Origin of the sequence: Stenotrophomonas maltophilia (assembly GCF_006974125.1) — a bacterium.
In the GTDB taxonomy this organism is placed as follows: Bacteria; Pseudomonadota; Gammaproteobacteria; order Xanthomonadales; family Xanthomonadaceae; genus Stenotrophomonas; species Stenotrophomonas maltophilia_O.
Genome location: NZ_CP037858.1, coordinates 4,492,578 through 4,535,000 on the forward strand (window position 1 = coordinate 4,492,578; position 42,423 = coordinate 4,535,000).

Below are 42,423 nucleotides of genomic sequence, written 5' to 3' on the forward strand. Positions count from 1 at the left end.
AGCCCACCACCCAGGCGAATACTTCGCCCAGCGCACTGTAGCTGTAAGTGTAGGCACTGCCGGCGGCCGGCATCATCGTCGACAGCTCGGCGTAGGACAGTGCCGCGCAGGCGCAGACCGCACCGGCAATGGCGAAGGAGATCAGTACGGCCGGGCCGGCCAGGTTGGCACCGACGCCGATCAGTGTGTAGATGCCGGTACCGACGATGGCGCCAATACCCAGCGCGATCAGGTGCGGCCAGCTGAGCGTCGGGATCAGACGCCTGCCGGCTTCGTGGACGGTGACGGAATCTAGGGACTTGCGCCGGAACAGGGACATGCAGGCCTCGGAAGGGGTGACTAAGAACGACAAGTTCCCGAGTGTGACCGAACGCAGCGCAGCATTACCACTGATGGGGGTCATGCATGGCGGGGCGCGCGCTGCCCCCCGGCCAGGCTGCCGGAATCGGCACAAACGCTGGCAGGATTCGAAATGATTCGATCCCTCAAGGCGAGCCCGGAGGCGATTGAAGTACGAGAGCAGGGGCCAGATCGATGCTGACCCGCTGCGGATCGACCACCGGCGCCGCACCTTGGGTTCTCAACTGGGCCACCAGCACTTCGAAGCCATGCGCGCGGCCGAACGCGTGCTCGTCCAGGGTCAACGGCAGCAGCTGCAGGAAGTCGAATCGTCCCGATGGCAATTGCTGGGGTCCCGGAAAATGCAGTGACGGCACGAAGACGGCCGCCTGCAGCATGCTCCCTGCGTGATCCACCGGCCCCCCCAGCTTCAGCCGGTCCCATGGCGTCAACGGATTGCCGGGCATGCGTGAGTGGCACAGCAGCAGGTGGTACGCGGTGAACCAGCGCAAGGTGGTCAGCGCCCACGTCGCTTCTTCCTGCGTCTCAAGCATCAGTTCGATGCCCCACCCCGAATCTCCATCTTCGTGCCGCCCTTCCCAGGGGTTGGACAGGCCGGTGCTGACATAGATCCAGTGCCGTCGATCACCGTGCGGAGGGCACGCATTGACACCGACATGCAGCCAGCGCGGGTCGATCTGCTCCTGCTTGAAGACGTTGCGCAGCAGATCCATGTCGAGGGGGTAGATCCCCGGTCCGGTATCGCCGAACAACCGCCGGTACAGCGTCTCCTCCCGATACTCCCAGCTGCGCTCCAGCAGGGTGTCGTCGTCGATGGTGCTCACTCAGCCACCCTGCCGGGCCAGCGACAGCCGTCTTCCTGCCAGGCTTCGGGGTCGTCGTGGAAGGTGGTGCTGCGGCCATCGCGGGCGCGTTCGTAACGCAGATCCAGCACCAGGGCACCCTGCGTGCTCAGCAGGTAGCGGCCGTTGAGGCGCCCGTCGATGCGTTCTTCCCAGACGCTGTCGAACTGGTACGGGCGATCTTCGGCCAGCACCGTGGTCTCCATCGAGATCCGGTGCAGGGGCAGGCGCTCGCGCTGCCCGGCGTAGCGCACATCGGCCCGGCCGTCCTCCAGCCAGCGCCATTCCAGGTGGATGCTGTCATTGCGACCGCCGCTCAGGCAGCGATGGTCCTGCACGGTGGTGCCAGAGGCGGTGCCGGCGAGCAGGAGTGCGACCGCGGCTGCCAGCCAGGCCTTCATCCATTCAACCCCAACCGGATGCCGAATCCCACCAGGAACAGGCCGGCCACCCGGCGCAGCGCATCGCTGATGCGCGGATGCTGGATCAACCGGCGGCGGGCCAGGTTGCCCACGCCGATCAGCATCGAGCAGTACGCAATGCTGACCACCAGGATGATCCCGGCCAGCGCCGCGAAGGTGGCAATGCCCTGGTGTGCCTTGGGATCGATGAACAGCGGCAGGAAGGCCATGTAGAACAGGATCGCCTTCGGATTGAGCAGGCTGACCAGGATTGCCTGCTGGAAATAGCGGCCCGGCTGCATGCGGATCGGGCCAGCATCACCGCCCTCGTGCTTCGGCGTACGCAGCAGGCTGATGCCCATCCACACCAGGTAGGCCGCACCCAGGTACTGCACGGCGTGGAACACCAGCGGGTTGGCTTTCAGCAGCGCAGCCACGCCGGCCAGCGCCAGCCACATCAGGATCTGGTCACCGACCAGCAGGCCGGCCAGTGCCGTGTAGCCACCGCGCACGCCGCCTCGGCCGGTGGCGGTCAGCAGGGTGAAGGTGCCGGGACCGGGCAGGGCGAGAAACACCAGCACGGCGACCAGAAAGGTCCACAGGTCCTGGATGCCCATCCACGGCATGGCGGTGTTCTCTCTTACGGGGGGCCGCCATTGTCGGCCAGCACCGGGGCGGGCGACAGGGGGCCGGCGAGTCCATCGGGCATGCCAGACAGCAGCGGTTGCAGGTGCTGGCGCAGCTGCGCGTGCAGCTGCCGCACCGCCGGCGAGAACTGCTTGCGATGCGGGCACACCAGCTGCAGTGGAATGTGGCTGCCGACGCCGTCGAGCAGCAGCTGCAGGCGCCCGGCCAGCACGTCTTCGCGCAGGTCCAGCCAGGATTTGTAGGTGATGCCCTCGCCCGCCACCGCCCAGCGGCGCACCACGTCGGCGTCGTCGCAGACCAGCGGGCCGCGCACCGGGATCACGGTGCGGCGCCCGTCGACCTCGAACGACCAGCGATCATAGGCGCGGCCACTGAGCTGGTAGACTAGGCAATCGTGCTCGCGCAGTTCGTCCAGGCGCACCGGCGTGCCCCGTCGCTGCAGGTAATCGGGCGAGGCCGCGAGTACACGGCGGTTGCCTTCGAGCAGGGGCAGGGCCACGTAGTTGGCGTCGTCGAAGTGGCCGATGCGGATCGCCACATCGACCGGATCGCGGAACACGTCGGCCACTTCATCGGACAGCCGCAGGTGCAGGCGCAGCCGTGGATGGGCGGCTCGGAACGCAGTCAGCCACGGCAGCAGCAGGTTGCGACCGAAGTCCGACGGCGCCGACAGCTGCAGCGTGCCATGCAGTTCGGCGTCCTCGCCCTGCACGCGGGCCCGCCCTTCGCGCAGGGTAGCCAGCACCTCCTGCGCATACGGCAGGTACAGCGCGCCCTCGCCGGTCATGCGCAGGCTGCGGGTGGTACGCACGAACAGGCGCAGGTCCAGCTCGCGTTCCAGCCGCGCCACGGCAGCAGCGACCTGGCCGGGTAACAGATCGGCCTCGCGGGCCGCCTGCGAGAAGCTGCCCAGTGCGGCCGTGCGGACGAACAACTGCAGGTCATCGAAGCGGATCATCTTCATTGCCGGAGTGAAAGTGCTGCCCGATTCTGCGCCTTTCTGAGCGACCGTGCGCGGCGCAACCTGTGCACTCCTTCCCCACTGGACCGCTGCCATGCGCGCCATTGCCTACACCCACGCCGGCCTGCCGATCGACGACACCCGGGCCCTGATCGATATCGAACTGGAACTGCCGCAGCCCGGCCCACGCGACCTGCGGGTGGCGGTGCGTGCGGTGGCGGTGAACCCGGTCGACACCAAGGTCCGTCGTGGCGTGGCCACCGATGGACCGCGCGTGCTGGGCTGGGACGCGGTCGGCATCGTCGACGCCGTGGGTAGCGAAGTGACCCTGTTCCAGCCCGGCGATGCGGTCTACTACGCCGGCGTGATCGACCGGCCGGGCAGCAATGCCGAATACCAGCTGGTGGACGAGCGCAGCGTCGGCCGCAAGCCGGCCAGCCTTGATGATGCGGCTGCCGCCGCGCTGCCGCTGACCGCGATCACCGCCTGGGAGCTGCTGTTCGACCGCCTGCGTATTCCCGAAGGCGGTGGCGAGGGCCAGACCCTGCTGGTGATCGGGGCCGCCGGTGGCGTCGGCTCGATCCTGGTGCAGCTGGCGCGGAAGCTGACGAAACTGACGGTGATCGGCACCGCATCGCGCCCGGACACCCAGGACTGGGTGTATGCGATGGGCGCGCACCACGTGATCGACCACAGCCAGCCGCTGGCCGAAGGCCTGGCACGGCTGGGCATCAGCGAGGTGCAGCATGTGGCCAGCCTGACCCATTCCGACCAGCACTACGCGCAGATCGTCGAGCTGCTGGCGCCGCAGGGCCAGTTCGGCCTGATCGACGATCCGGGCCAGGTGGATGTGATGGCGCTCAAGCGCAAGGCGCTGTCGCTGCACTGGGAATCGATGTTCACCCGCCCGCTGTACAAGACCGCGGACATGCAGCGCCAGCACGACCTGCTGGGCCGGGTGGCCGAGCTGATCGACGCCGGCGTGCTGCAGACCACCCTGGGCGAGCACTTCGGGCGCATCGACGCGGCCAACCTGCGGCGCGCGCATGCGCTGCTGGAGAGCCACCGCGCCAAGGGCAAGATCGTGCTGGAAGGCTGGTAAGGCTGGTTGTTCCCGCGCCCTTGGGGTCAGATCCCTTTCCCAAAGGGATCTGACCCCTGCTTCAGGCCACGCCGTTGTCGACGTGGTCGGCGAAACCCGGCTGCTGGCGCAAGCGCTCGAACCAGGCCTCTACGTGTGCCAGTGCGGGCCTGCGCCCCGGTGTGCTGCGCCAGCGTTGGGTCGACAGGCCAAGCACGATGTCGGCGAGGGTGAAGGTGCTGCCCGCCGCGTAGGCATCGGTGGCGGAAAGCTGTGCATCAAGCACACCCATCAGCCGGTTCCACTGCGCCAGGCTGGCCTCGGCGCGGGCATCGTCCGGGTAGTCCGGATGCTGGCGCACGCGCGCCATGAACACGTGCCGCCAGGCGCTGTTGAGGTCGCTGGCCTGCCAGTCCATCCACTGCTCGACCGGGGCGCGGCCTTGCGCCGTACCGGGCAGCAGGTCATCACGGCCAGCGCGTACGGCCAGGTAGCGGCAGATGCTGTTGGACTCCCACAGCACGAAGTCGCCATCACGCAGCACCGGCACCTGCCGGTTGGGGTTCAGTGCGGCCAGCAGGTCCGCCGGTGGCGCAGGCTCATGGTGCAGGGACAGATCCAGCCCTGCGCACAGCCACAGCACCTTGCGCACATTGATGGAGGTGGGCTTTCCGTAAAGAGAGAGCATGGTTCCGGCGCAGCAGCTGAGACTCTGCCAGCCTACACTTGCCCCATGCAAACCGAATATCTGCTCATTGGCGGCCTTCTATTGGCCGTGCTCATCCTGCAGCTTGTGGCCCTGCTGCGCCGCCCGCCGCACGACCGCCTGGAACAGGCGGTGCGTGAGGAGGCGCGCGCCGGGCGCAGCGAGCTGCGCGAACAGCTCGATGGCTTCGCCCGCGCGCTGACCGATCTGTCCACCCGCACCGACCAGCGCCTGGACCTGCTGCGCGAAGCACTGGGCGAAGATGCCCGCAAGGCGCGCGCCGAAGCGGCCGAGAGCCAGCAGCGGGGCGCGGCGTTGATGGGACAGCGGCTGCAGGAACTGCGCAGCCAGCTGGAGACCTTCGGCCAGCAGCAGGAAGCGCGCATCCATGCGTTTGGCCAGCAGCTGCAGGAGCTCACCGGGCGTACCGATACCCAGCTCGGCGCGCTGCGCCAGACCCTGGTGGACGATGCACGCAAGGGCCGCGAGGAGGGCGCGCAGTCGCAGCAGCGGCTGACCGAAAGCCTTGGCCTGCGCCTGCAGGAACTGACGCAGCGCAACGAGCAGCGCATCGCCGAGATGCGCACGACGCTGGAAGAACAGCTGCGCGCGCTGCAGAGCGACAATGCGCAGAAGCTGGAACAGATGCGCGTGACGGTGGATGAAAAGCTGCAGTCCACTCTGGAAACACGCCTGGGCCAGTCCTTCAAGTTGGTCTCGGAGCGTCTGGAACAGGTGCAGCGTGGCCTCGGCGAGATGCAGCAGCTGGCCACCGGCGTGGGTGACCTCAAGCGCGTGCTGACCAACGTCAAGACGCGCGGCAGCTGGGGTGAAGTACAGCTGGAGAACATCCTCGAGCAGACCCTGATCCAGGAGCAGTACGCGCGCGGGGTGAAGGTACGCCCGGATAGTGGCGAGATGGTCGATATCGCCGTGCGCCTGCCGGGCCGCAGCAGCGATGACACGCCGGTGTGGCTGCCGATCGACTCCAAGTTCCCACGCGAAGACTACGAGCGCCTGCTGGACGCGCAGGAACAGGGCGACGCCGAACTGGTACGCGTGCAGGGTACGCAGCTGGAACGTGCGGTGAAGGTGCAGGCCAAGTCGATCTGCGAGAAGTACATCGTGCCGCCGCACACCACCGACTTCGCGGTGATGTTCCTGCCCACCGAAGGCCTGTATGCCGAGGTGATCCGGCGCCCCGGCCTGGTCGATCTGCTGCAGCGTGACCACCGCGTGGTGGTCGCTGGGCCAACCACGATCACCGCACTGCTCAACAGCCTGCAGATGGGTTTCCGCACACTGGCCATCGAGAAGCGGTCCAGCGAGGTGTGGAGCCTGCTGGGTGCGGTGAAGACCGAGTTCGGCAAGTTTGGCGATGTGCTGGACAACGTGAAGGCCAAGCTGGACCAGGCCAGCAAGCAGATCGACCAGACCGGGGTGCGCACCCGCGCGATCGCCCGCAAGCTGAGGGATGTCGAGTCGCTGCCGGTTGAGCAGAGCCGCCAGTTGCTGCCGGACGCGCTGCCAGCAGAGGAAGGCAGTGACGGCGACGAGGCCTGAGCCACGCTGACACGCCGCCTGCATCGCCGATGCGTATGCTGGCGGCCTGTCCTCCTGGATCAGGTACCACCATGCGCCTGCGCCTCTGCACCAGTCTCATCCTGACCGTGCTGCTTGCCGCCTGCAGCAGCGCACCCCCGGCTGCCGACACGGCGCCGGCCGCAGCCACCAGCCCCGAAGCGGCCGAAGCCTACCGCGAAGCACGTGACGTCGACTGCCAGGCCGCGGGCGGCACCCTGCAGCGGCTGGGCCGGCTGCAGCGCGTGCAGTGCGTGATTCCGTATGCCGACGCCGGCAAGACCTGCAGCCGCAAAAGCGACTGCACGGGCCAGTGCCTTGCCAGCGGCGAAGTGGCGGCTGGCAGTGCCGCCACCGGTACCTGCCAGCGCGACGTGCGCCAGAATTTCGGCTGCCGCCAGCGCATTGATGACGGCAAGGCACAGGGCACGATCTGCGTGGATTGATCGTCGTGCCGACATCGCGCGGCGCTATGCTGGTGGGCCATTCCCCGCCGTAGCCGGAGCCCCCGCGTGAGCACCCCGATCCAGGACATTTCCCTCACCACCATCGACGGCCAGCCGTCCTCGCTTGCCGATTACCAGGGCAAGGTACTGCTGCTGGTCAACGTCGCCTCCAAGTGCGGCCTGACCCCGCAGTACGAAGGCCTGCAGGCGCTGTATGCGGAAAAGCACGCGCAAGGCCTGGAAGTGCTGGGCTTCCCCGCCAACAACTTCCTCGGCCAGGAGCCGGGCAGCGAAGCGGAGATCCAGCAGTTCTGCCAGCTCACCTACGATGTCAGCTTCCCGATGTTCTCCAAGATCAGCGTGGCCGGCGACGACACCCACCCGCTGTACCAGCAGCTGACCGCGGCCCAGCCGCAGTCGATCGGCGAAGGCCCGCTGCGCGAGCGCCTGGCCAGCAAGGACATTCCGATCCATGCCGCGCCGGCAGTGCTGTGGAACTTCGAGAAGTTCCTGGTCGGCCGCGACGGCAAGGTCATCGCCCGCTTCGCCCCGGACGTGGCGGCTGATGATGCGCGCCTGCGCGAGGCCATCGAGGCCGCACTGGCGGCCTGAGGAAAGCGTGCCAACCGAGGTTGGCACCTACCGGAAAAGAAAAACCCCGCCGAGGCGGGGTTTTTCATGCGTCGCTGAAAGGGCTCAGTGGGTCCACTGCGGCATCGGCATCGCATCGACCGGAATCGGCGAGTTGGCATCGTCGTGGCCACGCTCGCGCTTGCTGCGCAGGTCGTTCTCGATCTGGTAGTTGCGACGCTGCATCCATGCATCGCGCACCAGCGAGTACTCGTCCACCGCAGTGTCGCGCAGGTCGTCGATCGCCAGCAGCTGCGCGCGGGTATCGACCAGCTGCAGGCCCTGCAGGCCGATGCGGATCTTGTCCTCTTCGATGCGGCGGATCGGCGACAGCGGGATGTCGCCGGCCAGGCCGAACACGTCGCGCACGGTACGCGGGCCGAAGAACGGCAGTTCCACGTAGCGCGAACGACGCCAGCCCCAGGCACCCAGGGTCTGGCCGAAGTCTTCATTGCGGCGCGGCACCATCGCCTTGCTGGCCGGATCGAACAGGCCGCCGATGCCCAGCGTGCTGTTCATCAGGAAGCGGCCGAGGCTGTCCCATGCATCGGCACCGCGGCCCTGCAGCAGCTGGTTGGTGATGGTCACCGGCGCGCGCAGGTTGCTGAAGAAGTTGCTGACGCCGGTGCGGGCGAAGCGCGGCACCACGTGGGTGTAGGCGGTGGCCAGCGGGCGTGCGACGCCGCGGTCGACCGCATTGTTGAACTTGTGCACCTTGCGGTTGAACGGTTCCCACGGGTCGTAGGCCGCCGCGTTGGTGGTGTTGCCGGCACCGCCATAGAGGGCATCGAAGTCGTCATCGCCACCGGGTGCGGTGGCCGCTGCGGTCTTCGCTGCACTGCTGTCGCCGCTGTCGGTCGGCGTAGCCGGCGACGATGCGGCAGCCGCCGGCGGATTGACCACGGATGCGACCGGTGCAGTGTCAGCCGTGCTGGCATCGGTGGCCGCGGCAGCGGGCGAGGTGGTGGTACTGGCCGGAACCAGGGTGCTGGCCGCGGGTGCATCGCTGCGCGCGGGCTTGCCGGCACAGGCAGTGAGGGCGGTGGCCAGGACGATCAGGGGGAGGGTGCGCACGACGTTCATGTCAGCTCGCAGCAGAAGTAGCGTTGAAATCCAGGTTGGGCGACAGCCGATAGGCCGCGCTCAGTTCGTTGTAGCCAGCCGGCGCGCCGGTGATCACCAGCGGATGGCCGGCCTTGCGGGCACGTGCTGCCAGCTCGGCCAGCAGGGCCAGGCCGGCGCTGTCCACGCGCTCGACCTCACCCAGCTCCAGCCGTGCCAGCTTTGCCGGCAGGGCCTGCAGCTGCGGCCACAGCGCGATCACTGCGGCGCGGTCGAGCACCCCGCGCAGGCGCAGGGTGTCGCCTTCCAGCAGCGCCAGTGCGTTACTTGCCATTGCCCGCGGGCCCGGCCTGCATGCTGCCGCTGTGCAGTTCGCTGGCCACCTGCTTGATGCCCTTCTGGCGCAGCGGGGTATCGAACTGGTTGCGGAAGGTCTGCACGTAGGAGATGCCTTCGATGTTGACGTCGAAGATCTTCCACTGGCCGTTCACGTTGCGCATCCAGTACTCGACCGGGGTCGGCTCGCTGCCGGCACGTACCAGCTCGGTGCTCACGCGCACGCCGCGGTTGCCCGGCAGCGGGCTTTCACCCTTCAGGCGGAAGCTCGGCTTGCCCTGGATGTTGAGCAGGGTCGAACCGTAGCGCTGCATCAGGCTGTCGGCCATGGCATCGGCGAACAGCTTGATGTCGGCATCCGAGGCGCCGCGGGCATGCGGGCCCAGCACCAGGCGTGCCGCATAGTCGCGGTCGAAGGTGCGGTTCAGTTCGCTGTCGATGTAGCTGCGCAGGCTGGCCGGGTTGCTGCCGAACTCGCTCCTGCGCTGCTGCAGGGTGGTGAGGATGCGCGTGCTGGCATCGATCACCACCTTGCCGGCCTGGCCCTGCGTCGCGGCAGCGGCGGGAGCGGCGGCCTGGGCCTGGGCGAGGAACGGAGTAGCTGCCAGCAGCGCCGAGGCGAGCAGGGCCGGGATCAGTTTCATCTTCATGGTTGCGGTTCCGTTGCAGGCGCCTGCGCGCCATCGTTGGGCTTCTGAGCAGCGCCACCACCGGCGCCACCACTGAACATGTACTTGCCGACCAGCTGGATCAGGTCAACCGCCGGCTGGGTGAAGACAATTTCGTCGCCGGCCTTCAGCACGTCCGGATCACCGCCCGGCTGCAGACCGATATAGCTCTCGCCGAGCAAACCACTGGTGAAGATGCCGGCCGAGGTGTCCGCCGGCAGGTCCTTGACCTTGCTGTCCATGCGCAGGGTCACGATCGATTCGAACTTCACCGGGTCCAGGTCGATCGAGGCGACCTGGCCGACGGTGACGCCGCCGATCTTCACTGGCGCCTGCTTGCGCAGCTGGCCGACCTGGGAGAAGCGCGCCTTCAGCTCGTAGCCCTGGCTGCCCCAGCTCCAGCGCTGGTTGGTCGAGGCCACGGCCAGCACCATCAGCGAGGCCAGGGCCAGCAGCAGAAAAGCGCCGACGGAGAATTCGAGTCTGGGACCGCGGATGGCCATGTGGATTACCTGATCGAGTCGTGGTGGCCGCGCGCGCCTGCGCACCGCCGGTGGAGGGGTTAGGTGAACAACATTGCCGACAGCACGAAGTTGAACATCAGCACCAGCAGCGAGGCGTTGACCACCGCACGGGTGGTCGCCACCGAGGTGCCCTCGATGGTCGGCTCGGCATGGAAGCCAACGTAGGCGGCAACCAGCGCGGCGGTGCCGCCGAAGATCGCCGACTTCAGCATCGCCACGCCGAAGTCATCCCAGAAATCGACGCTGTTGCGCAGCGCCGACCAGAACACGCCATTGTCCAGGCCCAGCACGTGCACGGCCTCGAAGTAGCTGGCACTGATCGCCAGCGAGCAGAAGATGCCGGTCAGCAGCGGCACGGTCAGCACCGCCGCCCAGAAGCGCGGTGCCACGGCTTTGGCCACCGGGTCGATGGCCATCAGCTCCAGCGCCTTGATCTGGTCGGTGGCGCGCATCAGGCCCAGCTCGGCGGCGATCGAACTGCCGGCGCGACCGATGAACAGCAGTGCGGTCAGCACCGGCGCCAGCTCGCGGTACAGCGACAGGCCGAGCAGGGTCGACAGCGCGTCGGCGGCACCGAAGGTGGTCAGCGTGCGGTAGCCCTGCAGGGTCAGCACCAGGCCGACGAAGGCGCCACCGACGGCGATGATCGGCAGCGAGCGCGCGCCGATCTTGTAGATCTCGCGGGTCAGTTCGGCCAGGAAATCACGGGTCGGCAGCGAACCGCGCAGCACGGTCAGCGAGAACAGGCCGGCGCGGCCCAGCGAGCGGGTGGCTTGGACGAACGGCATCAGGCAACCCTCGCGCGTGGCGCGGCATCGAACGGAATCGGACCATCGGGCTGGCCATGCAGGAACTGCCGCAGCAGCGGATCCTGGCTGGACTGCAGTGCCTCGGGCGTGCCCTGGAACACGATGCCACCATTGGCGATGGCGATGACCTGGTCGCAGATCGGCAGGGTCTCGTGCACGTGGTGGCTGACGATGATGCTGGTCAGGCCCAGGCTGTGGTTGAGGCGCTGGATCAGGCTCATGATCACCCCGGAGGCGATCGGGTCCAGCCCGGTCAGCGGCTCGTCGTAGATCATCAGCGGCGGATCCAGGGCCAGTGCACGGGCCAGCGCGACGCGGCGCGCCATGCCGCCGGACAGCTCGCGCGGCCACGCATCGGCGGCGGCCAGCAGGCCCACCGCATGCAGCTTCATCTCCACCAGCCGGCGCAGCACCGCCCTCGGCAGGCGCGTATGCGTGCGCAGCGGCAGCGCGACGTTTTCGGCCACGGTGAGGTCGGTCAGCAGGCCATTGCCCTGCAGCAGCACACCCACGCTCTTGCGCATTTCCAGCAATGCGCTGCTGTCATGCGGGATCGGCTTGCCGAACAGGGTGACGTCGCCAGCGACCGGGCGCAGCTCACCGGTCAGCGCGGCCAGCAGGGTCGACTTGCCGCTGCCGGACGGGCCAAGAACCGCGGTGATACTGCCCTTGGGCACCTGCAGCGACACGTCGCGCAGGATCGTGCGTCCGCTCCGGTCGATGCGGACGTTGGACAACTGCACCAGACTGGAGGTGGAAGCCGACATGGGCACCATTAACGTTTTTTAGACATCGAAGGATCGGGCCAGCCGGCTGAACATAAGCAGACTGGACGGTCCAGTATTGTTGCACGGCAGGGCTTGGCGCAGGCCGGGACAATCGGCCGGCAGCCCGGAACAATCCGTACCGTCGATGGGCCAACCATTGAATACTGCCTGCCGTCCTGCACACTGTGCATGATGAGTGACCCAGGCAGCGATTTCCGCCTCTACCATTCCAACTCCCTGGACGTGCTGGCCGCGCTGCTGGCGCGCAACGTGCGTGCGCCGGTAACGGGCCAGCCGCTGCTGGCGCCGGAAGTGGTGCTGATCCCGCAGGTGGCGATGCGCCGCTGGCTGCAAGCGACACTGGCCGCCGAATTCGGCGTCGCTGCCAACCTCGAATTCCTCACCCCGGGCGAGTTCGTGGCGCGCGCGCTGAAGGCCAATGTCAGCGGTGAGCAGGACGATCTGGACGCGGCTGGCCTGCACTGGAAGCTGTACCAGGCACTGCGCGACCCGGCGTTGCTGGCGCAGCCACCGATGCGCGCGCTGCAGTCCTATCTTGCCGGCGGTGACGCATTGAAGCCGTGGGCGCTGGCCGGCGAGCTGGCCTCGGTATTCGAGAAGTACCAGGCATGGCGCCGTGACTGGCTGCTGCGCTGGGCAGCCGGTGCCGATCCGGCCGATCCGCAGGCGATCCTGTGGCGCACCATCACCCGCGGCCACGACTACCGCGCGCGTCGCATCCAGGAGTATCTGGACCGTTTTGAAGGCGCCGGCCAGCCGCTGCCGCGGGGGCTGCCGCCGCGCATGTCTGCGTTCGCGACGCTCAACATTTCGCCCGATGTGCTGCGGGTGATGGCCACCCAGGCGCGGGTGGGCGAACTGCACTTCTACATGCCCACCCCGGTGCAGTCGTACTGGGGCGACCTGCAGACGCTGGCCGAGCGCCTGCGCAGCGGCGCGCCCGATCCCTTCGGTGAAGCGGCCGGCGAGAACCGCCTGCTGGAAGCCTGGGGCGCGGCCGGGCGCGATTTCATGGCGGTGCTGGGCAGCTATGAGGTGGTGCACCCGGCCGGCGAGATCGCCGCCTATTCCGATCCGGAGGAGGACACCCGGCCGACCCTGGACGAAGGTGGCCTGTCCGACAGCCTGCTGCATCGCCTGCAGCGCGATCTGTTCCACCGCCGCGCGCTGCCCTCGGGCGAGCTGCGCGAGGCTCTGCGCAGCGACGATCCCGGCCTGCAGGTGCATGCCTGCCATACCCGCCTGCGCGAGCTGCAGGTGCTGCACGACCAGCTGCGCAGCCTGCTGCAGGACCCGCGCTTCGACCCGCCGTTGCAGGCGCGCGAGGTCGCGGTGCTGGCGCCGGATATCGATCCCTATGTGCCCTACCTGGAGGCGGTATTCGGTGGCCGGGGAGGCGACGAGGAGCGCATTCCGTATGCGCTGGCCGACAGCAGCCCACTGGCCGGCGAGCCGTTGGCCGATGTGTTCGTGCACCTGCTGGGCCTGCCGGTCTCGCGTTTCGGCCTGAACGAAGTGCTGGACCTGCTGGCCAGCGCGCCGCTGGCCGAAGCGGCCGGCCTGGAAGCGGTGGACTTCGACCGCCTGCACGGCTGGCTGCAACAGGCCGGCGCGCGCTGGGGGCTGGATGCGAAGCATCGCGACCAGCATCAGGCGCCAGCCGACGATGCCTATACCTGGCAGTTCGCACTGGATCGCTTGGTACTCGGCCATGCCACCGGCAGCGAGGCCGACCTGGCCGGCGTGGCGCCGTGGATCGAACTGGAAGGCGGCGCGTTGGACGCCTTGGACCGGCTGCTGCGCCTGCTGCGCGTGCTGGCGGTGTATCAGCGGCGCCTCGGCGAGCTGCTGACCCCCGCGCAGTGGCGGCAGCGCCTGCTGTCGCTGCTGGATGCACTGCTGCCAACCGCTCCCAGCTCGCCAAACAGCCAGCGTGCCCTTGAGCGCCTGCGCAAGCTGCTCAACCAGTTCGCTGAAGACGCGGCCAAGGCCGGTTTCGTGGACGGCGTGCCCCCGGAGGTGGTGCGCGCGCACTTCGCTGGCGCGCTGGGCGAGGCCGATACGCGTGCGCCGTTGCTGACCGGTGGCATCAGCTTCGGCCGCATGGTACCGATGCGCCTGCTGCCATTCCGGGTGATCTGCGTGCTGGGCCTGAATGATGGTGACTTCCCGCGCCGTGACCCGGCCGCTGGCCTGAACCAGCTGACCGCCGAGCTGGATACGCCGCGCCGCCGCCCGGGCGACCGCTCCACCCGCGAGGACGATCGCTTCCTGTTCCTGCAGCTGTTCGCCGCCGCGCAGGAGGTGTTCTATCTCAGCTATCTCGGCGCTGATCCGCGCGATGGCAGCGTGCGTGAGCCGTCAGTGCTGGTCAGCGAACTGATCGATGCTGCTGCCGCGTATCACCTCGATCCGGCTGCGGCGGTCCGTGACTTCATCGTCCGTCATGCCTTGCAGCCGTTCTCGCCAGCCGCGTTTGGTGATGGCGACCCGCGTCGCTTCAGCTATCGCCGCCAGTGGCATCCGGCCGCCGGTCGCCTCACCGGCCGGCGCGGTGGCCTGCAGCCGTGGTTCGACGCACCGTTGCCGCCGCCGGCCGACGATGCGGTGGAAGACGAGGTCGCGCTCGATACCCTGCGCCGCTTCCTGTGCGACCCGGCCGGGCAGTTTCTCGCACAGTCGCTGGGCCTGCGCCTGGCCGACGAGGTCGAGGAGGTGGATGACCTGGAACCGCTGGTGCTGTCTTCGCGGGGGCCGGAAAAGCGCAGCGTGCAGGCCGCGGTGGTGCGCGCCACGCTCAGCGGCGATACCGAGCCGTTGTACCCGCGGCTGCGCGCGCGCGGCCTGCTGCCCTCGGGTCCATTGGGCGAGCGTCAGTTCGAGGTGGAGCAGTTGAAGACGCGTCCGTATGCCAGTGCGCTGCTGGGCTGGGTGCAGGGCGAACCGCTGGAGAGCCGTCGCTACGAAGTGGACATCGACGGTGTGCGCCTGCATGGCCGCGTGGCCGATCGGCATCCCGAAGGGCTGGTGCGCCTGCGTGCTGGCACGCTCAATGGCAATGCAGTGATCCGCCAGGGCCTGGACTGGCTGCTGGCCAACGCCGCCGGCGACGCATTGCCGCTGGTGCAGTTCCACGATGGCGGTGACGCCGGTCCCGGCCCGCATGTGCTGCCGGCGCTGAGTGTTCCCGCTGCGCGCGCGGCACTGCGTGCGCTGCTGCAGCTGCGCCAACGCGGCCTGCGCGAGCCGCTGCGCTTCGCCCCGTATACCGGTTGGGTGCTATACAACGCACCGACAGAAAAACAGCGAAGCGAAGGCTGGAAGCAGTGGCACGGCAGCGACCGCACCTGGGGTGAATCCAGCAGCGACGCCTGGCAACTGCTGCTGCGCGGTGCCGACCCGTTCGCTACCGATGCCAGCTATGCCGACCTGCTGCGCAACAGCCAGGTGGTCTTCAGTGCGGTGCGCGAAGGCCGCACTCTTGGCACCGAAGCGCGCCAGGAGGGCAACGCATGAACACCGCCATCGCCGAAGACGGCATCGAATCCCTCAGCCGCGATCCCTATCTGGCGCTGCCGCTGGAGGGCATCCGGCTGATCGAAGCCAGCGCCGGCACCGGCAAGACCTTCACCCTGGCCACGTTGTTCACCCGCCTGGTGGTGGAGCAGGGCCTGCGCATCGGCCAGATCCTGGCGGTGACCTTCACCGATGCCGCCACCCAGGAACTGCGCAAGCGCATCCGCGAGCGGCTGGCGCTGGCCGCGCGCCTGGTCGATCTGGAACCGGCCGAGGGCGAAGCACCGGACGTGCGATTGACCCGCGACGTGCTGCAGCGCCATCTGCACGGCGGCTCCGAGAACTCCACCGCACTGAAGCGCCGCCTGCAGGTGGCCGCCGACGAGATCGACCTGGCGTCCATCTTCACCATCCACGGCTTCTGCACCCGCGTGCTGCGCGAGCATGCGCTGGAAAGCGGCCACACCTTTGATCCGCCGGAACTGCTGGGCAGCGATCGTGAACTGCTGGAGGAGCTCGCGGCCGATCTGTGGCGCGTGCATGCCAACGACCCGGCCACGCTGGAGCCGCTGACCTGGCTGTGGTCCAACCCGGACGCGCTGGCCGCCGATCTGCGCGCGCTGCTGGGCACGCCGCCGCTGCACCCGTTGCCACGGCCGGTGGCGCTGGCCGATCCACACCCGGCATTGCAGAGCGCGGCGGAAGCCCTGTCCGCAAGCGTGCGCGAGCATGGCGAGCAGTTCTTCATCGACCTCTGCGATGCAGTCGACAACAAGTGGCTCAACGGCGTGTCGTACAAGCTTGGCTGGCTGCACCCACTGGGCCGGCAGCTGCTGGGTTGGGCCGGGCGCGGCGACCCGCGCGAGCTGCTGGCCGGCGATCGCCTGCCGGCACTGCTGCCGGAGGTGCTGGCCGACAAGACCAACAAGAAGTTCCCGGATCGCACGCCGTCGTCGCCGCTACAGGCGCCGTTGGCGCGCTATGTCGCGCTGCTGGCTGAACGCGATGCCTGGTTGCGTGCCACAGCGCTGAATTTCCTGCACGCGCTTCGCGCCGAAGCCGCGCAGCGCCTGCAGGCGCTGAAGCGCACGCGCCGGGTGCAGACCTACGACGATCTGATCGATGGCGTAGCGCTCGCCCTGGAAGGCCCGCAGCGGCTGACGCTGGTCAAGCAGCTGCGCGCGCAGTACCGAATCGCGCTGGTCGATGAGTTCCAGGATACCGACGACCGCCAGTGGGGCATCTTCCACACCGTGTTCGGCGATTCGCCGGAGGTGCGCGAGCTGGGCCTGGCGCCGGCGCTGTTCCTGATCGGCGACCCCAAGCAGGCGATCTACGGTTTCCGCGGCGGTGATATCCACACCTACCTGAAGGCCAAGCGGGTGGCGCAGCAGGCGCCGGTGCTGGACCAGAACTTCCGTTCGCGACCGTCTGTGCTGCGCGCGTTGCAGGCGCTGTACGACAACGGTGGCGAAGACGCCTTCCTCGAACGCGACATCCGGTTCGAGCCGGTGCGTTCCGGTGGCCTGCGTACCGACGAGGACTACCAGCGCGACGGCCATGCCGCCGCGGCGCTCACCCTGCGCGTGCTGCGCACTGGCGGCGACAAGGCGATGAGCGCCGATGCCTCGCGTGATGCGGCGACCCAGGCCTGCGTGGCCGCGATTCACCAGATCCTGGTCGAGGCGCGTGCGGGCAGTGCCATGTTGCGTGGGCGACCGGTGCAGCCCGGTGATATCGCGGTGCTGGTGCGCTCGCATCGCGAGGCCACCCTGGTACAGCGCGCGTTGGCTGCAGTCGGTATCCCGGCGGTGGCGGCCGGCAAGCAGAGCCTGTTCGCCACTGCTGAAGCGCGCGATCTTCGCGCGCTGCTGCTGGCGCTGCTGCAACCGGCCGACGAAGGCCGCCTGCGTACGGTGCTGGCCACCGTGCTGCTTGGCCAGCGCGCAAGCGCGATCGCGGCGATGGAGCGCGAGGGCGACCTGCAACGCGGGTTCCAGGCGCAGCTGCTGCACTGGCGAGAGCGCTGGCAGCGCGGCGGACCGTTCGCAGTGATTGCCGATGTCTGTGCCGCACAGGGTGAACGCTTGCTGGCGCTGATCGATGGCGAGCGCCGCCTGACCAACTACCTGCAGCTGGGCGAACTGCTGCAGGAAGCTTCGGCGCAGGCGCTGGGCATGCACGGGCTGCTGGACTGGCTGCAGGGGCAGATGGCCAGCGCCGACCAGGATGACGAGCAGCAGCTGCTGCGCCTGGAATCGGATGCGCGCCGCGTGCAGATCATCACCCTGCACAAGAGCAAGGGCCTGGAGTATCCGCTGGTGTTCCTGCCGTTTGTCGGCATCGACGGCGGCGCAACGAACACCGCCTCGCACTGCACCGTGCACGTCGGCGGCCAGCGCCAGCTGCACTGGAAGCTGGACAAGGACGAGGCCTGGGAAGCGGCCAGCACGCAGCGTGAGCGCGAGCAGCGCGCCGAGGATGCTCGCCTGCTCTATGTAGGACTGACCCGTGCCGAGCATGCGCTGTGGATCGCAGTGGGTGATCTGGCCGGGCTCGGCAGGACGCGTCTGGCGCCGCTGCTGGGTGACCTGCAGGCGCTGCGCGCGCACGCCGATGTGCACATCGATGACAGTGAGGCACCAGCCGCGCTGCCGCAGCTGGCGGCTGAAGTGGAAGGTGACCTTCCGGCGGTGCGTGCGCTGACCCGGCGCGTGCCGCACGACTGGTGGGTGTACAGCTTCACCCAGCTGGCCCACGCCGATGCTGGCGCCGGCGACGATATCGAAGCGGCCGCCACGGAACTGCCAGCACCGGCGGCCGACGAACCGGCTGGTCCGGAACTGCCGCTGGAACCGGCCCTGCCGGAACCCGCCGCGGCCGCCGCGGACAGCGCACCGCTCGATCCGCGTTTCATGGGCAGTCGTTTCGGCAACGTGCTGCATGAGGCGATGGAGAATGTCGACTTCGCTGCATGGGCGGATTGGCAGCCGGGCCGGGAAGCGCCCGAGGGGCAGGCCGAGGTGCTGCGCAAGGCGCTGCACGACGAAGGCTATGCCGATGTCGACCTGGACGATGGCGTGGCGGTGCTGGTGCCATTGGTTGGCCACACGCTTACCGTACCGCTGCCCGAAGGCGGCGCCCTGTACAGCCTGGCCGAAGGCGAGCGCCGCGCGGAAATCGACTTCCACTTCGCCATCGAACCGACCACGGTGCCGGCGCTGCTGCAGGTGCTGCACGCGCACGGCGTTTCCAGCAGTCGTCGAGGGTTCGGCCAGCGCCGCCGGTTGGAAGGCCTGATGACCGGCATGATCGACCTGACCTACGTGCGCGACGGGCGCTGGTACGTGCTCGACTACAAGTCCAACCGCCTGCCGGGCTACAGCCCGGACCTGCTGGCCATCGCCATGCGCCACAGCGAATACGACCTGCAGGCGCTGATCTACACCGTGGCCCTGCATCGCTGGCTGCGCTTCCGCCTGGGTGCGGCCTACAACTACGAGCGCGACATGGGCGGCATCCGCTACCTGTTCTGCCGCGGCCTGGATGGCGCCGGCAACGGCGTGCATGTGGACCGCTTCCCGCTGGCACTTGTGGATGCACTGGACGCGTTGTTCGCTGGTGGCGAGCAGGCCCAGGCCGAATTGGCCGCGCGTGCGCGTGGAGCCAGCGCATGAGCCTGTTGAAGGAACTGCACCAGAAGGGTCTGCTGCGCACTCTTGACCATGCACTGGCGACCAGCCTGCAGCGGCTGCGCGACGACACCCCGGACAGCGTGGCGTTGGCGGCAGCACTGGCCTCGCTGGCGGTGGCGCAGGGCCACGCCGGCTTCGATCCGGCGCAGCCGCAGCGCCTGCTGGAAGGCGTGCCGGAATGGCCGGATGCGCAGGCCTGGCTGGCACAGCTGCGTGCATCGCCGTGGGTCGCCGCGCCGGAGCAGGCCGAAGCAATCGCCGAGGACGCGCCGCTGGTGCTGGAGAACGGCCTGCTCTACCTGCGCCGCTATCGCGAGTACGAACGGCAGTTGGCCGCCGGGCTGCAGCGCATCGGCCGGTATTCGCTGCCGGCACCGGACATGGCCGCGCTGGCACCGTTGTTCGCGCAGCTGTTCCCGCAGGCATCGGGCACTGAAGATCACCAGGCACGCGCCGCCGGCGTGACCCTGCGCCACCCGCTGGCGCTGGTCACCGGCGGCCCCGGCACCGGCAAGACCACCACCATCGCGCGCCTGTTGCTGCTGCTGGCCGCACAGGCCCGGCACGCTGGCCAGCCGCTGCCCGAGGTGGCGCTGGCCGCGCCTACCGGGCGCGCCGCCGAGCGCATGGCCGAGAGCCTTCGCGTCGCCGTGCAACGCCTGCAGGAACAAGGACTGGACCCGGCGTTGTGCGCGGCATTGCCCAGTACCGGCACCACCCTGCATCGCCTGCTCGGCGTGATTCCCGATTCACCACGCTTCCGCCACCACGCCGACAATCCGCTGCCGGTGGACGTGGTGGTGGTCGACGAAGCCTCGATGATCGATCTGCCGATGATGGCCAAACTGGTCGACGCGATCGCCAGCGGCACCCGGTTGATCCTGCTTGGCGATCCCGATCAGTTGCCGTCGGTCGAGGCAGGTGATGTGCTCAGCGCGATCCTGCGTGCCAGCGGCGACGGCATCGGCACCCGTGCCGACGACGCGCAGGCACTGCATGGTCTGCTGCTTCCGGCCACGCTGCAGCCGCAGGCGGCACCACGCGCCTTCGCTGGCCGCCGGGTGCAGTTGCAGCGGGGTTACCGGCAGAGCGATGCGCTGGACCTGGCACCGCTGGCGCACGCCGTGCGCGAAGGCGACGGCAGTACCGCGCTGCGGCTGCTGCGCGGCGGTGCATTGGCTGGTGTGCATTTCCATGAAGGCGAAGCCGATCCACTGCGTGGCGAGCGCGAGCACCTGCTGGGCCACTGGCGTGCACTGGCAGACGCGGCCGATCCAGCGCTTGCCCTGCAGCAGGCCGGGCGCCTGCGCGTGCTGACCGCGTTGCGCGAAGGCCCGCAGGGTGCGCGCGGGCTCAACAGCCGCATCGAACAGCTGCTGGCCGGCAACACCCCGGGCTACTTCCAGGGCCGCCTGCTGCTGGTCACCGAGAACAGCTACCGGCACCGCCTGTTCAACGGCGATATCGGAATCTGCCTGCGCGATGGCAGCGGCGCGATGGTGGCCTGGTTCCCCGGCGACAGCGTCGACCAGCCGCGCGCCTTCCATCCCGCAGCACTGCCCGCACACGAAAGCGCCTTCGCGATGACCGTGCACAAGGCACAGGGCTCGGAGTTCGATGAAGTGTGGTTGCAGCTGCCACGCCAGGACAGCCGCGTGTTGTCGCGCGAACTGGTCTATACCGGCCTGACCCGCGCCCGCCAGGTGCTGCATGTGGCGGGCAGCGCTGATGTGCTGCAGGCCGCGTTGAAACGCCACGCCAGCCGGTTGGGTGGCCTGGCCTGGCGGCTGGGTGCGGAAGACGTGGCCGAAGCACCAACGCGCGTCGAACAGCCCACGGTGCAGGGCACGTTGTTCTGAATCGGGGTCGGATCCCGTTCCCATCGGGAACGGGCTCTGACCCCATCGCCCCGATGTCGCATTTGCCCTTTGATGACGCCGTCGGCGCTACCTATCCTGAGTTGCTATCCCACGACACAGGAACCGGCACATGGCGCTTATCGCCCTGGATGACCCGCGCTGGGCCGAACTACAGCATGCCTACGGGGCTGCGGATGACATTCCGGAGTTGCTGGTGAATCTGAGTATTCCGAAGGGTGAAAGAGCGGACGACGATCCGATTGAAGATACCTGGGAGGAATTGTGGAGCAGCTTGTGCCATCAAGGGGATGTCTACAGCGCTTCGTTTGCAGCGGTGCCGCATATTGTTGATGCGCTTCTGCGGCAGCCAGAGCTCCTGATGTTCGACTTCGTTGGGCTGCCGATCAAAATTGAAGTTGAGAGACGAGAAGCCGACATCGTGCTCCCGGACTTTCTGGAGCCGCAGTACTCAGAGGCGCTCCAGAACCTCGCTCGCTTTGCCGCCAGCGTAATCCTGGAGACGCATGATAGAAGCATGAGTTCAGCGTTGCTGACATCGCTCGCGTTGGCCCACGGCAATACCGGCGTCGCACGCATGCTTGGGCAGATAACCGCTTACGAAGCGGATGAAGCGGTTGATCTGTTCCTCAATCGCTAGCCAGAAGCAGTCGAGCATGGCTCGACTCTACAAAAGCGTACTTCGATCATTCCGACGTTCATCCACGCATGGCGTGGATCTACCGTGTCGACCAAGGTCGACACCCACTAGAGCAGAACGCCGTGCCGACAGATCGCAGGAAACTGTCGAAGGCGGGGTGGGTCCGGTTGAGGGGGTGTGAGCGGCATGGATGCCGCGACCAAGCCCCCATGGATGGGTTTACGGCGTCCCCCTCAACCGGACCCACCCCGCCATCCCACGGAATGCCCGCTTTTGACGTTGACGTTGCCTCGGCAGGTGCAGGGCGCAGCCCTGCCGCCACTTCATTCCGCGATCAACACCAGCCCATCCGGGAACACGATCGCCGTTTCATCAGCACTCACGTCGAAGAAGCCCACGCCGTGCTTCTCGGCCAGGTCCTGCACGAGGCCATGCGCACGTTCGGCTACCGAATAGGAAAACGCGCCGTAGATCACCTGCTGGCCGATGCTGTACTCGGTCACCTCGGCACGGTCGTCATCATCGTTGCTCAACGGCCCGTTCAACGGCGGGAATTCCTGCGCCATCTCCGCGAACCACGCCTGCAGCGCCGGGCTGCTGACGGCCGGGTCGTCGTACTCGTGGCGCTCGTTCCACTGCGTCTGCTTTTCGAACCAGGCGATGAAAGCCGCCGCCTCACGTGGGGCGGCGCTGGCCTCGAACACCATCATGTCGTAACTCATTGAACCATCCTGCTGGCGTGGCGAAAGGCTGCCGGGCATCGCCCGGCGCCACCGATCATTATCAGGCTGATGCAGCGTCGGCGTCCGCCCATCCCGGCGCCAACGCCTTGGCTTCCGGGAACAGCGCGAAGCGCAGGCCGATCAGGCCCATCAGCGCCTCGTCGCGGGCCTTGCAGGCGCTCACGCTGCCGACCCGGCCCAGCGAGGTATCCAGCCGCTCGCGCAGCGCCTCGGCCGCCACAATCGGCCTGCGTGCGGTGATCTGCCGGCGGTAGTGCGCCGCGATTTCCTCCAGGATGTGCTCGACCGCCTCGCGGCTGCGCTCGGGCAGTTCCAGCCGGGCGCGGCGCAGCTGCAGGATGTTCAGGCCAATGCGCGCTTCATTGAGCATGTCCACCGAAGCGATGTCGCTGCCCTCCGGCGTCGCCGCCAGGCGCGGTGCGAGCAGGCCCAGCAGGTCGAGCATGCGTGCGGCGAAGCGCTGCCGGTCCTGCTGGCCACGGCCTTCGGCGGCTTCGGCCAGCGTGGTCCAGCCCTGCCGCACCAGCCGGCGCGCGGTCCACTCGGCACCCACCGAACGGAACAGGCGGGTCATCACCACCGCAAAGCCAATGCCGATGAACATCGCGATCGACGAGTTGAGGAAGGTCTGGATGTTGGCGCTGTAGGTGTTCTGCAGGCTCAGCAGCGCGGCCAGGTTCACCGTCAGTGGCAGCGCGAACAGCGCGCTCTTGGGGTGGTGCAGCATCAGGCCCAGCGGCAGGAACGCCACCGCCAGCACCAACGCCAGCAGGCCGAAGTCGTGCACGGCCGGGAACACGCCGAACAGGTACACGCCGGCCACCACCGAGGCGACCATCGCCCATACCAGGAATGACACCATGCTCGGTGCCGGATCGTCCTGTGCGGCGAAGAACGCGGCGGTCACCGCAGCCATCATCGCGCCGTTGCCGCCGCCTTCCCAACCCAGCGCGATCCACAGCACGCAGTAGCTCATCAGTGCCACGCCGGCACTGAGCGCGGAGAACAGCGCCATGCCGTAGTCGACGTGCTTGTCGGCGGCTACGCGTTCGGTGCGGATGCGGTAGTGCGCGCGGTCCAGCGGCGCGGTGCCGTGGTCGATGGCGTGCTGCAGGGTGCGGCAGTCCTGCCACAGGTCCACCAGTTCTTCCAGGCGCAGCAGCAGGCTGGCCAGCTGCAAGTGCTGCAGGTCGCGGTCCACCTGCGGCTTCAGCGCGCTGATGCGCGCGCGCAGACGGGCGTATTCGCTGGCGTTGGTCGGGCCATCCAGCCAGTCGTGGATGTCATCGACCAGCGCCGGCAGCCCTTCGGGCAGGGCCTGGCCGTCGCTGCGCAGCGCGCTCAGGCGATCGGCAATCGAGGACAGCACCGGCAACAGCAGCAGCATGCGCTCGCGCAGGCGCTCCATCGATACCGCCGAACCGGCGTGGCGCGGGTCGTCGCGGCGCAGGAACTCGATCAGTGCCTCGAACTGCACCAGGTCGGCGGCCAGCCGGTTGCGCGGCGCGTGTGCGCGGCCACGTTCAAGGATCTGCCGGCACCACTGCGCGGCGTCCTCCATCCAGTTGCCGATGCGGGCGCGCAGCATCGGGCGCACCGAGGCCGGGAACAGCAGCGAAGCAAACAGCACTGCCACCACCGTGCCGAGGATGATCTCCTCGCTGCGTGCCACCACCGTGTCGAAAATGGTTTCCGGCGAGGTTACCGCCGGAAAGCCGATGAAGGCGGTGGTGTAGCCGGCCAGCAGGAACGCGTAACCGCGCGGACCGCGGTTGAGCAGGGCCATGAACAGGCAGCCGGCCAGCCAGATCGACATCGCCGCGCTCAGCACCAGCGGCGTTTCCACCAGCGCCGGCAGCACCAGCAGGGTGGCCAGGCCGGCCACCAGGGTGCCAACGATGCGGTACACGCCCTTGGCCCGGGTTGGGCCCAGCAGCGGCTGGCTGACGATGTACACCGTGCCCATCGCCCAGTACGGGCGCGACAGGTTGCCGGCCATGGCGATGTACAGCGCGGCCACCGCGGCCAGGTAGGTCTTGATCGAGAACAGCCAGGCCTGGCGGTCGGTCAGCGCGTTCATGGCTTACTTCGCTGCGGTCGGGGTGCCGGTCGCGGCGGCGCTGGCCTGCCAGCCGCCACCCAGCACCAGGAACAGGTGGATCTGGTCGCGCGAGACCTGCGCTTCGGCGGCGGCCAGGGTGGCATCGCTGGTGGCCAGGCTGCGGTCGGCATCCAGGCTCGACAGGTACGGCGTGCGGCCGCCCTGATACAGCCGGCGGTTCTGCTCGGCGGCCAGCGCGGCCTGCTCCTGCGCGATGCGCAGCGACTGCAGCCGGCGCAGGTCCTGCGCATAGCGGTCCAGCGCGGTCTGGGTCTCACGCAGCGCCTGCAGCACGGTGTGGTCGAACTCGGCCAGGGCGGCATCGGCACCGGCTTCGGCGGCGTGGATGCGTGCGTGCGTGCCGGACGACGGCAGCGTCCACGAGATCAGCGGACCGATCGACCACTGCTGGGTCATCGGCGTGCCGAAGTCCTCCAGCAGGCCGGCAGCACCGAGCGAGGCTCCCAGGCGGATGTCCGGGTACAGCTCAGCGGTGGCCACACCAATCCGAGCCGTGGCCGAGGCCAGCTTGCGCTCGGCCTGGCGCACGTCCGGGCGACGCTGCAGCAGCGCCCGGCCATCGCCGACCGGCAACGGCTGCGCCAGGCGGGGGGCGTGTGCACAGTCGATCACGCCGGCTGGCAACTGGCCCGGGGTCTGGCCCAGCAGCGCGGCCAGCGAATACGCTGCTGCAGAACGCTGCGCATGCAGCGGCGGCAGTGCAGCTTCCAGCAGTGCCACCTGGGCATTGGCGCGGGCCAGTTCCGGTGGCGTACCGCGACCGGCCGCAATCAGGCGCTCGGTGACCGTGCGGCTGCGCTGCTGCAGCTGCAGCGAATGCTCGGCCACGTGCAGTTCGTGGTTGGCGTGGCAGATCTCCAGGTAGCTGTCGGCCACCTGCGCCACCACGCTGACCTGGGCCAGGTCGCGCGCCGCAGCGACCGACTGCTCGTCGGCACGCGCTGCTTCGGCGCCGCGCTTGAGCTTGCCGAACAGGTCGAACTGGTAGCTGACCGCGAACTTGCCATCGGCCAGGTTGATCACCGGCAGTTCGTGCTCCTGCAGGAACGATTCGGCCGACAGCTGCGCGCGGCTGACGCCGGCCTCGGCCTCGTACTCGAAGCCACCGGCGTCCAGCGCCTGTTCGTACACGGCTGCAGCGCGACGCAGGTGCGCGTCGGCGGCCTTCAGTTCCACGTTGTCGCGCAGCGCCTGGGTGATCAGGCCGTCCAGTACCGGGTCGTTGTACAGCGACCACCAGCGGTCGGGCAGCGCCTGGTTGGCGGCCACCTGCGGGTTCTGCGTATCGATGAAGGCCGCATTGGCCTCCGGGCGCTTGAACGCCGAGCCTTCCGGCAGCGCGTAGTCGGGGCCGACGGTCCTGCACGCAGCCAGGCTGGCCAGCGCAACGATCAGGCCGAGACGGGGCAGGGCAGCGTTCACAGGCCCGCCTGTGTCGGCGCGGTGCCGGCCTTGTCGTTGTGCGGATGGCGGCCGGTGTCCACGGTCACCGTGGCGGTGCGACCGGCGATCAGTTCCACGCCCTTGGGTACTTCGTCGATGGCGATGCGCACCGGAATGCGCTGCGCCAGCCGCACCCAGTCAAAGGCCGGGGTCACGTTTGGCAGCAAGGTACTGCCGTTGCTGCGGTAGCGATCCTCGATGCCGGCGGCGATGCTCTCGACATGGCCGCGCAGCGGGGCCGACTCGCCCATCAGGCGGATGTCCACGCTCTGTCCCGGGGCCACGCCGCGCAGGCGGGTTTCCTCGAAGTAGCCATCGATGCGGAACGAGCCGGTATCCAGCAGCGCCAGCACCGGCTTGCCGGCCACCACGTAGTCGCCCACGCGCATGGTGCGGTCGTTGACCCGGCCGTCGGCCGGTGCGCGCACCTCGGTGCGGCCGAGGTTGAGTTCGGCCAGGTCGACCGCGGCCTGTGCGGTGGCCAGCGCAGCCTGTGCAGCCTGCAGCTTGGCGCGGCGCACTTCGGCGTCCTCGGCGGCGACCAGGTCCTGCAGGCTGCGGTCACGGCCGATCTCGCGGCGCAGCTGTGCCACCGAGGCCTGGCGCTCGCCCAGGCTGGCGCGGGCCTGCTCCAGCGCGATGCGGTAGCGGGCGCGGTCGACCACGAACAGCAGGTCGCCCTTCTTCACCGCCTGGTTGTCGGCCACCTGCACCGTTTCCACCAGCCCGGACACGTCCGGCGCCACCTGCACCACGTCGGCACCGACATGCGCATCGCGGGTCCACGGCTCATCCATGTAATAGACCCACAGCTGGCGCAGCACCAGCAGGGCGACGATCACGGCTGCGCTGGTGAGCAGCACCGGCAGGGTCTTCTTCACGATCTTGTTCACGATTGCATCCAACGCAGGAGGTGGAACAGCAGGCCAAGCACGATCCCGTACAGCGCCAGGTTGAACAGCGGCGGGTGCCAGATATGGCGATAGGCACCGGCACGCTGCAGCAGCGCGTGCAGGCCGCTGTTGACCAGATAGGCCAACAACATCAACCCGAGCAGGGTCGGGACAAACACTCCGTGGAGACTGAATTCACCAGGCATCGGTAGGGGCGGGGGCGAGGAGGGGGAGGGGAGGGACAACAGAACAACGGCAACGGGCAAAAGCCGCTGGCGTGTGCACGGCAGCGGCGGTGTTCGGGGGCAGCGGTCTTACGTGATGCGGTCGGCGGCCTCGGCCAGCAGGCGCCATGCCTTCAGCACGGCGTGCAGTTCATCCATGGAAAGCTCGCCGAACACGTCCTGGCGCAAGCCGATCAACTGGTCTTCAAGTTCGCTGACCAGCGCATGGCCTGCGTCGGTCAGCCACAGCAGGTTGGCGCGGCGGTCGCTGGCGTCGCTCTCGCGGCGGACCAGGTCGCTGGCGCACAGCTTGTCCAGCAGGCGCACCAGGGAAGGGCCTTCCATGCCCAGCTGCTGGGCCAGCGCCACCTGGCGGATGCCACCGCCGGAGCGGCCGATCATCAGCAGGGGCATGGTGCAGGCGGTGGAGATGCCGTAGCTGCCGAGCCGGCTGTCGGCCAGGCGCTGCCACTGCCGCCCTGCGTACAGCAGGCCGGAGCTGAGCTGCATCTGCAGCACGGTGCGCTCGTCGAGGGGTCGGTCCATAAGAGATAGATAGGATACTACTAATTTCATTCCTATCAATGGGTTTTTCTGAATGGGTGGGGTGTAGTGAGGAAAGCATTGCGCCTGTTGGCTATCGGTTGGGGTGGCGGAGGGCCGGACGGGGCAGGGCACGCTGCAAGTACCCCTCCGGGGCCCGGCCCAGCCGCTGGCAGCTGGGCGTTCGGTCGCTTGCGAAACAGTGCTTCGCAAGCAAAGCGCCCTCACCCATGTAAGCTCGATCGGCGCATCCATGCGCCTCACGGCCCTGTCCCGCCCGGCCCTCCGCCACCCACCCCACATCCCCCGAGCGCGGTGGGTTGGCTCTTGGAAGCAAGAGCAGAAGCAGTGCGGACCAACGGTCCGCACCCACCAAAGCAGAAGAGACCACAGCAGCGGCGCGCTGCTTCCGAAGCCATGAACCCCCGCTTTTGCCCCCGCTTTCGGGCGGTCCGGCCGCGTCCGCGGGAAACCGTCAGGGAGGGGGAGAGGGGGCTGCGCAGGACCGTTGGCGCCATGGATGGCGCCATCGAGCCCCCAGGGGTGAGGGCGCTTTGCTTGCGAGGCATGCCTCGCAAGCGACCGAACGCACAGCCGCCAGCGGCTGGGCCGGACCCCGGAGGGGGGTTTACGGCGTGTCCTGCCCTGCCGCCCTTCCCCATCCAAGCCGATACCAAACAAGGCGCCGCCAGCCCCCCGATGAACCGTCCCAACAGGACGACCCACCCCCCGGTCGGGTACGATGCTCGCCCCCCGTTCGGGACGCTGTACGCAATGAGCAAGAACAACGAAAAGGCCGCCCCGCAGGGCGACGTGACCCAGGACCAGGCCGAGGATGCCGTGCGCACCCTGCTGCGCTGGGCCGGTGAGGACCCGTCCCGTGAAGGCCTGCTGGATACCCCCCGCCGTGTCGCCGAAGCCTATGGCGACTGGTTCAGCGGCTACCGCGATGACCCGCGCGCCTACATGGAGCGGACCTTCGAGGAAGTGGCCGGCTATGACGAACTGATCGTCCTGCGCGACATCGAGTACGAAAGCCACTGCGAACACCACATGGCGCCGATCATCGGCCGCGTGCACGTCGGCTACCTGCCGGCCGGCAAGGTGGTGGGCATCAGCAAGCTGGCCCGCGTCGTCGAAGCCTATGCCCGCCGTTTCCAGGTGCAGGAGAAGATGACCGCGCAGATCGCCCAGTGCATCCAGGATGTGCTGCAGCCGATCGGCGTCGGCGTGGTCGTCGAAGGCGCCCACGAATGCATGACCACCCGCGGCATCCACAAGCGCGGCGTCAGCATGGTCACCTCCAAGATGCTGGGCAGCTTCCGCGACGACGCGCGTACCCGCGCCGAGTTCCTGCGCTTCATCGAAGTGGGCGGCAAGCGCTGAGCCGCTTGCCCGCACCCCGCCGGCCCCTGGTGGCCGGCATGCCCACGGCTGCCTGCGCGGCCGCCGTGGGCGGCTGCTCGTCCCCGCCAGCCCTCATGACTCCTTTCGCTGCATGAAGCACCGCGAACGCATCTCCCGTTACCGCCATCTGCGCGAACAGCCCCAGTGGAAGCTGCTCGCCGCCGACCACGCTCCGGAAATCATCGGCCTGCTGCAGGGCCTGCTGATGGACGGCGAGCGCACGTTGCCTTCGTCGGTGCTCAACGAGCGCCTGCAGCGTGCGCTGGACCAGCTCAACGGCGACGAACTGTCGCGCGACCTGCCGCGTACCGCGCAGGCCTACATCGCGCACTGGTTGGCCCAGGGCTGGCTGGAACGCCGTCTGCCCGATGGTGCCGACCAGGAACAGTACGAGCTGTCGACCGCGGCGCTGCAGGCCATCCGCTTCGCCGACGGCCTCGAGCAGGCCCGCGTGGCGGCCACCGAAAGCCGGCTGGCACTGGTCATCGAGCAGCTCTCGCAGCTGGCCGCGCAGACCGAGTCCGATCCGGACGCACGCCTGTCGGCACTGCGCGACGAGCGTGACCGCATCGACGCCGAGATCGCCCGCGTCGGTGCCGGCCGCGTGATCGCGCTGGATGGCAAGCGCGCGCTGGAACGTGCGCGCCAGATCATCGGCCTGGCCGACGAGCTGACCGAGGACTTCCGCCGCGTGCGTGATGACTTCGAGCAGCTCAACCGCGATTTCCGCGAACGCATCATCGACGACGAGGGCGAACGTGGCGACGTGCTGTCGCAGCTGTTCGAAGGCGTGGACGTGATCGGCGAGAGCGATGCCGGCCGCAGCTTCCAGGCCTTCTGGCGGCTGCTCAACGACGCCGAGCAGAGTGCCCAGCTCGATGCCGCGCTGGAAGCGGTGCTGGCGCGTGGCTTTGCCCGCCGCCTGGACCGCAACGAACGCAACTTCCTGCGCGGCTTCACCAGCACCATGCTCGAACGCGGTGGCCAGGTGCACGATGTGCTGCAGAACTTCGCACGCAGCCTGCGCGGCTTCGTGCAGAGCCGTGGCTATCTTGAACAGCGCCGCCTCAACCAGCTGCTGAAGCAGGCACAGTCCGAAGCGCTGGCCCTGCGCGACGAGTTCCCCGCACAGCGTGGCATCGGCCGTGACCTGCAGCTGACCACCAGCCGCCTGCGCTCGTGGTCGCAGTGGAGGCTGCACGATCCGCGCAGCGCCCAGGTCGATGGCAACGTCGAGTACAACGATGCGGCCGCGATCAGCCTGGAAAGCGTCGGCGATCTGGTCGCTTCGTCCGAAATCGACTTCCGCACCCTGCGCCGCGACCTGCACGACCTGCTTGATGCACAGCCGCGGCTCAGCATCGCCCAGGCCCTGTCGCAGCGCGAGGCGCCGCAGGGTCTTGGCAGCGTCATCGGCTACCTGTCGCTGGGCACGCGCTTCGGCAACGTGGTCGCCGGCGAGCAGGAGCTTGCGCAATGGCGTGGTGGCGACGGCCAGATCCGTCGCGCCCGCATCCCGCTGGTTTGGTTCACCCAGGAGAGACGCCATGAGCTGGCATGAAGATCCCATCGACGCACCGCAGGCCGACGTGGCGGAAGACGCCTACGAGGCCGAGCCGGTGGCGACCGTGGCGCAGCCCCGCCGTGGCAACGACGTGTACTACCTCGGCGATACCGGTCGCCTGCCGCTGGATGCGCGCCGTGCGCTGTGCCAGCTGCTGATCGGCCCCAGCATCGACCAGCTGCGCCACGCCAAGCTGTGGCCGGCGCTGATCCGCAGCGAAGCGGCCATCCGCTCGTCGCTGGCGGACCTGTTCCTGGAACTGGTGCTCGACCGTGACAGCGGCGTGGCCTTCACCCGCCAGGCCGATACCGAAGACGTCGATGCGCCGGTGCTGCTGCGCACCTCGCCGCTGACCTTCATCGATTCGGTGCTGTTGCTGTACCTGCGCCAGCAGCTGGCCGAGGCTGACGCGCGCGGCAACCGCGCGGTGGTGGCTGACGCCGAGATGGCCGAAGCGCTGGCCATCTACGAAAAGAACCTGTCCACCGACCGCGCCGGCTTCAACCGCCGTGTCGCCTCGGCGGTGCAGAAGATGAAGGACAACCACATCCTGACCCGCCTCAGCGGCCAGGAAGACCGCCACGAAGTCTCGCCGGCGCTGAAGCTGCTGTTCTCCGCCGAAGACGTGTCCCAGCTTTCGGCGGTCTACCGCCAGCTGCGCGAAACCCCGGCCGCCGAGGCCTGAGAGACCCGACCATCGCATGGCTATCTCCAAGCACACCCCCGCCCTGTTCAACGAAGGCCTGCCGGACCCGCGCCTGCAGCAGTTCCGCATGCGCCGCCTGCAGGTGCACAACTGGGGCACCTTCAACGGCCTGACCGAAGTGCCGATCGCCGAGCGCGGTTTCCTGTTCGTCGGCCGTTCCGGCTCGGGCAAGTCGACCCTGCTCGATGCCATGTCCGCGCTGCTGACGCCGCCGGCCATCGTCGACTTCAACGCCGCCGCGCGTGAAGCCGAGCGCAGTGGCCGCGACCGCAACCTGGTGTCCTATGTGCGTGGCGCGTGGGCCGACCAGCAGGACAGCGGCACCGGCGAAATCGCTACCCAGTACCTGCGCAAGGGCGCGACCTGGACCGCACTGGTGCTGGAATACCGCGCCGGCGACGGCCGCGTGGTCAGCCTGGTGCGCCTGCTGTGGATCTCCGGCAACGGCACTTCGGCCGGTGACGTGCGCAAGCACTACATGATCGCCGAGCGTCCGTTCGACATCGCCAAGGATCTCGGCGGCTTCGACCTGGACCTGCGCAAGCTCAAGCAGAAGCTGTCCGATCTGCACCACTTCGACGCTTTCTCCGGCTACGCCGAGCGCTTCCGCGACCTGCTCGGCATCGACAACGAGATGGCGCTGCGCCTGCTGCACAAGACGCAGTCGGCGAAGAACCTGGGCGACCTCAACGTCTTCCTGCGCGACTTCATGCTCGACACGCCGAAGACCTTCGACGCCGCCGAGCGCCTGGTCAGCGACTTCGCCGAGCTTGATGGCGCGCACCAGGCGGTGGTCACTGCCCGCCGCCAGGTGGAAACCCTGCTGCCGGCACGCGCCTACTACAACGACCTGAAGGAAATGCACCGCCAGCGCGGTGACGACGAAGCACTGAAGCTCGGCGTCGACAGCTTCCGCGAAAGCCGTCGCCAGGCGCTGATCGAAGCGCGCCTGCGCGAGATGGATGTGCGTGACCGTGGCCTGCTCGGCGAAGAAGCCCAGCGCCGCGCCGCACTGGACAATCACACCGAGCGCCTGGCCGAACTGGAACTGCAGCGCCGCCAGCAGGGCGGTGAGCGCATCGAGGAACTGGAACGCGAGCAGGGCCGCGCCGAAGCCGAGCGCGACCGGCGCAAGGCCAAGCGTGATCAGGCCCAGGAAGCCGCACAGCAGCTGCAGGCCGAACTGCCCGACGATGCCCACGGCTTCGCCGAACTGGTCGAGCGTGCGCAGAACGAACTGCAGGACCGCCAGCGCGCCTCGGCAGCACTGGACGATGCGATCAGCGACCGCCTCGGCGGCAAGCGCGATGACGAGCGCCGCTTCGGTGAAGTGCGCAGCGAACTCGAAGCGATGCAGCGCACCCCCTCCAACATCCCGGCGCCGATGCAGAAGCTGCGCGCGCGCCTGGCCGAGGAAACCGGCATCGCCGAGGCGGCGTTGCCGTTCGTCGGCGAGCTGATCCAGGTCCGCTCGGAAGAGCAGGGCTGGCAGGGCGCCATCGAGCGCGTGCTCGGCGGCTTCGCACTGTCGCTGCTGGTCGATGACAAGCACTACAACGACGTCGCCGAGTGGGTGAACCGTACCCACCTGGGCATGCGCTTCACCTACTACCGCGTGCGCCGCAACGACGATGCGTTCGCCCGCGAGCCGTCGGCGAAGTCGCTGCTGCACAAGCTGGAACTTCGCGAGCATGTGTTCGAAAGCTGGCTGCGGCGCGAGCTCGGCAAGCGCTTCGACTACGAGTGCGTGGACGCCAAGCAGCTGCGCAACGTCGACCGTGGCATCACCCGCGAAGGCCAGGTCAAGCATCCGGGCGACCGTTTCGAGAAGGACGACCGCAGTGCGGTGGGCGACCGCCGTCGCTGGATCCTCGGCTTCAACAACCACGACAAGGTGGGCGCCTTCGAGCGCGAAGCACAGGAACTGGCCAAGCGCATCGCCAGCTGCGAGACCGATATCGCGCGCCTGCGCGGCCAGCGTGATCGCGACAACGAACGCCGCCTGGCCTGCCATGAGCTGGTCAGCATCAGCTGGAACGAGATCGACATCGCCGCCCCGCAGCAGCGCCTGGGCGATATCGAGGCCACCCTGCGCGATCTGCGCGAAGGCAATGCCGACCTGGCCAAGCTGGCCAAGCAGATCGACGCCGTGCGCGCCGACATCGAGCAGTCGCGCCGCACCTATGAAGACGTCCGCGTCGAGCGTGGCCAGCTGGTCAAGGAACGTGATCGCCTTGACCGCGCACGCCAGCAGAGCCGTGCGCTGGTGCTGCCGAGCCTGGCCCAGGAGCAGGAAGCCGGTCTTGCCGAGCGCCTGCAGGAGCAGGGCCCGCTCAGCCTGGAAACGCTGGAAGCGCACATGCGCCAGGTCAGCAACGCGTTGAACGAGCAGCTGTCGTCCTCGCAGCAGGACCTCAACCGCATCGAAAACCAGCTGATCGGTTGCTTCCGTCGCTTCATCCAGCAGTGGCCAGAGGAATCGGGCGACTTCACCGTCTCGGTGGCCTCGGCCGAGGACTTCCTCGCTCGCCTCGAACGCCTGGAGCGCGATGGCCTGCCGCAGCACGAAGAGCGCTTCTTCGATCTGCTGCAGAACCAGAGCAAGAACAACCTGCTGGCCCTGCAGCGCCACAGCGCCGAGGCCCGCAAGTCGATCGGCCAGCGCCTGGACGAAGTGAACGCCAGCCTGGAACAGGTGCCGTTCAACCGCGGCACGTTGCTGACCATCGAACTGAACGACCGACGCCTGCCGGAAGTCGGCGAGTTCCACCTGCAGCTGCGCGAAGTGCTGTCGCAGCAGCAGACCGAGCAGCGTGAGCTGGCCGAATCGCAATTCACTGTGCTGCGCCAGCTGGTCAACCGCCTGGGCTCGCAGGAAGGCGAGGACAAGCGCTGGCGCGAGCTGGTGCTGGACGTGCGCATGCACGTGGAGTTCATCGGCGTCGAGCTGGATGCGGAAACGCGCCAGCAGGTCGAGATCTATCGCAGCGGCGCCGGCAAGTCCGGTGGCCAGCGCCAGAAGCTGGCCACCACCTGCCTGGCGGCCGCGCTGCGCTACCAGCTCGGCGGTGCCGACAGCCAGCTGCCCAGCTACGCTGCCGTCGTGCTCGACGAAGCCTTCGACAAGGCCGACAACGAGTTCACCGCACTGGCGATGAACATCTTCGACAACTTCGGCTTCCAGATGGTGGTTGCCACCCCGCTGAAGTCGGTGATGACGCTGGAACCGTTCATCGGCGGCGCCTGCTTCGTCGAGATCAGCGGCCGCCACGACTCGGGCGTGCTGCTGATCGAGTACGACGAAGAGGGCAAGCGCCTGAAGCTGCCGGAGCGCAGCCGTCAGCAGGCCAACGAACCGGAAGAAGCCGAGGCCTGAGCGCCTCGGTCCATCTACCTGTAGAGCCGAGCCATGCTCGGCTGCTCTTCGCGGCCGGACTCAGCGTGCCAACCAAGGTTGGCACCTACCTGGTCATCAAGCTCATTCACGCACCGCGGAACGTATCCCACGCCATCCGCGCGATCAGCACCACCACCAGCCCCACGAACAGCTTGCGGATGAACGGCGTACCGCCCTTCAGCGCCAACCGCGTGCCCACCACCGAGCCGATGATGTTGGCCGCCGCCATCGGCAGCGCGAACAGCCACAGGATGTTGCCGGTCGGCACGAAGAACGAGATCGCCGCTACGTTGGTGGCCAGGTTCACCACCTTCGATGCCGCCGAGGCGCGCAGGAAATCCAGGCCGAAGAAGCGCACGAACAGGAAGATCAGGAAGCTGCCGGTGCCCGGCCCGAAGAAGCCGTCGTAGAAGCCGATCGCCGCACCGATGGCCAGCGCGATCGCCAGCTCACGCCGGCCGATGTCCTGCGGCCGGTGCAGCGCGCCGAAATCCTTCTTCCACAGCGTGTAGGCCAGCATCGCGATCAGCAGCACCAGCACCAGTGGGCGTACCGCGTCCTTGGGCAGCAGGCTTACCGCGGTGGCGCCGGCGAAGGAGAAGATGAAGGCCGTGCCTGCCGCGAACAGCACCGGCTTCCACGGGAAGCGCACGTTGCGCGCATAGCGCCAGGCGGCTGCACCGGTGCCGAACATCGAGCTGAATTTGTTGGTACCGAACAGCATTGCCGGCGTCTGCTGCGGCAGCACGGTGAACAGGCCGGGTAACTGCACCAGCCCACCGCCACCGACGGCGGCATCGACCAGGCCGGCGATGAAGGCGATCACCACCAGCCACCACAACTCAGGGGGAACCAGTTCCAGCACGGCGATCAATCGATGTGGGGGCGCGACAGCATACGCCTGTCCTGCACCGGCTGACCCGTGCCCCGCGTGGATCAATCCGCACAACCCGGCGACAATGCCTGCATGAGCCGAAAATCCACCGACCCCTGCCCCTGCGGCCTTCCCGCCGATTACGCCGCCTGCTGTGGCCGTTTCCATGCCGGTGAGGCAGCACCCGATGCCGAGCGCCTGATGCGATCGCGCTACAGCGCCTATGTGCGGGGGCTGGCGGACTACCTGCGCCAGAGCTGGCACCCGGACACCCGTCCGGCCGAGCTGGCGTTGGATGATGCGCCGGGCCAGCGTACGCACTGGCTGGGCCTGACCGTGCACGAACACACGGCCACCGGTGCCGACAGCGCCGAAGTGCGCTTCACCGCCCGCTACCGCGTGGGTGGCGGCAGCGCGGTGAAGATGACAGAGCACAGCCGCTTCCTGCGTGTCGACGGCCGCTGGTACTACCTCGACGCCGTGTGAGCCTCAGCCGCCGCGCACCGCCAGCACGCGCTGGCCGGCATGCGCGCGGACCTGGTTGCGGCCGCCGTCCTTGGCTGCATACAGCGCCTGGTCGGCAGCCTTGATCACCGCTGCTGGCCGCTCATCCACGCGGCTGTCCGCCAGGCCGATGCTCACCGTCACCTGCACCGTCTGCCCGCTCCCGCCGCGTCCGCGTTGCTGGCGTCCCGTTTCATCGTCGCGGCTGCGGGTGCTGCGGTCGCGCAGCTGCATGCGGGTGTCCTCGATAGTCTGCCGCAGCGCCTCGACCGCATCCACGCAGGCCGCTGCGGGACGATCCAGGAACACCACCGCGAACTCCTCGCCGCCATAGCGGAACGCACGGCCACCGTCGCCCACCCGCCCCAGCCGCGAGGCCACCAGGCGCAGCACATCGTCGCCGGTGTCGTGGCCGTGGGTGTCGTTGAACGATTTGAAGTGGTCCACGTCCACCATCGCGATGCTGTAGGTGCCGCGCGCCCGTTGCAGGGTCTCATTGAAGGCGCGGCGCCCCGGCAGGCCGGTCAGTTCATCGCGGAAGGCCATATGGAAGGACTCCTGCAGCATCGCGCCCAGCATCAGCAGCAAGGCCGCGCTGGCCAGCGCCGGCAGCAGCACCGGCTGCAGGAACACCCGCGGCAGCATCCACCACAGGCACAGCAGGGCCAGCAGCATTGCCGTGTGCAGCGGCCGCGGATGCCGCCAGGCCTGCCAGCCCAGCGCGGCGGTTGCCAGGAGGAACAGCAGGGCTGGCAGCTGTGCCAGCGCGTTCCAGTCGGCCGGAATCCAGCTCCAGTGGCGGTTGGACAGCAGATCGTGCATGCCTCGCGGTTGCTGCGTGGCCAGCAGCAGGAAGATCATCAGCGCGGTGCCACTGGCAACACCCCGCAGCAGCAGGTCGCGGCGGCGGCGGCCGCGCTCGGGCCACAACGCCAGGCCCGCGAACAGCAAGGGCAGCCAGGCCGAAATGGCATGGAAGCGCAGCGGTGTCAGCGTCGTGACATGACCGTTGCGCAGATAGCCACCCACGTCCAGGTGCAGCAGGGCGAACATCACGGCCACCACCAGCATCAGGCAGAGCGTACGCACCTGGTGGTAGAGCAGCGCAAGGCCGGCGCCGAGGCAGGCCAGCAGCCAGGGCAGGATGCGTTGGGCCGGATTGGCCACGTCTTCGTTGCCCAGTGCCGCCCACAGCACCACGGCAACCAGCACGGCGGGCAGCACGAACAGGTAATGCGCAGGCTGGCGGAGCGGATGCAGGGGCAAGCAGGAATTCCAGCGCGGTGACGACGCGGCCGCAGCATTGCCGTTAGCGGCCTCTGCACCGGCTTCTTGAATGCGGGATGGTCACGCATGTGAACGCGTTGACGTCGAACCATGACGTCGCACTCACCCTGCTGCGCAGATGCTCCCCGGATGGACAGCGCAGCCACCGCCGTCGCTGCCCCGCAGCGCGATCTCGCCCGCCAGTACGCACGTGTGCGGGACCGCAGCATGCAGTTGGCGGCCCCCCTCAGCGCCGAAGACGCCATGCTGCAGAGCATGCCCGATGCCAGCCCGAGTAAATGGCACCTGGCCCACACCACCTGGTTCTTCGAACGTTTCGTGCTGGCCGGCTTCCCACCTGCACCGGCGCATGACCCTGCCTGGGACTACCTGTTCAACAGCTACTACAAGAGCCTCGGCCCGGCCCACGCGCGGCCGCAGCGCGGGCTGCTGTCACGGCCCTCGCTGCAGCAGGTGCAGGACTACCGCCGCCAGATCGATGCGCAGGTACAGTCACGGCTGGACGCGGGTGATCTCGACGATCAGGCGCTGCAGCACCTGCAGCTGGGCCTGCAGCACGAACAGCAGCACCAGGAGCTGCTGCTCACCGACATCAAGCACGCGTTCTGGTGCAATCCATTGCAGCCGGCCTACCGCGACGACCTGCCAACCGTCCCCGGCACTGCCAGTGCACAGGGCTGGATCGAATCGCCCGAACGCATCATCACCATCGGTGCCGCAGCCTGGCCACGGCATGCCGCGTTCGCCTATGACAACGAATCGCCGCCGCATCGCGTGCTGCTGCCCTCCCATGCCCTGGCCGAGCGCCCGCTCAGCAACGCCGAGTACCGCGCCTTCATCGAGGCCGGAGGCTACCGCGAGCCACGCTGGTGGCTCAGCGAAGGCTGGGCACTGCGTGAAACCGAAGACTGGCGGCACCCGCTGTACTGGGACGACAGCCTGCAGCGCGAATACACCCTGGGCGGTTGGCGCGAACTGGACCCGCATGCGCCGGTCTGCCATCTCAGCTACTTCGAGGCCGACGCCTGTGCCCGCTGGGCCGGGGCGCGCCTGCCCAGCGAGTTCGAGTGGGAGGCTGCGGCCGCGTCTCAGCCGGTGCGGGGCCACTTCGCCGATGACGATCACCTGCACCCACAGGCCGGGCAGGGCGGTGGACTGCGCCAGCTGTTCGGCGATGTATGGGAATGGACCCACAGCGCCTATGGCGCCTATCCGGGCTTCCATCCCTTTGCCGGCAACCTCGGCGAATACAACGGCAAATTCATGTGTGGCCAATGGGTGCTGCGCGGCGGTAGCTGCGCCACGCCCCGTGGCCATGTGCGCGCCAGCTACCGCAACTTCTTCATGCCACCGGCGCGTTGGCAGTTCTCCGGCCTGCGCCTGGCCAGGGACCTCGCATGAGTACGGTGCACGACGCGCTGCAGGCATTGACCGATCTCACCCCCGGCCGCCAGCAGATCCTCACCGACGTGGTGGCCGGGTTGTCGCGCACACCGCGCCAGCTGCCGTCCAAGTACTTCTACGATGCACGTGGCTCGCGCCTGTTCGAACAGATCACCCAGACCCGCGAGTACTACCCCACGCGTACCGAGCTGGCCCTGCTTTCGCGGGTACTGCCAGACATCGCCCGCAGCGTCGGCCCGCACCTGCACGTGGTGGAACTGGGTAGTGGCAGCGGCCGCAAGACCGCGCTGCTGCTGGCCGCGCTGCGTGAACCGGTGGCCTATACACCCATCGAGATCTCGCGCGCCGCGCTGCTGTCCAGCATCGACCATCTCGCCCCGGCGCTGCCGGAGGTCGAGATGCTGCCGGTCTGTGCAGACTTCACCCGTCCCGTTGCCGTGCCCATGCCCGAACGCGAACCCGCGCGGCGGTTGCTGTTCTTCCCCGGGTCTACGCTGGGCAACTTTGAAGGTGAGGACGCGGTCGCCCTGCTGCGCGCGATGCGCCAGACCATGGGCCGTGATGGCCTGGCCCTGGTCGGCATCGACCTGCACAAGGAGCCAGCGTTGATCGAGGCGGCCTACAACGATGCACAGGGTGTCACCGCCGCCTTTACCCTCAATCTGCTGGCCCGCCTCAACCGCGAGATCGGCAGCGATTTCGATCTGGATGGCTTCCGCCATCGTGCCCGCTACAGCGTCGCGCGACTGCGCATCGAGACCGATCTGGTCAGCCAGCGGGCACAGGACGTCCATCTGGATGGCCGCACCTTCCATTTCGAGGCCGACGAACCGATCCGCGTCGAATACAGCCACAAGTACACCGACGACAGCTTCGAAGCACTGCTGCAGCCGGCTGGCCTGCAGGTCATGCAGCGCTGGGATGCTGAAGGCCCGGCCTATGGCCTGCGCCTGTTGCGCGGCATATAGCCGCCGGCAGCCGGCGCCGCTTCAGGTTCGACGGCGACGCTGCGCCTAAGATGACCCTGCAACGGCAACACGGAGGACGCCATGCCCATTCTGACCACGCTCGGCCTGGCGGCCGCTCTTGCCTCGGCACCGACAGCGCCTGCCGTTCCTGCCGCCGGCATCGATCCGGCCTTCAGCCGCTGCCTGTCGGGCCTGCAGGCCACCGCTGCGACACAAGGCATCAGTCCCGACCGTTTCAACGAGATCACCGTCGGCCTCACACCCGACCCCAGCGTGCTCGGCCTGCTTGATGCACAGCCCGAATTCACTACGCCGATCTGGGACTACCTCGCCGCGCTGGTCGATCGCCAGCGCGTTGACGATGGGCGCGCCCTGCTGCTGCTGCACCGCGACCTGCTCGATCGGGTGTCGGCGCAGTACGGCGTCGATCCGGCCACCATCGTCTCGGTCTGGGGCGTGGAGAGCGACTACGGCCGCGTGTTCGGCAAGCGCCCGTTGTTGCAGTCACTGGCCACGCTGTCCTGCGCCGGCCGTCGCCAACCCTTCTTCCGCGGTGAACTGCTGGCCCTGCTCAAGCTGATCGACCGCGGGGACCTGCAGGCCCAGGGGCTCACCGGTTCCTGGGCCGGTGCCTTCGGGCATACGCAGTTCATGCCCAGCACCTATGCACGCATCGCCGTGGACGGTGATGGCGATGGCCGCCGCGATCTGGTCGGCAGCATTCCCGATGCACTGGCCTCCACTGCCAACTACCTCAAGCGCGCCGGCTGGCGCAGCGGCGAGCCGTGGGGCATGGAAGTCCGCGTTCCTGCGGGCTTCAACGCCAGCCAGGCCGGCCGCACCCAGCGTCGCTCCCTGGCCGACTGGCGTGCGCAGGGCGTGACCGCGCTGGATGGCAGCGTGTTGGCTCCGGCCAACCTGCCGGCGGATGCACGTGCGGCGCTGCTGCTGCCGGCCGGCAGCAAGGGCCCGGCGCTGCTGGTGTTCCGCAACTACGACGCGATCTACAGCTACAACGCCGCCGAAAGCTACGCGCTGGCGATCGCGACGCTGGCCGATCAGCTGCGTGGCGGCACCGGGTTGGCCACCGCCTGGCCGACCGATGACCCGGGCCTGGGCCGCGATGAGCGCCGCCAGCTGCAGACCCTGCTGCTGGCCCGTGGTCACGACATCGGTGCCGCCGACGGCATGATCGGTACCGCCACGCGTCGCGCGATCCAGGCCGAGCAGCAGCGCCTGGGCTGGAGCGAGGTGGACGGCCGCGCCGGCCAGCGCATCCTGCGCACGCTGCAGGAAGAGGCAGCCGCTATCGCACCCACTGGGCAGAAGGCCTTGCCGGCGGCACGTTGACCGCGACATCATCGCCGCGGTCTTGAAGGAGCGTCATCGCATGCAGTCGAATCCGGACATCAGCACCGGCCTGTATCACGGCCTGGAGGCCTGGCTGGTGCGAACCGCCAACGCCACGGCGGTCGTCAGTGTGTTTGGTGGCCAGCTGCTGTCGTTCATTCCCGATGGGCAGCCCGATCTGCTGTGGCTTTCGCCCACGCGCGCCGAGCTGCCCACGCCGATCCGCGGTGGCGTCCCGGTGTGCTGGCCGTGGTTCGGTCGGCAGGGCCAGAGCGCCGATGTACCGGCGCATGGCCTGGTGCGTACCGCGCGCTGGGAGCTTCTGCAGGCCAGCCAGCGCGATGATGGCGAGGTCGAGCTGCAGTTGGCGCCTGCGCCCAGCGCCGATCCCGGCCTGCGCCTGCAGGTGCAGCTGCGCATCGGCCGCCAGCTGCGCCAGCAGCTGGTCACCGAGAACATCGGAACCTCGCCGGTGACCTTCACCCAGGCCCTGCACAGCTATTTCCGGGTGGGCGATGCCAAGCGGGTCGAGGTCGAGGGCCTTGATGGCCTGCAGTACCTGGACAAGTACGAGGACCCTGCGCAGCTGCGCCTGCAACAGGGACCGTGGTCATTGCGCGATCCACGTGATCCCGGTCGCAGCGATCGAATCTATACCGGTGCCGGCGGCCATTACGTGCTGCGTGATCCTGTCCTGCAGCGACGCATCGAGATCCGTAGTGAAGGCAGCCAGACCCTGGTTGTCTGGAATCCGGGCGCCGAAGCCGCGGCGGAAATGGCCGATGTGGGTGAAGGCTGGCGTGACTATGTGTGCCTGGAAGTGGCCAACGCCGGGCCAGAGCAGATTACCCTTGTGCCAGGCGCGCGCCATCAGCTGGTGCAGACCCTGGCCAGTTCCATGCTGTAAGCGCTGGCAGCAGTTCCAGTTTGTCGATGTGGATAGCAAGGATGGAAAACATGCAGGAAGCACAGTGGTGGTATGCCAACGGCAGGCAGAGCGAAGGACCGGTGGACCTGGCCGGTTTGCGTCGCCTGCAGCAGGACGGGACGGTGACTGCACGCACGCTGCTGTGGTGCGAAGGCATGCCCTCGTGGCGGCCGTTGGCGGAACTGGAACAGGCTTCCACCCCCATCGAGGTGGCTCCGCTCCCGGATATCGACGCGGTCCCGGCGGTTGAGAGCATCGCGCCAAGTGCCGGCGACCCGTCCGATCCGTATCGTGCGCCTGCCGCTGCACCGGAGATGGCTGCGGCTGCCGGGCTGGAGGGTGAGATGGCCTTGTACGCCAGCGTGGTCGGCGGCAACTTCCCGATCTATCGCCAGCGCTGGCGGCTGGATCAGGGCATTGCCACGGGCAGTGGCACCTGGCATTGGCCGGCATTCCTGCTCGGCCTGATCTGGATGATGTACCGCAAGATGTACC

General features: G+C 68.2%; 38 protein-coding genes (2 of these 38 running past the window's edge). 18 read left to right on the forward strand and 20 right to left on the reverse strand.

What is annotated here, in order from left to right; all coding sequences use genetic code 11:
* The 5 genes from EZ304_RS20645 to EZ304_RS20665 form a co-directional block, all read right to left on the reverse strand.
* On the reverse strand, positions 1-319 hold the start of the coding sequence (locus EZ304_RS20645) for an amino acid permease (protein ID WP_099554166.1). It extends 1,109 nt beyond the left edge of the window; only the first 319 of its 1,428 coding nucleotides appear in the window; its start codon is at positions 317-319; its stop codon lies off the left edge, out of view.
* Between the two features lie 166 nt (positions 320-485).
* Positions 486-1,184: a suppressor of fused domain protein gene (locus EZ304_RS20650; RefSeq protein WP_099554167.1), complete on the reverse strand. Its 699-nt coding sequence runs from the start codon at positions 1,182-1,184 to the stop codon at positions 486-488.
* Positions 1,181-1,603 (reverse strand): hypothetical protein, encoded by a 423-nt coding sequence (locus EZ304_RS20655; protein WP_111118523.1) that lies wholly within the window; start codon positions 1,601-1,603, stop codon positions 1,181-1,183. Before EZ304_RS20655 ends, EZ304_RS20650 begins: the two co-directional genes overlap by 4 nt.
* Complete coding sequence (leuE, locus tag EZ304_RS20660) at positions 1,600-2,229, reverse strand: leucine efflux protein LeuE (protein ID WP_142808025.1); 630 nt, start codon at positions 2,227-2,229, stop codon at positions 1,600-1,602. The genes EZ304_RS20655 and leuE overlap by 4 nt, the downstream gene beginning before the upstream one ends.
* A 14-nt stretch (positions 2,230-2,243) precedes the next feature.
* Positions 2,244-3,215, reverse strand: a complete 972-nt coding sequence (locus tag EZ304_RS20665) for a LysR family transcriptional regulator (protein ID WP_099554171.1) — start codon at positions 3,213-3,215, stop codon at positions 2,244-2,246.
* A gap of 91 nt (positions 3,216-3,306) precedes the next feature.
* Between EZ304_RS20665 and EZ304_RS20670 the strand changes: the two genes are divergently transcribed.
* The gene (locus tag EZ304_RS20670; protein ID WP_099554173.1) at positions 3,307-4,314 is read left to right on the forward strand and encodes a zinc-binding alcohol dehydrogenase family protein; all 1,008 of its coding nucleotides are present in this window, start codon (positions 3,307-3,309) and stop codon (positions 4,312-4,314) included.
* Between the two features lie 61 nt (positions 4,315-4,375).
* On the opposite strand, the gene EZ304_RS20675 is transcribed toward EZ304_RS20670, so the two are convergent.
* Positions 4,376-4,981: a glutathione S-transferase family protein gene (locus EZ304_RS20675; protein ID WP_099554175.1), complete on the reverse strand. Its 606-nt coding sequence runs from the start codon at positions 4,979-4,981 to the stop codon at positions 4,376-4,378.
* A gap of 45 nt (positions 4,982-5,026) precedes the next feature.
* Here EZ304_RS20675 and rmuC point away from each other — a divergent pair, with 45 nt between their 5' ends.
* From rmuC to EZ304_RS20690, 3 genes are all read left to right on the forward strand, one after another.
* Positions 5,027-6,562, forward strand: a complete 1,536-nt coding sequence (gene rmuC, locus EZ304_RS20680) for a DNA recombination protein RmuC (protein ID WP_099554177.1) — start codon at positions 5,027-5,029, stop codon at positions 6,560-6,562.
* A 71-nt stretch (positions 6,563-6,633) separates the two neighbouring features.
* The gene (locus tag EZ304_RS20685) at positions 6,634-7,026 is read left to right on the forward strand and encodes a hypothetical protein (RefSeq protein WP_099554178.1); all 393 of its coding nucleotides are present in this window, start codon (positions 6,634-6,636) and stop codon (positions 7,024-7,026) included.
* A gap of 66 nt (positions 7,027-7,092) precedes the next feature.
* Positions 7,093-7,638, forward strand: coding sequence for a glutathione peroxidase (locus tag EZ304_RS20690; RefSeq protein WP_099554181.1), 546 nt, complete (start codon positions 7,093-7,095; stop codon positions 7,636-7,638).
* 84 nt (positions 7,639-7,722) lie between these two features.
* Here EZ304_RS20690 and EZ304_RS20695 read toward each other — a convergent pair whose 3' ends face one another.
* From EZ304_RS20695 to EZ304_RS20720, 6 genes are read right to left on the reverse strand one after another with little or no spacing between them, the layout of a single operon-like run.
* Positions 7,723-8,739 carry an MlaA family lipoprotein gene (locus EZ304_RS20695; protein ID WP_099554183.1) on the reverse strand — a complete coding sequence of 339 codons (1,017 nt, stop codon included), beginning with the start codon at positions 8,737-8,739 and terminating at the stop codon, positions 7,723-7,725.
* 1 nt (position 8,740) lies between these two features.
* Positions 8,741-9,052 carry an STAS domain-containing protein gene (locus tag EZ304_RS20700; RefSeq protein WP_099554185.1) on the reverse strand — a complete coding sequence of 104 codons (312 nt, stop codon included), beginning with the start codon at positions 9,050-9,052 and terminating at the stop codon, positions 8,741-8,743.
* Positions 9,042-9,704 (reverse strand): MlaC/ttg2D family ABC transporter substrate-binding protein, encoded by a 663-nt coding sequence (locus EZ304_RS20705; protein ID WP_099554187.1) that lies wholly within the window; start codon positions 9,702-9,704, stop codon positions 9,042-9,044. The genes EZ304_RS20700 and EZ304_RS20705 overlap by 11 nt, the downstream gene beginning before the upstream one ends.
* A complete protein-coding gene (mlaD, locus tag EZ304_RS20710) occupies positions 9,701-10,225 on the reverse strand; it encodes an outer membrane lipid asymmetry maintenance protein MlaD (RefSeq protein WP_005411706.1) in 525 nt (174 codons plus the stop codon). The genes EZ304_RS20705 and mlaD overlap by 4 nt, the downstream gene beginning before the upstream one ends.
* Positions 10,226-10,284: 59 nt before the next feature.
* Entirely contained in the window at positions 10,285-11,034 is a 750-nt protein-coding gene (locus EZ304_RS20715) for an MlaE family lipid ABC transporter permease subunit (protein ID WP_005414955.1), read from the reverse strand.
* Entirely contained in the window at positions 11,034-11,822 is a 789-nt protein-coding gene (locus EZ304_RS20720; RefSeq protein ID WP_142808026.1) for an ABC transporter ATP-binding protein, read from the reverse strand. Before EZ304_RS20720 ends, EZ304_RS20715 begins: the two co-directional genes overlap by 1 nt.
* A 189-nt stretch (positions 11,823-12,011) precedes the next feature.
* On the opposite strand from EZ304_RS20720, the gene recC reads away from it, so the two are divergent.
* The 4 genes from recC to EZ304_RS20740 all read left to right on the forward strand — a co-directional run bounded on the left by recC (position 12,012) and on the right by EZ304_RS20740 (position 21,571).
* Complete coding sequence (gene recC, locus EZ304_RS20725) at positions 12,012-15,359, forward strand: exodeoxyribonuclease V subunit gamma (protein ID WP_142808027.1); 3,348 nt, start codon at positions 12,012-12,014, stop codon at positions 15,357-15,359.
* On the forward strand, positions 15,356-19,036 hold the full coding sequence (gene recB / locus EZ304_RS20730) for an exodeoxyribonuclease V subunit beta (protein WP_142808028.1): 3,681 nt from the start codon (positions 15,356-15,358) through the stop codon (positions 19,034-19,036). Before recC ends, recB begins: the two co-directional genes overlap by 4 nt.
* Positions 19,033-20,913, forward strand: a complete 1,881-nt coding sequence (recD, locus tag EZ304_RS20735; protein WP_142808029.1) for an exodeoxyribonuclease V subunit alpha — start codon at positions 19,033-19,035, stop codon at positions 20,911-20,913. Before recB ends, recD begins: the two co-directional genes overlap by 4 nt.
* Positions 20,914-21,043: 130 nt before the next feature.
* Positions 21,044-21,571 (forward strand): hypothetical protein, encoded by a 528-nt coding sequence (locus EZ304_RS20740; protein WP_142808030.1) that lies wholly within the window; start codon positions 21,044-21,046, stop codon positions 21,569-21,571.
* A 323-nt stretch (positions 21,572-21,894) separates the two neighbouring features.
* Here EZ304_RS20740 and EZ304_RS20745 read toward each other — a convergent pair whose 3' ends face one another.
* The 6 genes from EZ304_RS20745 to EZ304_RS20770 form a co-directional block, all read right to left on the reverse strand.
* Positions 21,895-22,293 carry a hypothetical protein gene (locus tag EZ304_RS20745; protein WP_142808031.1) on the reverse strand — a complete coding sequence of 133 codons (399 nt, stop codon included), beginning with the start codon at positions 22,291-22,293 and terminating at the stop codon, positions 21,895-21,897.
* A 61-nt stretch (positions 22,294-22,354) separates the two neighbouring features.
* A complete protein-coding gene (locus EZ304_RS20750; RefSeq protein WP_142808032.1) occupies positions 22,355-24,394 on the reverse strand; it encodes an FUSC family protein in 2,040 nt (679 codons plus the stop codon).
* Positions 24,395-24,397: 3 nt separating this feature from the next.
* Complete coding sequence (locus EZ304_RS20755; RefSeq protein ID WP_142808033.1) at positions 24,398-25,858, reverse strand: efflux transporter outer membrane subunit; 1,461 nt, start codon at positions 25,856-25,858, stop codon at positions 24,398-24,400.
* Positions 25,855-26,772, reverse strand: coding sequence for an efflux RND transporter periplasmic adaptor subunit (locus tag EZ304_RS20760; protein ID WP_185830021.1), 918 nt, complete (start codon positions 26,770-26,772; stop codon positions 25,855-25,857). Before EZ304_RS20760 ends, EZ304_RS20755 begins: the two co-directional genes overlap by 4 nt.
* On the reverse strand, positions 26,769-26,978 hold the full coding sequence (locus tag EZ304_RS20765) for a DUF1656 domain-containing protein (protein WP_005411696.1): 210 nt from the start codon (positions 26,976-26,978) through the stop codon (positions 26,769-26,771). Before EZ304_RS20765 ends, EZ304_RS20760 begins: the two co-directional genes overlap by 4 nt.
* 108 nt (positions 26,979-27,086) lie before the next feature.
* Positions 27,087-27,542, reverse strand: coding sequence for a MarR family winged helix-turn-helix transcriptional regulator (locus tag EZ304_RS20770; protein WP_012481667.1), 456 nt, complete (start codon positions 27,540-27,542; stop codon positions 27,087-27,089).
* A gap of 771 nt (positions 27,543-28,313) precedes the next feature.
* On the opposite strand from EZ304_RS20770, the gene folE reads away from it, so the two are divergent.
* The 4 genes from folE to EZ304_RS20790 all read left to right on the forward strand — a co-directional run bounded on the left by folE (position 28,314) and on the right by EZ304_RS20790 (position 34,592).
* The gene (folE, locus tag EZ304_RS20775; RefSeq protein ID WP_004141296.1) at positions 28,314-28,925 is read left to right on the forward strand and encodes a GTP cyclohydrolase I FolE; all 612 of its coding nucleotides are present in this window, start codon (positions 28,314-28,316) and stop codon (positions 28,923-28,925) included.
* 112 nt (positions 28,926-29,037) lie between these two features.
* Entirely contained in the window at positions 29,038-30,507 is a 1,470-nt protein-coding gene (locus EZ304_RS20780) for a DUF3375 domain-containing protein (RefSeq protein ID WP_099552818.1), read from the forward strand.
* Complete coding sequence (locus EZ304_RS20785; protein ID WP_099552819.1) at positions 30,494-31,195, forward strand: DUF4194 domain-containing protein; 702 nt, start codon at positions 30,494-30,496, stop codon at positions 31,193-31,195. Before EZ304_RS20780 ends, EZ304_RS20785 begins: the two co-directional genes overlap by 14 nt.
* A 16-nt stretch (positions 31,196-31,211) precedes the next feature.
* The gene (locus EZ304_RS20790) at positions 31,212-34,592 is read left to right on the forward strand and encodes an ATP-binding protein (protein ID WP_142808034.1); all 3,381 of its coding nucleotides are present in this window, start codon (positions 31,212-31,214) and stop codon (positions 34,590-34,592) included.
* A 106-nt stretch (positions 34,593-34,698) separates the two neighbouring features.
* Here the strand turns inward: EZ304_RS20790 and EZ304_RS20795 are convergent, their stop codons facing one another.
* Positions 34,699-35,478, reverse strand: a complete 780-nt coding sequence (locus EZ304_RS20795) for a sulfite exporter TauE/SafE family protein (RefSeq protein WP_142808035.1) — start codon at positions 35,476-35,478, stop codon at positions 34,699-34,701.
* Positions 35,479-35,580: 102 nt separating this feature from the next.
* On the opposite strand from EZ304_RS20795, the gene EZ304_RS20800 reads away from it, so the two are divergent.
* Positions 35,581-35,973: a YchJ family protein gene (locus tag EZ304_RS20800; RefSeq protein ID WP_099552821.1), complete on the forward strand. Its 393-nt coding sequence runs from the start codon at positions 35,581-35,583 to the stop codon at positions 35,971-35,973.
* Positions 35,974-35,976: 3 nt separating this feature from the next.
* Here EZ304_RS20800 and EZ304_RS20805 read toward each other — a convergent pair whose 3' ends face one another.
* The gene (locus EZ304_RS20805) at positions 35,977-37,257 is read right to left on the reverse strand and encodes a GGDEF domain-containing protein (protein ID WP_142808036.1); all 1,281 of its coding nucleotides are present in this window, start codon (positions 37,255-37,257) and stop codon (positions 35,977-35,979) included.
* A 150-nt stretch (positions 37,258-37,407) separates the two neighbouring features.
* On the opposite strand from EZ304_RS20805, the gene egtB reads away from it, so the two are divergent.
* The 5 genes from egtB to EZ304_RS20830 all read left to right on the forward strand — a co-directional run.
* Complete coding sequence (egtB, locus tag EZ304_RS20810) at positions 37,408-38,679, forward strand: ergothioneine biosynthesis protein EgtB (protein ID WP_142808037.1); 1,272 nt, start codon at positions 37,408-37,410, stop codon at positions 38,677-38,679.
* Positions 38,676-39,650, forward strand: a complete 975-nt coding sequence (egtD, locus tag EZ304_RS20815; protein WP_099552824.1) for an L-histidine N(alpha)-methyltransferase — start codon at positions 38,676-38,678, stop codon at positions 39,648-39,650. Before egtB ends, egtD begins: the two co-directional genes overlap by 4 nt.
* A gap of 81 nt (positions 39,651-39,731) precedes the next feature.
* On the forward strand, positions 39,732-41,000 hold the full coding sequence (locus EZ304_RS20820; RefSeq protein ID WP_142808038.1) for a lytic murein transglycosylase: 1,269 nt from the start codon (positions 39,732-39,734) through the stop codon (positions 40,998-41,000).
* Between the two features lie 40 nt (positions 41,001-41,040).
* Positions 41,041-41,907: a D-hexose-6-phosphate mutarotase gene (locus EZ304_RS20825; RefSeq protein ID WP_142808039.1), complete on the forward strand. Its 867-nt coding sequence runs from the start codon at positions 41,041-41,043 to the stop codon at positions 41,905-41,907.
* 50 nt (positions 41,908-41,957) lie between these two features.
* Positions 41,958-42,423, forward strand: partial view of a DUF2628 domain-containing protein gene (locus tag EZ304_RS20830; protein WP_142808040.1) — the 5' portion only. 308 nt of this gene lie beyond the right edge of the window; 466 of the gene's 774 nt are visible here — the first part of the coding sequence; the start codon lies at positions 41,958-41,960; its stop codon lies off the right edge, out of view.

Bases quoted from the DNA above. Each gene is read 5' to 3' on its own strand.
- EZ304_RS20655 (WP_111118523.1), bottom strand. From the start codon at position 1,603: ATGAAGGCCTGGCTGGCAGCCGCGGTCGCACTCCTGCTCGCCGGCACC.
- leuE (WP_142808025.1), bottom strand. From the start codon at position 2,229: ATGCCGTGGATGGGCATCCAGGACCTGTGGACCTTTCTGGTCGCCGTG.
- EZ304_RS20665 (WP_099554171.1), bottom strand. From the start codon at position 3,215: ATGAAGATGATCCGCTTCGATGACCTGCAGTTGTTCGTCCGCACGGCC.
- EZ304_RS20670 (WP_099554173.1), top strand. From the start codon at position 3,307: ATGCGCGCCATTGCCTACACCCACGCCGGCCTGCCGATCGACGACACC.
- EZ304_RS20675 (WP_099554175.1), bottom strand. From the start codon at position 4,981: ATGCTCTCTCTTTACGGAAAGCCCACCTCCATCAATGTGCGCAAGGTG.
- rmuC (WP_099554177.1), top strand. From the start codon at position 5,027: ATGCAAACCGAATATCTGCTCATTGGCGGCCTTCTATTGGCCGTGCTC.
- EZ304_RS20685 (WP_099554178.1), top strand. From the start codon at position 6,634: ATGCGCCTGCGCCTCTGCACCAGTCTCATCCTGACCGTGCTGCTTGCC.
- EZ304_RS20695 (WP_099554183.1), bottom strand. From the start codon at position 8,739: ATGAACGTCGTGCGCACCCTCCCCCTGATCGTCCTGGCCACCGCCCTC.
- EZ304_RS20700 (WP_099554185.1), bottom strand. From the start codon at position 9,052: ATGGCAAGTAACGCACTGGCGCTGCTGGAAGGCGACACCCTGCGCCTG.
- EZ304_RS20705 (WP_099554187.1), bottom strand. From the start codon at position 9,704: ATGAAGATGAAACTGATCCCGGCCCTGCTCGCCTCGGCGCTGCTGGCA.
- mlaD (WP_005411706.1), bottom strand. From the start codon at position 10,225: ATGGCCATCCGCGGTCCCAGACTCGAATTCTCCGTCGGCGCTTTTCTG.
- EZ304_RS20715 (WP_005414955.1), bottom strand. From the start codon at position 11,034: ATGCCGTTCGTCCAAGCCACCCGCTCGCTGGGCCGCGCCGGCCTGTTC.
- EZ304_RS20720 (WP_142808026.1), bottom strand. From the start codon at position 11,822: ATGTCGGCTTCCACCTCCAGTCTGGTGCAGTTGTCCAACGTCCGCATC.
- recC (WP_142808027.1), top strand. From the start codon at position 12,012: ATGATGAGTGACCCAGGCAGCGATTTCCGCCTCTACCATTCCAACTCC.
- recB (WP_142808028.1), top strand. From the start codon at position 15,356: ATGAACACCGCCATCGCCGAAGACGGCATCGAATCCCTCAGCCGCGAT.
- recD (WP_142808029.1), top strand. From the start codon at position 19,033: ATGAGCCTGTTGAAGGAACTGCACCAGAAGGGTCTGCTGCGCACTCTT.
- EZ304_RS20740 (WP_142808030.1), top strand. From the start codon at position 21,044: ATGGCGCTTATCGCCCTGGATGACCCGCGCTGGGCCGAACTACAGCAT.
- EZ304_RS20745 (WP_142808031.1), bottom strand. From the start codon at position 22,293: ATGAGTTACGACATGATGGTGTTCGAGGCCAGCGCCGCCCCACGTGAG.
- EZ304_RS20750 (WP_142808032.1), bottom strand. From the start codon at position 24,394: ATGAACGCGCTGACCGACCGCCAGGCCTGGCTGTTCTCGATCAAGACC.
- EZ304_RS20765 (WP_005411696.1), bottom strand. From the start codon at position 26,978: ATGCCTGGTGAATTCAGTCTCCACGGAGTGTTTGTCCCGACCCTGCTC.
- EZ304_RS20770 (WP_012481667.1), bottom strand. From the start codon at position 27,542: ATGGACCGACCCCTCGACGAGCGCACCGTGCTGCAGATGCAGCTCAGC.
- folE (WP_004141296.1), top strand. From the start codon at position 28,314: ATGAGCAAGAACAACGAAAAGGCCGCCCCGCAGGGCGACGTGACCCAG.
- EZ304_RS20780 (WP_099552818.1), top strand. From the start codon at position 29,038: ATGAAGCACCGCGAACGCATCTCCCGTTACCGCCATCTGCGCGAACAG.
- EZ304_RS20785 (WP_099552819.1), top strand. From the start codon at position 30,494: ATGAGCTGGCATGAAGATCCCATCGACGCACCGCAGGCCGACGTGGCG.
- EZ304_RS20790 (WP_142808034.1), top strand. From the start codon at position 31,212: ATGGCTATCTCCAAGCACACCCCCGCCCTGTTCAACGAAGGCCTGCCG.
- EZ304_RS20800 (WP_099552821.1), top strand. From the start codon at position 35,581: ATGAGCCGAAAATCCACCGACCCCTGCCCCTGCGGCCTTCCCGCCGAT.
- egtB (WP_142808037.1), top strand. From the start codon at position 37,408: ATGGACAGCGCAGCCACCGCCGTCGCTGCCCCGCAGCGCGATCTCGCC.
- egtD (WP_099552824.1), top strand. From the start codon at position 38,676: ATGAGTACGGTGCACGACGCGCTGCAGGCATTGACCGATCTCACCCCC.
- EZ304_RS20820 (WP_142808038.1), top strand. From the start codon at position 39,732: ATGCCCATTCTGACCACGCTCGGCCTGGCGGCCGCTCTTGCCTCGGCA.
- EZ304_RS20825 (WP_142808039.1), top strand. From the start codon at position 41,041: ATGCAGTCGAATCCGGACATCAGCACCGGCCTGTATCACGGCCTGGAG.